Genomic DNA, 56858 nt, shown 5'->3' with positions numbered 1-56858 from the left:
CGCGCCTTCCACCTCGATGAAGATCGAGGTCTTGAGTCCGCTGAAACGGCCGAGTCCGGGGATATGCAACGGCGCAGCGGCGGGGATCTCGTCGAACTGCACGGATTGCTTCAGGCGATAGCCGGGTACATAGGCCTGGACCGCAGCGGCCATCTGGCCGACCGACGCTTCGATCTGCGCCCGGTCTGCCGCTTCGGACAGCACATAGACCGTGTCGCGCATCATGAGCGGAGGCTCGGCCGGGTTGAGCACGATGATCGCCTTGCCCTTTCCGGCGCCGCCGACCGCTTCGATCGCCTTCGACGTCGTCTCCGTGAATTCGTCGATGTTGGCGCGCGTGCCGGGCCCCGCCGACTTGCTGCTGATCGATGCGACGATCTCCGCGTAATGCACCTTTGCGACCCGCGACACGGCCGCGACCATCGGGATCGTCGCCTGTCCGCCGCACGTGACCATGTTCACGTTCGGCGCATCGAGATGCGCGTCGAGGTTCACCACCGGCACACAATACGGGCCGATGGCAGCGGGCGTCAGGTCGATCACGCGAATGCCGGGCTTGAGCGCGCGCAGGAACGCGTCGTTCTTCACATGCGCGCCGGCGGATGTCGCATCGAACACGAAGTCGATCTCGTCGAATACGGGCAGGCGCGCCAGCCCTTCCACGCCTTCATGCGTCGTCGCCACGCCGAGCCTCGCGGCGCGCGCGAGGCCGTCCGAGGCCGGATCGATGCCGACCATCGCCGCGACGTCGAGATGCCTGCCGCGACGCATGATCTTGATCATCAGGTCGGTGCCGATGTTGCCGGATCCGATGATCGCGGCTTTGCACCTCGTGTTGTCTGTTGCCATGGAAATGTCTCCGTCCGTCATTCGCTGAAACTGGCGCGCACACTGCCGAGCCCTTCAATATGCGCCGTATAAGTGCCGGCGGCCTTCACCGCGACCATCGGGCCGAGCGCACCCGTCAGCACGATCTCGCCCGCGCGCAGCGGCGTGCCGAGTCGAGCCATCCGGTCCGCGAGCCACGCAGCCGCATTCAGTGGATTGCCGAGGCACGCACTTCCATTGCCGCGTGAAAGCACTTCGCCGTCCTGCGTGAGCGTCATCGCGCAAGCGGTCAGATCGATATCGCGCAGCAGCACCGGGCGGCTGCCGAGCACGAACAGCGCACTCGATGCGTTGTCCGCGACGGTGTCGAAAAACCGGATATCCCAGTCGCGGATGCGACTGTCGACGACCTCGACCGCGGCGACCGCATAAGCGGTCGCCGAGATCAGATCCGCGAAGGTGTGCTTTTCGGCGGTCAGGTCGCGTTCGAGCACGAGTGCGATCTCCGCTTCGACCTTCGGCTGAATCAACGAGGCGAGCGGCATCGGCTGGCTGTCGCCGTAAGCCATCGACGCGAACAACGCGCCGAAGTCGGGCTGATCGACGCCGAGTTGCTTCTGCACCGCGGGCGAAGTCAGGCCGATCTTCCTGCCGACGACGCGCTCGCCGTTCGCTGCGCGCAATTCGTTGTTGATCTGCTGGATCGCGTAAGCGAGTGTCGCGTCACCTTCGGGACACGTCTCGCGCAGTGGCGCGATCGTCCGACGCGAGGCCTGCGCTTCACGCAGGCGCGCGGCCATCGAAAGAATGTTGCTGTCATCCGACATGGTTCTATCTCCTGGAAAGGGCCTGTTCTCGCGCGTGCATCGCGCCGAAGCCGGCGATCCATTCCGGAATCGCGCGGTAGTAATCGATCGATGCCGCGTAACGACCGCTCGCTGCAAGCGCACCGAATGCCGCAACCCACGTGCGGATCTCGTGTGCGGACTTGCCTGCCTCAAGCGTGATTGCTTCGTTCGTGAAGCCATCGGCGGCGGTGAGTTCACCGCGTTCGAGCAGTTCGAGAAACGCGCGGTCCCATGCTGGATTGAGCGGATGCAGCCGGCTGTCACCCGCAGCGAACGCCTTGGCCGCCGCGACGGTGCGGGATTGCCGCGCATCGCGCGACTCCGGTGACGGGTTGCGTCCCGCGATCAACCGTTCCGCGACGACATCGTCCGCGCCCGAGATTTCCGGCACCGGTGGCTCATGCGAAATGCCGCCCGAGCCGATCAGCAACACGCGCTTCGGCATGCGCGCGACGGCACCGCCAATCGCATCGCCGAGCAGCCGCGCGCGGCGGCACGACGCCATCGGCGGCGCAACCGAGTTGATGAACACGGGCACCACTGGATAGCGGTCGATGCCACCGGTGAGTACCTCGAGCGCCTGCGCGCAGCCGTGATCGACCTGCATGCGATACGAAACGGCGACGTCGATATCGCTCGCGAGCGCGGCATCGGCGAGCGCGAGCGCCACATCGCGCGCGACGGGCAACGGGCCGGCCGCGCTGCCGAAATCGCCGATGGCCGTTGCACTCACGCCGATGCAGAACTGCGGCATCACGTCGTAGAAAAATCCGTTGTAGTGGTCCGGCGCGAACACGATCACCAGTTCCGGATCGAACGCATCGACCCGCTCGCGTGCCGCGCGCTGCACCAGTTCGACTTCCGCGACGACTTTCGGACTGGGGTCGAAATACCCGTGCAAGGGCGTGTGCGACATGCATTCGAGATGAATCGGCATCTCAGGCCCCTACCAGGTCGGCGGCGTGCGCGAACGTCGCGCCGTTGGCCGTCGCGCCCGTTGCCATCACAAGCGACAGCCGTTGCGCAAGCTGCGACACGCAACCCGATACACATTGCGGCGAGCACATGCCGGCCACGAAGCGGTCGGGTCGCAACAGCACGACCGATTCGGGCACGCGCGCGAACCAGTCGCGCAAGCGCGAGTCGACATCGCCAACGGCGATCACGTCGTCAGGCACGTCATCTTGAAAGGCGAGCTGCGGGTCGGGCTTCGCGATCACGAAGCACCCCCCAAGCGCGTTCCAGATGCGGCGCGCCTCGGGCGTCAGGCCGAAAGTCGGGTCCGTGCCCCACCCCACGATCGCGAAACGGTTGCCGATCGCATCGTCGAGCCGGACGATGCTGCCATCCACCAGACGCACGCGTGGCTGGATGAACATGCGGCCCACCGGAGTGCCCGCCTGCGCATCGCGGCCGTGCACCATCCGCCCGATCAGCGATTCACGTTTCTCGCTCATCAAACCGACCAGCCTGCCGAACGCGCCGTGTCCGCGCTTCGCGATCATGCGCGCGAGCAGCCCTTCGGACCGCGCGCGTCGCGCCAGAAGCACGACGCCCTCTTCATAGCGCGGCATCGGCTTGAAGCGCATTTCGACGAAGTAACGCTTCAGGGAAGGCAGCATGTCGAAACAGCGCACGAACGCGTCGCGCACTTTCGATCCGAAGAAGCTCGTCGGCGCGAAGATATCGCCCGCGACTTCCGAGAGGTGGATCATCGAGCGCGCGTGGGCGCGCCGCTCAATCGTGTAGGTATCGAGCAGCGCGTCGTGCGCCGTGCCTTTCACGACCATCGCGAGCTTCCAGCCGAGATTGCTCGCGTCGCGAATGCCGCTGTTGTAACCCTGCCCCTGCCACACCGGCATGATGTGTGCAGCGTCCCCCGCGAGCAGGATGCGTTTGACGCGGAACGTGCTCGCGAGCCGCGCGTTGTGCGTATAGACCCGTCGGCGAATGTAGTCGACCTTGTCAGGATCGTCGACGACCCCGCGCACCAACGCCGCCATGTTCTCCGGCTTCGACAGTTCCTCCTCCGTCTCGCCCGGCATCACCATGAACTCGAAGCGCCGGATCCCGTGCGGCAGCGCCGCCGAAACGTAGGGACGCCGCGCGTCGCAATGCAAATAGACATGCGGAGAGCCGATCGGGTCGTTGCGCACGTCGATCACGATCCATTGATTCGGCTTCGTGCGGCCTTCGAACTGCACGTCGAGCGCGCGGCGCACAAAGCTGTTGCCGCCGTCCGCACCGACCATGTATGCGGCACGAATCGTCGTCTTCGCACCGTTCGCGTCTGTCACGTCGAGGGTCACCCCGCTCTCGTCCTGCACGAAGCTGTCGACGCTGTGGCCAAGCAGCGTCGATACATTCTCGAAGCGCCCGAGCCCCCTGTACAGAATCTGATCGGCGAGCGGCTGAATGAATGCATTGCGGCGTGGCCAGCCGAACTCGTCGGTGCGCGGCTCGATCGACGCGAAGCACTTCCCTTTCAGCGTGAAGCGCATCCAGTGATTCGGTGTGGTGTGCGGCAGCAGAGCGTCGACAAGGCCGACCGACTGGAATACGCGCAGTGCTTCGTCGTCGAGGCCGATGGCGCGCGGATAGTCGATGATCTGCGCGAGCTTCTCGATCAAGACGACGCGCACGCCCTGCAGGCCGAGAATGTTCGCGATCATCAGGCCGACCGGGCCCGCGCCGATGATGGCGACATCTGCGTCGATCGAACGGTGTGTCGTTTCGTGAGGATGAGCGCGGCCGTTGCCGGCCGCCGGTTCAAAGGCGGGGCGCATGCTTGTCTCCTGACTGGGCTTGTCCGATGTGCTGAACCGACGAAGCGCCTGGCTCTCGATCGTTCAGCTTATGAACGCAGTTTATGGATGGCGGATAACCCCCTCAACAAAATCTCCGGAATGTGCATAGAATGCACATGATTGATTTCAATGGGATTTTTTTCGTGACAACCTATACGAACGTGCGCGGACTGGCGCGCGGCCTCCAGGTACTGCGGGCTCTGAATGCGATGGAAGACGGACGCGCAACGAGTCAGCAGATCGCCGATCTGACCGGCCTGCATCGCACGACGGTGCGCCGCCTGCTCGAAACGTTGATGGAGGAAGGATTCGTGCGCCGCAGCACATCGGACGACAGCTTCCGCCTGACGCTCGCCGTGCGTTCGCTGAGCGAGGGCTTCACCGATACCGAGCGCATCGCCACCGTGGCGCCGCCGATCATGGGGCAGCTCCTGCAGCGCGTCGCGTGGCCATCCGATCTGACCACGCCCGATGGCGACGCGATGATCATCCGTGAGACGACGCATCGCTTCAGCCGGCTGTCGTTTCATCGCGCGATGGTCGGGCGGCGTTTGCCGATCTTGCTGACGGCTGCGGGCCGCGCCTACTTCGCAATGTGCCCCGACGAGGAGCGCGAGGACATTCTGGAACTGCTGCGCTCCGGTGCGGGCGGCGAAGAGCAACAGGCGTTCGCGAGAAACGATGCGCTCGTGCGCAAGCTGATCCGGCGTGTGCGAGAGGATGGTTTCGGCTCGAATCATGGGGACTGGACCGCACAGGCGAAGATCGGCGCGGTGGCGGTCGCGATCAGCGCGGACGAGCGCGTGATCGCGAGTCTCAATATCGTCTTCCTGTCGCGCGCGGTCAGTCTCGCAGATGCCACTCGCCGCTATGTGCCCGAGTTGCAAAAAACGGCGACCGAGATTGCCGCAGCGTTGAAGCTGGAACCAGGGACTCAGCCCCATCCATCGGCGTAAGCAAATCCACGGCAGCGATCCTCACTGCGGCTTCAACATCCGCTGAATGATCGTCCGCAACATCGCCCGGTGCGCGCGCGGCTTGAACCCCGGCTCGAACACCACGCGCCCGACCGCGCCTTCCGCGAGCGCGAGCAGCCACGTCGCGACAAGATCGGGCTTCAGGCTTGCGTCGATCTTCCCTTGCACCACGCCGCGCTTGATCAGCGCGACCATCCGCCCTTTCACCTGCGCCTCGTTCGCCGCGAACAGCGCGGCGACGTCCGGATTGCGCGTCGCCTCCGCCGCGGTCTCGACGCAGATGCGCGCATAGACGGGATCGCTCGACAGTTCCATCAACGTCAGTGCGATCTCCTCGATCGCCGCCAGCGCGTCGTCGGCGTCCGCATGCCGCGCGAACAGTTCGGCCATCTCGCGCTGGTCGTCCTGCGCGACTGCCTCGATGATCGACGCCTTCGTCGGGAAGTAGTGGAACAGGTTGCCGGGACTCATGCCGGCCGCCTTGCAGATCGCGGCCGTGGACGTCGCATGGAAGCCGTCGCGCGCAAAACAGTCGATCGCGGCATCCAGGATCTGGCGCCGCTTCGCTTCCACTCTTTCAGGGTCGATCTTTCTCAACAGGCACTCCGTACTCGACGATGACTCGAATCTTTATTAGACTGATTAATCGATCTATTATCGTGGCGACGTCCGGCAGGCGTCAAGGCAGCGTGCCCCCGCACATGCCGCCTGCGGCATCCGCTCACGCCACCGCACCGAGGGCCTCTTGAAACGAATCGTCATCGCCGGCATCGCGCTCGTCCTGTTCGTGCTCGTCGTGGCCGGTGCGCTCGTGCTGCGCGGCCTCGCCGACTTCGAGCTGAAGGGCGCGAACGTGTCGTCGCTCACGTTCCGCGCCAACGGCGCCGACCTCGTCGGCACGCTCGCGCTGCCGGCCCATGCGCCCGGCGCGCCGATCGTACTGCTCGTGCACGGTGACGGGCCGCGCACCCGCTTCTCCGACGACGCGATGCTGCCGCTCGTCAACAGCCTGCTCGACGCCGGCATCGGCGTGTTCGCATGGGACAAGCAGGGCACCGGCCGCAGCGGCGGCGACTGGCTCGCGCAGTCGATGCAGGATCGTGCGAACGAAACGATCGCCGCGATGGCGCGCGTGCGCGCCGTCGTCGGCCCCGCGCACAAGATCGGCCTGCTCGGCTTCTCGCAAGGCGGCTGGGTCGTGCCGCGCGTCGCGAATGCGGTGCGGCCCGCGTTCTCGGTGATCGTCGGCGGCGCCGTCAGCTGGCGCCGGCAAGGCACCTACCTGACGCGGCAGCAGCTCCAGGCAACGGGCCTGCAGCCGGATCGAATCGATGCGACACTGGCCGCCGAGCGGCGCGACAACGACGAAATCTTCGGTCGGACGGACGTACCGGCCGATCCGAGCCGGCGCCCCGATATCGAGCCGCGCCGTTTCGGCTTCATCGCACGCAACTACCTGGAGGATTCGTCGCAGGCGCTCGCGACGATGCAGGGGCCCGTGCTGGCCATGTGGGGCGCGCGGGATCGCAATGTCGATCCGGTCGACGAGGCGAATGCCTACACGCATGCCTTCGCGAACCGGCCCGACCGGCGCGTGGTGGTCGTGCCCGGTGCGACGCATGGGTTGCTGCGCGCCGGCTGGTTCGACTACCAGCTCGAGTCCGACTGGCCGACGTGGAAGACATGGCTGTACATGGCGCTCGGCCGCCATGCGTATGCGCCCGGCACGCTCGCCCCGATCGAGGCGTGGATCCGGTCGCAGTGAACACGTGTGCAGTACCGCGGCGCCGCGAAGGCGCCGCACCTGAAACAGGCAATACGGCCGCGCCGGCTGGCGTGGCCGCATCAAGGAGAGGTTTCAATGTTTTCGTGGTTTGAACGGCGCCTGCCGACTTTCCCGCTCGAAGATCCCGTCACGCCGCCGAAGGGATTCTTCTCGTTCGTCTGGGCGTGCACGAAAGGCGCGCGCAGCTGGATCCTGCTGATCGCGTTGACGTCGGCCGCGCTGGCCGCCTACGAAGCCGCGCTGTTCGCGATGATGGGCCGCGTGGTCGACTGGCTCGCGTCCGCGACGCCGGCGGATTTCGGCGGCCGGCACTTCGGCACGCTCACCGGTTTCGCGGCGATCCTCGCCGGCAGTGCCCTGCTGATCGCGCTGCATACGATGGTCAAGCACCAGGTGCTCGCGATCAACTTCCCGATGCGGCTGCGCTGGCTGTTTCACCGGCTGATGCTCGACCAGAGCCTGTCGTTCTACGCGAACGAATTCGCGGGCCGCGTGACGACCAAGATCATGCAGACCGCGCTCGCGGTGCGCGACGCGCTGTTCATGTCGGTCGACGTCGTGATCGGCGTCGCCGCGTACCTGATCGGCATCCTCGCGCTCGCCGCCAGCTTCGACTGGCGGCTGATGATCCCGCTCGTGCTGTGGGCGCTTGGCTACGGCGCGGCGTGCGCGTATTTCGTGCCGCGCCTCGGTGCGGTCGGCAGCCGGCAGGCCGATGCACGCGCGCTGATGACGGGCCGCATCACCGACGCGTATTCGAACATCACGACCGTGAAGCTGTTCTCGCACACGCGGCGGGAAGCCGACCACGCGCGGCGCGCGATGGAGGCATTCAAGGCGACCGGCGACGCGCAGATGCGCCTCGTCAGCGCGTTCGAGGTCGTCAATCACCTGCTGTCGACGCTGCTGCTGGTCGGCTCGACCGGCCTCGCGCTGTATCTGTGGATGCACGGCGAGGCGAGCGCGGGCGTCGTCGCGGCGGTGATCGCGATGGCGCTGCGACTGTCGAGTTATTCGCACTGGATCATGTGGGAGATGACCGAGCTGTTCGAGAACGTCGGCACGATCCAGGACGGCATCAACACGCTGACGAAGGTGCGCAGCGTGGTCGACGCGCCCGATGCGAAGCCGCTTACGGTGCAGCGTGGCGGGATCGTGTTCGACAACGTGCAGTTCGCGCACGAGGACAACGACCGTGCCGTGTTCGACGGGTTGAACCTGACGATCCGGCCCGGCGAGCGGATCGGCCTGATCGGCCGCTCGGGTGCCGGCAAGTCGACGCTCGTGAACCTGCTGCTGCGCTTCTACGACGTGGGCGGCGGCACGATCCGGATCGACGGGCAGGACATCGCGCACGTCACGCAGGACAGCCTGCGCGGCGCGATCGGGATGGTCACGCAGGATACGTCGCTGCTGCACCGGACGATGCGCGAGAACCTGCTGTACGGGCGCCCCGACGCCACCGAGCGCGAGATGCGCGATGCGGCCGTGCGCGCGGAAGCGTCCGAATTCATCGACCGGCTGCGCGACCGCCACGGCCGCAGCGGCTACGACGTCGAGGTCGGCGAACGCGGCGTGAAGCTGTCGGGCGGCCAGCGGCAGCGCGTCGCGATCGCACGCGTGATGCTCAAGGACGCGCCGATCCTCGTGCTCGACGAAGCGACCAGCGCGCTCGATTCCGAGGTCGAAGTCGCGATCCAGCGCAGCCTCGACGGACTGATGAGCGGCAAGACGGTGATCGCGATCGCGCACCGGCTGTCGACCATCGCGGCGATGGACCGGCTGATCGTGCTCGACGAAGGGCGCATCGTCGAGGAAGGCACGCACCAGCAACTGCTGCAGGCCGGCGGCATCTATGCGGCGCTGTGGGCGCACCAGAGCGGCGGGTTCCTCGGTGAAACGGCGGAGGTGGAGAAGGCGGAGCAGTAGGCGGGACCGCTTTGGCAGCATGGCGCACGGCGATCGCCGGCCGGTTCGGCCACGGTCGCATTCCCGCCGGCGGGATGCCGGCCCCCGGCTTCCCGCCGCCCGACGCAGATCCAAGGAGCCCCGCATGACCACGCGACCGGATATCGCCACCGCGCTCGACGCGCCCGATTCGGTGCTCGAGGAAGACGAGCAGCGATTCGTGCAGCGGATTCGTCAGCACGGGTGGTTCCGCACGGAAGTGTTCGCGGAAGGGGACGCACCCGGGTTTTCTTTCACGACCGGGCTGTGGGTCAACCACGGTTTTCCGGAACTCATCGTGTTCTCGATGCCGGCGCGCATCGTCCATGACGTGCTGTGGGACGTCTACCGGATGGTCGCAGCCGGCACGCCGCCGCCGGTCGGCGAAGTCACGGATGCCGTCTTCGGCAACGCGAACGCACTGCTGATGCCGGTCGAGAAGGCGCACTACGAAGCCCATCTCGGCTGGAACCGCTGGTTCTACGGCAACGACGAGTTCCCGTGCGTGCAGTTGCTGTGGCCCGACCGCGACGGGGTTTTTCCGTGGCAGCCGGAAGCGGACGACGCGTTGAACGCCGCGCAGCCGCGCCTGTTCGGAGCCGGCAACCAACACCACTGACCCGCGCGCAGGATCGCGCGCACAGTGAACGCCCTGCAGCCGACGTCGCGATGCGCATGTGCGCATCGTTCATCCAGCGTATGACGCATAACGTCCCCATGCACCGGCCACCGGCCGGTTGCGCGCGCATCCATCTCCGCGCCGCCTCATAACGATCCGACAATTTATTGGTTCCCTCGACGATGTGCTGTCCGTATCGTTCACCGACTCGTCAGACCAATCGACCAACGGGGAATCCAACAATGAAACCAGTCCGTTCATTCGCACTGCTCGCGCTGCCGGCCGCGCTCTTCGCCGCCGGCGCCCACGCGCAAAGCAGCGTCACGCTGTACGGCATCGCCGATGCGGGCATCGCCTATGTCCACAACGCGCAGAACGCGAACGGCAGCAATGCGTCGAGCCTCGTCAAGTTCAGCAGCGGCAACCTGTCCGGCAGCCGCTGGGGGCTGCGCGGCACCGAGGATCTCGGCGGCGGCCTGGCCGCGCTGTTCCAGCTCGAGAACGGCTTCAACATCGGCACGGGCGCACTCGGCCAGGGCAGCCGCGAATTCGGCCGCAAGGCCGTCGTCGGCCTCGCAAGCAGCACGTACGGCACCGTCACGCTCGGCCGCCAGTACGATCCGGTCGTCGACCTCGTGCAGGGCCTCACTCAGGACAACTACTTCGGCGGCGTGTTCGCGACGCCGGGCGACCTCGACAACTACGACAACAGCCTGCGCGTCAGCAATTCGGTGAAATACACGAGCCCGCTGATCTCGGGCTTCCAGTTCGAGGGCCTGTACGGCTTCGGCGGCGTCGCGGGCGCCACCGGCAGCGGCCGCACGTACAGCTTCGGCGCAAGCTACGCGAACGGCCCGCTGTCGCTCGGCGCCGGCTTCTTCTACGCGAACGGCGGCTCCTCGGTCGCGAACGGCGTGCGCACGTGGTCGAGCAGCTCGGACACACTGTTCAACACCGTGATCAACCAGGGCTTCTCGAGCGCGAAGTCGATCCAGATCGTGCGTGTGGCCGGCCAGTACGTGGCCGGGCCCGCCACCTTCGGCCTCGCGTATTCGAATACGCAGTACGGCGCGGACACGCTGTCGGCGTTCAGCCAGAACGCGAAGTTCAACAACGGCTCGGCGTTCTTCAACTGGCAGTTCTCGCCTGCGCTGCGCGCGGGTGTCGGCTACAACTACACGTCGCTGACGGGCCCGTCTTCCGCGCACTACAACCAGGTCAACCTCGGCGCGGACTACGCGCTGTCGAAGCGCACCGACCTGTATGCGCTGTTCGGCTACCAGAAGGCGAGCGGCAACACGCTCAACGCGAACGGCGCGGTCGTGAAGGCCGCCGCGTCGGTCGGCTCGTACGGCGTGAACTCCGGCACCGATACGCAGGAACTCGCGATCGTCGGGATTCGCCACAAGTTCTGATCGCGTCGCCGCCAGGCGACGACAGCGACGGACGACAGCCGGCAGGCGCGCACCGCGGTGCGCGCCTGCGGCGTTTACACTGTCCGCGTTCATGTTCCGCACGACACAAGGAGGCCGGCATGCTGACCGTATGGGGGCGCCGCAATGCATTCAACGTCCAGAAGGTGATGTGGCTCGTCGACGAGCTCGCGCTCGCGCATCGGCACGTGCCGGCCGGCGGGCAGTTCGGCGTGCTCGACACGCCCGGTTTTCTCGCGATGAACCCGCACGGGCGCGTGCCCGTGATCGACGACGGCGGCACGGTCGTCTGGGAATCGCACAGCATCCTGCGCTACCTCGCCGCGCGTTACGGGCGCCCCGGTTTCTGGCACGACGATCCGGCCGAACAGTCGCGCGCCGACCGCTGGATGGACTGGTCGCAAACCACGCTGCAGCCGACGTTCCTGACCGGCGTGTTCCGGGGCTTCTACCGGACGCCGCCCGAGCAGCGCGACACGGCGCGCGTCGAGCAAAGCATCGCGCAGTGCGCGCAATACTTCCGCACGCTCGATGCGGTGCTGGCCGGGCAACCGTTTCTCGCGGGCGATACGCTCACGCTCGCCGACATCGCGGCCGGCACGCATCTGTATCGCTATTTCGAGCTCGACATCGCCCGGCCGGACCTGCCGCACGTGCAAGCGTGGTACGAACGGCTGAAAGCGCGGCCCGCGTATCGCACGCACGTGATGATTCCGTTCGACGACCTGCGCGGCAAGCTCGACTGAGCGGGCGCCGCGCCAACGGCGGCACGGCTTGTTGGAAGGTTGTAAGAACAACGGTGTAGGGTGCCGACCTGTACGCCCGCCGGATTCGCATGCGTCGTCGCGACCAGGATCGTCGCCAGGCGGGTCATCGCTGACCAACCACGCAGGCAACGTGATGAGCGCTCAGGACGTCCCGGTCGACTTCGCTTCTCGGCAGGACACGGCGGCAGCCGTCCATCGAAACGCCGGCCTCGACGCGTTGCGCGCGTGCCTGACGTTGCTGGTGGTCTTTCACCACTGCGCGATCACATACGGCGCGCTCGGCGGGTGGTACTACCACGAGGTGGCTGCCGGCCCGTCCGTGGAATCCGCACTGCTGACGCTCTTCTGCGCGATCAACCAGGCCTTTTTCATGGGCCTGTTCTTTTTCCTGGCCGGCTATTACACGTCGCCATCCATCGATCGAAAGGGCGTCGCCCGTTTCCTCGCCGACCGGTTCATCAGGCTCGGCCTGCCTCTGCTCGTGTACGGCTTCGTGATCGGCCCGGCAACGATCGCCCTGGCGCAATCGGGCGCAGGCCACCCGTTCGCGGATACGCTGGGCCGCCTGTGGCGCAAAGGCACGTTCGAGAACGGCCCGATGTGGTTCGCCGAGGCGCTGCTGATGTTCAGCGCAGCTGCAGCGCTCTGGCACATCGCCTTCCGGCGCACCGTGGCGCGCGATACAAACCGCCCCGCCCGCAACCCCTTTCCGTCCGACAGGACGTTGGCCGCCGCGGCGTTGCTCACGGGTATCGCGGCACTGGCGTTGCGGTCCCGATGGCCGGTAGGTATCAACGTATGGGGGCTGCAGCTCGGCTACTTCGCGAGCTACGTCGTGTTGTACGCAGCCGGGTGCCGGACCGCGCGCGTGCACTGGATCGAGCATCTGCCGGCACGGCAGGTCAGACTGTGGTGGCGCATCGCACTGCTGGCACTCCCTGTCCTGCCGGTCGCTTACCTGCTCGCCAAGCACGTTCCTGCATTGCGCGGCCGCCCGCAGGAGGTGATCTACGCATTCTGGGAGCCGCTGGTCGCGTGGGGAACGAGCCTGTTTCTTGCCAGCCGTTTCCAGCGGCGCTTCGATCGACTGACGGGCGCATGGCGGTCGCTGTCCCGGCGCGCGTACACGATCTACATCATCCATCCCCCGGTGCTGGTGGGTATCGCCCTCGTATGGCGAACCGTGCCGGTGTCCCCGTTCCTGAAATTCGCCGTGACCGGCAGTGTCGCTTGCGTCACGTGCTACCTGATTGCCGGCCTCCTGCTCCGGGTGCCGAGACTCGCGTCGATCCTGTAAGCGCACCGATGCCTGACGCAGCTGGAAGAAGGCGCACGATCAAGCCGGAAATGCGAGCCTAATGTCGCCGCATGCCCCCCGCCCCGCCCATGCCGCCGAACGCATGCATTCCGCCGAATTCGCGATGCGCGCCGACCGGGAACGCGCCATGGTGAAAACCGGCGCCGATCGGCACGCCGAAGCGGCGATGTTCCATCCCGTTGACGTGAACGACCGGATCGAAATGGTGGAAATGATGGAAGTGGTGGAAACGATCGATGAAGACGAAGCCCACGCCCGCGCCGATGAAAAGCGGCGGCCCCCAGTACCCCAGGTCGGCATACGGGTAGTCCACCGCCGGATACCATAAAACACTACCATCGGGACTCTGCACGAACTGCCATGTGCCGTCGTCCTGCAGGCACGCACGCCCCACGATTTGCTGGTCCGTGCCGTCGATGTTCGCTCGCGCGACGACTGCACGGCAGTTGGCCGTGTCGTCCGCCAGATCGTCGTACGTTTGCGCGAGGACCGCCGCGGAACAGCCGAGACAGACGATACCTATCCCGGATCGAAACAAGTTGCACATGATCGGCTCCTGATTGCCCCCGACCACTCGATCGCGTGGCGCCGCTGACGGCGCCCGACACATCGGATTGCTCACGCACGATTCACCACGCGACGGTAACGCGCCGCCGCTACGTAAAGGGTCTCCTGCCGGCTAAACGATGCGGCATGCCTGCTTATTCCAGGGGTCTGGTGCGATTGATCAACGCGGTAACCTTCGACAGTCGATGCCACGGCTGGCGGCTGGCGCCGGCCTAGCGCCTCGCGAAGCGGTAGGCCGCCGCCGCGCTGATCCCGAATACCAGATGGGCCACCAGCGTGATCGCACCTCGGACCGGAATGAACCACGGGAAGATCGCGGTGAAGGCGTACAGGTTGACGCCGAACAGGATGAGGCCGAACGCGCCGCCTGCGAGTAGCGCGGCCGCGAGCGACAGGGTGCGGATCGTTTTCACCAGCACCGCCGCATAGACCAGCGACAGCACCAGATGCACGAGGGTCGCCACCGCCATGACCAGCGGATCGAAGCCGGCGGACGCGTCGAGCACGCGGCGCCCCATCACGATGGCGGCCGTGAGGCGTGCGTCGCGCAGCAGGTTCCCGATCGCATCATCGCCGGCGATCGGCCAGAGCAGCAGCTCGACGACGGTCGAGCCGACCGCCGCGGCGAACGCCGTCCAGAGAATCGGGACGACACAGGCGCGTTTCAACTGGCACCCCCGGCGCAACCAGCCGAGGAATCGAGGCAGCGTGTGCCGCCCCCGCTCCGGCGCCGGTCGGGCAGCATGTGCCCGCGATGCCGAACCGGGCAGCCACGCAACGTCACGACGCCCGTTCGCAATCCGTCCAGTAAGCGAACGGATCGCGATGTTTCGGATAGTTTTCGTCCAGCCATTTCAGCAAGGTCGCCCGTGCGTTGTCCATGTCGGCTTTCAGCGACGAGGTCGTCAATTCATGCACTTCGACGGACTTCTCGCGATCGACCACGAAGCAGTTCCAGTCGGGGCCGTCGAGATCCGGATCGTCGGACGCCTTCGACGACTTGCCCCAGCCGAACCCCTTGCGTGCGTCGATGTAGTACCGCGGATGCACTTTCAGGTACGACATCTCGCCGCCCTGCAGGCTGCTCTCCGCGCGCAGCACGTCGTGCCCGTCGACGATCTGCGTGACTTCCGGAAGCCGGCGCGCTCGCCATCCGGCGGGCAACGTCGCGATGGCCTTGACGCTGTCGTACATCCCCCAATCCAGCCCCCACGCTTCGGCCATGCGCTTCATGAATGCGTCCGCATTCGGATAACCGCGCAGCTGAATCCGGGTCGACAGCGTGACTTCGATCCCGCCGCGCACGCCCGTGCCGGCGGATGCCTCGTTTGCGTTCGCTTCGAACGGGTTGCCGGGACGCGACGCGCGCGTCTCGTCCGTGGGCGCCATGCCCGAAAACAGCTGGTCGAGCGCTGCACGCGCTTTCGACGATTTGTCCGGCCTGTTCATTGTTGACCTCGCTTGCACCCGCACGGGTGCATACATTTTCGATTTTCGTTCATCTCTCCACCTTATCGTTTTTCGCGGACGCATTGTCGTCGATCCGGCGCCGCCGGCCTAGTGCCTCGAATCGCACACCGCGTCCTTCGCACCAGCCGGCCCGCCGCGGCGGGTCGCCACGACCATTTCCATTTCGCTCACTTGCCGGCCGCCACCGCCGCCCGCATCCGCTCCATCAACGCCAGCACCTCAGGCCGATTCTCCCCCTTCGCGTGCACGAAGTAATACCGGAGCACCGAATCGACCTCGTGGCGGCTCACGCGCACGAGTTCGCTGCGCTTGAGATAGGCGTCGGCAAGCGGTACGCGCGCCAGCGCCACGCCGAGCCCGGCCTCGGCCGCGGCCAGCACGAGGTTGTAATCCTCGAACCGGCGGTCCTGCGCGCGCGGCTTGAACGGCACGCCCAACGCATCGAACCACGTGCGCCAGCCGGTCACATCGGAATCGTGCAGCAACGGCATGTCGAGCAACGCGGCATCGCCGCGCCGGCGGCGCTCCGCAGCCAGTTGCGCGGCGAGCCGCGGATGCGCGACCGGATAGAGCCGCTCCGGCATGAACGCACGGGTTTCGAGCTGGCGCCAGTTGCCGCGCCCGTACCGGACCGACAGGTCCGCTTCGCCGCCGGCGATATCCACGTTGCGAAGATCGATGCCGAGTTCGATCTGCAACGCGGGTGCCTCGCTCTCGAGCGCATGCTGCCGCTCGAACAGCCACAGCTGCGCGAATGCCGGCACCACGCTCATCCTGACCAGTCGCGGCGCGCGCGGCGAACGCCACTGATCGGCCGCACTGTCGATGATCGAGAACGCCTGTTCGATCCGGCCGACGAAGCGCTGCCCGTCCGGCGTCAGGCGCACGCCGCGCGCATGACGTTCGAACAACTTCAGGCCGAGCCAGTTTTCAACGGCGGCCACCCGCCGGCTGATCGCGCCGTGCGTCACGCCGGAGACGTCGGCGGCGGCCAGGAACGAACCCTCGCGCGCGACCGTGCACACCGTCTCCAGGCTCGCGAGCGGCGGCCGCGACCCCGGCGCCGGCGCCGCGGCGGGCAACGCCGCGCCACGCTTCGCGCGGGCTGAAGCGCCGGCCGGCCGCCGGCTCGAGCTGTGAATCATCTTCATATCTGGATGCTGATCTGTGCGCTAGCTTAACATCTCGCGACGCCGCATCATCGCCGCATGAACACACTCTCCACACCGTCGTCGCGCGCTGCGCGGCAGCCGCTGGTCGCGGCCGGCGCGGTCGCCTTCACGATCGTTTCGTGGGCGTCCGCTTTCCCGTTCATCCGGATCGGCCTGCATGGCCTGACCCCGCTTCAGCTCGCGGCGGCACGCTTCGCCACCGCGGCCGTGCTGATCGTCGCGTGGCTGGTGGCGCGGCGGCCGCGCGTGCCGACCCGGAGCGATGCGCTGCGCTTCCTGCTGTGCGGCTTTCTCGGCATCGCGCTGTACAACGCGCTGCTCAATACCGGCGAGCAGACCGTGTCGGCCGGCGCGGCGAGCTTCATCGTGAACACCCTGCCGATCTTCACGGCCCTGCTGGCCGCCGTGTTTCTCGGCGAGCGCTTCAATCGCTGGGGCTGGCTCGGCTCGCTCGTCAGCCTCGCCGGCATCGCGGTGATCGCGCGCGGGCAACCGGGCGGCCTCGTCCTCGGCGCGGGCAGCACGCTGATTCTCGGCGCGGCCCTGTGTTCGGCCAGCTATTTCGTGCTGCAGCGGCGGCTGATTCCGGTATACGGCGCGCTGGCGTGCACCGCTTACACGCTGCTGGCCGGCGCGCTGCTGCTCGCGCCGTGGCTGCCCGGCGCACTCGGGGCACTGGGCAGCGGGTCGCGCGACACGACGCTGGCCGTCCTGATGCTCGGCATCTTCCCGGCCGCGCTGGGTTACGCGACCTGGACCTTCGCACTCGGCTACTTCGGCGCGGCGCGCGCCGCCAACTTCCTCTATCTGACGCCGGCGGTCGCGATGGCCCTGTCGATGGTCCTGACGGGCGAGCGGCCCGGGATCGAGACGGTATGCGGCGGCCTGCTGGCGATCGCCGGCGTGATCTTCGTGGCGTTGCGCGGACGCGCTTAGGCGCAACGCCGCATCGGGCCGGCACAGCCAGCCCGACGATCCGCAAGCGAACCGGTCGGATGAACCCCGGCATCTGCAAAGCCGATCGGATGGCGCCGACTGTCGACTCGCGCCAGTTCGCCAGCGCCGCCGGGGCTTGACCGTTAGTTGCATCAATAGGGGCATCGATCCCGATGAAACCCGGCAGCTCAACCGGACGCGCAATCACAACCGTCCAAACTGTGCAGACAAATCGACCGAACAGTTCCGGATTGACCGCGCATCAGTGTCCATGGCTTCGCCCCGGCCGTCGGCCGAATAATGGATGCGGCCGTAAGGCCGTCGACAGCGAATCGCAATCCATGGCGTGCCGCGGCGCACGATTTCCGGCGTCCGGCGCCTTCGGATTTCGGGCGCCGGCCTTGCCGCGCCCGCCCCGTGGCGCGATTCGCTGCAGCGCGCAAAATCGGCTTCATATATATTCATACGAATTGCACGTTGTCAGGCCCCGGCCCGCTCATCCGGGCATCACGCCGACGGGCAGGACGCGATGCAAGTGAAGCCCATGATGGGTATGGAGACTCGTCCGATCGCCCCGGCCTCGCCGTCGGACGGTCGAGACGTCCAATAGAACGATCATTCAAATCGGAGATGGCAGATGGAACGAAGCACTGTCGGCATGCGCTGCAAACCCCTGATCACCGTCGCACTGGCTGCCGCCGCATTCGCGGCCGCGTCGGGCGCGATGGCCGACCAGGTCGTCAAGATCGGCAGCGTCGAACCGACGACGGGCGGCATCTCGCACCTCGGCAAGGACAACGAGAACGGTGCGCGCCTCGCGGTCGAGGAAATCAACGCGAAGGGCCTGACGATCGGCGGCAAGAAGATCACGCTGCAACTCGATGCGCAGGATGACGCGGCCGACCCGCGGCAGGCCACGCAGGTGGCGCAGAAGCTCGTCGACGACAAGGTCGTCGCCGTGATCGGCCACCTGAACTCGGGCACGTCGATCCCGGCGTCGAAGATCTACAGCGACGCGGGCATCGTGCAGATCTCGCCGTCGGCCACGAACCCGACCTACACGCAGCAAGGCTTCAAGACGACGTACCGCGTGGTCGCGACCGACGCGCAGCAAGGCCCGGCGCTCGCGAGCTACGCGCAGGCGAAGGGCGTGAAGAGCGTCGCCGTGATCGACGATTCGACCGCGTACGGCCAGGGCCTCGCGAACGAGTTCGAGAAGAAGGCGAAGGCGCTCGGCCTGAAGGTGCTGTCGCACGACGCGACCAACGACAAGGCCGTCGACTTCCGCGCGATCCTGACGAAGGTCAAGGGCGAGAACCCGGACGCGATCATGTACGGCGGCATGGACGCCACCGGCGGCCCGCTCGCGAAGCAGGCGAAGCAGCTCGGCCTGCGCGCGAAGATCCTGTCGGGCGACGGCGTGTGTACCGACTCGCTGGCCGAGCTGGCCGGCCCGGCGGCCGACAACGTGCTGTGCTCGCAGGCAGGCGCCGCGCTCGAGAAGATGCCGGGCGGCGCGGACTTCCTCGCGAAGTACCAGAAGCGCTTCAACCAGGGCATCAAGTTCGATGCGCCGTTCGCGTATGACGCGGTCTACATCGCCGTGGACGCGATGAAGCGCGCGAACTCGACCGACCCGGCGAAGATCCTCGCGGCGATGCCGGCAACGAAGTACGACGGCGTGATCGGCACGACGACCTTCGATGCGAAGGGCGACCTGACGCACGGGATCATCTCGATCTACGGCTACAAGAGCGGCAAGAAGACCTTCCTCGACCAGGTGAAGATGTAACCCGTCGCGGCGCCGGCACGACGGGAACGCCACCCGTCGGCGCCGGCGCCGCGCGGGCCGATTTCTGATTCACGGAGACGAAGCATCATGTGCGCAATGGCGTATGCGGAATTCCAACAGGAGTTGAGGAAGGCACAGTTGACGGCGCGTGAGTTCGCCCGCCTGATCCGGATGAACGAAAGTTCGATCACGAACTATTCGAGCAAGGGCACCGTCCCGTCCCACCTCGCGGTCATCGCGAAACTGATCGGCACGCTGGCCGCGCACGAGATCGATTTCCGGCGCGTGATCCGGCAGATGCGGATCGAACCGAAACGTCCGCGCGGCGGCGGCGTATTTCCTGCGGCGGACAAGCCGCGTTCCAGAAAAACGGCGAAGGCCGACGCCTGAGCGCTGGCATGCGTCGACAGCGGCTCAACGCTTGCCGCTTGCCGCCGGAACGGAAGTCGTCTCACGGGCACCGCACCACGCGACGCCCGATCATCCTCCCGCCGCCCGCACGTGATCGAGCAGCGCCTGCAACGGATGGCGCACCTGCTTCGAAGACATCCGCTTCACCTGGCTGCGGCATGAATAACCGGTCGCCAGCGCCTCGCCTTCCCCATCCGCCGCATCGACGTGCGCCGCCCACGACTGCGCGTAGATCGTCTTCGACGTCTCGAGATTGCGCGCTTCGTGCCCGTAGGTGCCCGACATCCCGCAGCACCCGGTTGCCTGCACCTGCAAACGCAGCCCGCGCCGTGCGAACACCTGTGCCCATTGCTTGCCGCTGTCGGGCGCATTGGTCTTCTCGGTGCAGTGCGGCAGCAACCGGTACGAACCGGCGACGCGCGGCACGGCGCCCGCGTCCGCTTCCGGCAGCGCCTGCAGCAGCCATTCCTGCGGCAGCGCCACCTTCGGCACATCGGCGAGCCCCGTCACCTTCAGGTATTCCTGCCGATACGTGAGCGTCATCGCCGGATCGAGGCCGACCAGCGCGACACCCGAGCGCGCCAGCGCCGCCAGCTGCCCGGCATTGCGGATCGCCGCCTTCTCGAACGCGTGCAAAAAGCCTTGCACGTGCAGCGCCTTGCCGTTCGGCGCGAGCGGCGCGAGCCACACCTGAAAACCCGTGCGCGCCGCCAGCTCGATCAGCGTCGCCAGCTGCTCGGTATCGAAATAGCGCGTGAACGTGTCCTGCACGATGACGACGCTGCGTGCGCGCTGCGCGTCGCTCAGCGCGGCGAGCGCCTGCGGGTCGGCCGGCTTCACGCGCCATTCGCGGATCACGGCCGCGAGATCGAAGCGGCTCAGGAGCGGGCTGTCGACCATGCCGACGTGCCGCTCGAGCAGCGTGCGCACCCAGCCGGCGCGCATCAGCCCGTTGTACAGCGCGGGCACGCGCGCCATCCACGGCATCGTGAATTCGAGCGAGCCGATCAGGTAGTCGCGTAACGGCCGCAGGTAGCGCTGGTGATACAGCTCGAGAAACCGCGAGCGGAATTCGGGCACGTTGACCTTGACCGGGCACTGCCCGGCGCACGATTTGCACGCGAGGCAGCCGGCCATTGCGTCGTACACCTCGTGCGAGAAATCGGCCTCGCCGTTGCGCGCCGCGCGGCTGTTGCGCCAGCGCGCGGCCAGGCCGCGCAGGAACGGCTGCCGTGCGCGCGCCGCCGCGACGACGTCGACGCCGGCCTGCCCTTGCAGGCGCAGCCATTCGCGCACCAGCGACGCACGCCCCTTCGGCGACTGCACGCGTTCGCGCGTCGCCTTCCACGACGGGCACATCGCGTCGTCCGGATCGAAGTTGTAGCACGCGCCGTTGCCGTTGCAGTGCATCGCCGTGCCGTAGCTCTGCCACACGCGCTCGTCGATCTGCCGGTCGTGGTCGCCGCGCGTCGGCACTTCGTCGATCTTCAGCAGCCGCATCGTGTGATCCGGCGGCGTCGCGATCTTGCCCGGGTTGAACTGGTTGTGCGGATCGAACGCGGCCTTCAGCTGCTGCAGCGACGGATACAGCTCGCCGAAGAACGCCGGCGCATATTCGGAGCGCACGCCCTTGCCGTGCTCGCCCCACAGCAGGCCGCCGTGGCGTTGCGTGAGTTCGGCCACCGCATCCGACACGGGCCGTACCAGCGCCGCCTGCCTCGGGTCCTTCATGTCGAGCGCCGGGCGCACGTGCAGCACGCCCGCGTCGACGTGGCCGAACATCCCGTACTGCAGCCCGTGACCGTCGAGCAGCGCGCGGAATTCGGCGATGTACGCGGCGAGGTTCTCGGGCGGCACCGCGGTGTCCTCGACGAACGGCTGCGGGCGCGCCTCGCCCTGCACGTTGCCGAGCAGGCCGACCGCGCGCTTGCGCATCGCATACACGCGCTTCACCGCGTCGTCGCCGGCCGCGAGCGTGTGGCCCAGGCGCTCCACGCCGGTATCGGTGCGCAGATGGTCGACGAACGCACGCACGCGTGCGTCGACGTCGTCCGCTTCGTCGCCGCTGAATTCGATCAGGTTGATGCCGAGCGTCGGACGCGCGTCGTCCTGCGGGAAATACTCGGCGACGCTGCTCCACACGAAGTCCTTCATCGCGAGCATCAGCACCTTCGAGTCGACCGTCTCGATCGACAGCGGCGCGTGCGCGAGCAGTGCGCGCGCGTCGCGCAGCGCATCCATGAAGCCCGCGTAGCGCACGTTGACCAGCACCGAATACTTCGGGATCGGCAGCACGTTGAGTTTCGCCTCGACGACGAAGCCGAGCGAACCTTCGGCGCCGCACAGCACGCTGTTCAGGTTGAAGCGGCCGTCGGGTTCGCGCAGATGCGCGAGGTCGTAGCCGGTCAGGCAGCGGTTGAGCTTCGGAAACTTCGCTTCGATCAGCGCGGCCTTGTCGTCGCTGATGCGTCGCGCTGTGCGGTACACCTTGCCGATGCGGTCCTGCCGCGCGCAGCGGCGCTCCAGTTCTTCGGCATCGAGTGCGTCGCTGTGCAGCCGCTCGCCGCCCATCAGCACGAAATCCAGTTCGAGCACGTGATCGCGCGTCTTGCCGTACGTGCAGCTGCCCTGCCCGCTCGCGTCGGTGTTGATCATCCCGCCGACCGTCGCGCGGTTCGACGTCGACAGTTCCGGCGCGAAAAACAGCCCGTGCGGCTTCAGCGCCGCATTGAGCTGATCCTTGACGACGCCCGCCTGCACGCGCACCCAGCGGCGCTCGACGTCGATTTCGAGGATCCGGTTCATGTTCCGCGACAGGTCGACGACCACGCCGTCGGTCAACGACTGCCCGTTGGTGCCCGTGCCGCCGCCGCGCGCGGCCACCGCGACGTCGCGATGCGCGGGCTCGGCGAGCAGCCGTGCCAGCAGCTGGACGTCGTCGGCATGCGCGGGGCAGATCACCGCTTGCGGCAGGCGCTGGTAGATCGAGTTGTCGGTGGCCTGCACCGTCCGGTTCGCATGGTCCGCGCGGATCTCCCCGGCGAATCCGGCGGCCCGCAGCGCGGCGAGAAAGTCACGGTACGCATTCGCGGGCGGGCTGGCGGGACGGGGCAACGAGGCGATCGACATGGGGCAAAAGCGCAGTGTGGGTGGAGCCGGCCGGTTCGCGCGCTCCGAAACATGATTTTTTGGCAAGTTTCCACGCGACCGGGAATTCCAGTATCTTTGGAATTTCTGCGAGAAACAAACGAATTCTCGCCCGGCGAATATTGCATAAAACTCATGAATTACCGTCGCCTCACCCCGTCCATGTCGCTGCTGCTCGTGTTCGAGGCCGCCGCGCGGCATGAAAGCTACACGCGCGCGGCCGAGGAGCTGTCGCTGAGCCAGAGCGCGATCAGCCGGCAAGTCCAGACGCTCGAGGATCAACTCGGCGTGCCGCTGTTCCGGCGCGAGGGCCGCTCCGTGAAGCTGACCGAGGTCGGGCGCCGCTACTTCGCCGAGCTGAGCGGCGCACTGGGGCGCATCCGCGGCGCGACGCTGCAGGCGATGTCCCACCAGGCGGGCGCCGGCACGCTGCGGCTCGCCACCTTGCCGACGTTCGGCTCGAAATGGCTGTTGCCGCACCTGCACGACTTCTACACCGCGCATCCGGGCGTGACCGTGCACCTCCATTCGCGGATCGGCGCCATCGATTTCCTCAACGACGACCTCGACGCGGCCATCACCGTCGGCGCGGGCGACTGGCCGGGCCTGCACGCGCACCGGTTGTACAACGAGTTCCTGATCGCGATCGCGCCGCCGGACACCGGCAGCCGCCGCAAGGCCGACGCGCGTTCGCCGGCGTGGGCCGCGAAGCAGACGCTGCTCGGCGTGACGAGCAACCAGCAGGCGTGGGCCGAGTGGTTTTCGCACTATCGGCTCGACCATCGGCAGATGCGCATCGGCCCGAGCTTCGAGCTGACGTCGCACCTGATCCAGGCCGTGCGGGCCGGGATGGGGATCGGGCTGGTGCCGAAGGTGCTGGTGGAAGACGAGCTGGGCCGCAACGAACTCGTGTCGATCGGCGACGCGATCACCAGCCAGCGCAGCTACTACCTCGTCTATCCGCCGGGGAACGAGACGCTGCCGTCGCTCGTCGCGTTCCGCGAATGGCTGCTGAAGTCGTGCTGAAACACGGCCGCCGGCGGGCTGCCCGCGTTCAGGTACGCCATTCGCCGAGAATCTGCTCGGCCAGGTAGTCGCACGGCGGGCGCGCGGACTGCGCGCTGCGCGCGAGCACGACCTCGAGTTCGCCCAGCGGCGGCAGCCCGTGGCTTTCCGACAGCTGCACGAGATGATCGGGAATGCAGCAGCGCGCCAGCGGTGCGACCGCGAGCCCGGCCTCCACCATGCTGAGGAGGCCGAGGTGGCTCGGGCTCTCGTAGGACATCCGGTACGGGATCTTCCGCCGGTTCAGCGCCTTGACCGCCTGATCGCGCGCCATGCTGCCGCCGTGCGTGAAAAAGGCCACCGGCAGCGGCCGCTCCTCCCATACGTTGCGTTTCGGCGACCCGGCCCACACGAGCGGTTCGAGCCGGATCAGCTCGCCGGTCACGCCCTTGATCCGCGTGAGGCACGCGAGGTCGACCGTGTTGTCCTTCAGCATCGGCACGAGCGCGCTGCTCGGCTGGCCGATCACGCGCACTTCCACACGCGGATGCATCGCGGCGAACTTGCCGAGCACCTGCGGCAGCAGCGACGAAATGTAGTCGTCGGGCACGCCGATCGTCACGCGGCCGCGAATCTCCGGGCGCACGACCGACGCCCAGGCCTCGTCGCGCATCGCCAGCATCCGGCGGCCGTATTCGGCAAGCATCGTGCCTTCGCCGGTCGGCGTCACGTTGCGCGTGTCGCGGATGAAGAGCGGCTTGCCGAGCGCGTCTTCGAGCGCCTTGATCTGCATGCTCACCGCCGACGGCGACCGGTGCACAGCCTGCGCGCCCTGAGCGAACGATCCGGATTCGGCGACGGCCACCACCATCGCGAGCACATCGAGGTCGAGCTTTTTCATCGTATTCAGAAAAACTGATCAATCGATTCAGTTTATCCCGTTTTACTGTTCGCCTCCACGATCGGACAATGATTCCCGTCAGCACTCACTCGTTGCAGGAATCGTCAGACATGCATACGTCCGGATCGCTCTACGGGTTTCTCGTCATCGGCGGCATGCTCGCGGTCACGCCCGGGCCGAACATGGTCTACGTGATGTCGCGCTCGATCGCGCAGGGCCGCACGGCGGGGCTCATTTCACTCGGTGGCGTGATGATCGGGTACCTGTTCTACATGTTCGGCGCGGCGTTCGGCATCACCACGCTGTTCATGAGCGTGCCCTATGCGGGCAGCGGGCTGGCCGTGGTCGGTGCGGCGTACCTGTTGTATCTGGCATGGCAGGCCGTCAGGCCCGGCGGCCGCTCGCCGTTCGAGGTGCGGGCGTTGCCCAGCGAGCGGCCGCTGCGGCTGCTCGCGATGGGCGCGACGACCAGCGTGCTGAACCCGAAGCTCGCGATGCTGTTCATTTCGTTGCTGCCGCAGTTCATCGACTACCGGAACGGCAGCGTGCTCGGCCAGTCGCTGTTTCTCGGTTCGCTGCTGATCGCCGCATTCGCCTGCGCGAACGGGACGGTGGCGATCTGTTCCAGCAGCATCGCGAAGTTCCTGCACGGGCGCCCGACGCTACTGCTCGCCCAGCGCTGGGCGATGGGGCTCATCCTCGGCGGGCTCGGTGTGCAGATGGTGGTCGATGCGTCGAGGATGGCAGGTGTGGCGTGACGTCCGCGCGTGCTCATGAAAAGGAATCGGCGAGCCCGGCGCGTCGCCGGCCGGTCGTCGCGCCAGGCATGCGCCGAAGACGCCGAACCGGCCGACGGCGCGCCCCGTCACTTCGTCAGCAACTCGGCCTCCAGCTCGCGCAACCGCTCCGGAAACCGGACGCGCAGCACCAGGAACCACCCGAGCCCGATCGCCAGCAGCGCGACGAACACATAAGGCAACCACGCATACACGCCCTCCGGCACCGGATACACGCTGCCGGCCAGCGGAATCGCGAGCAGCACGACCGCAACGACGCTGATCGCCACATGCCGCGCGCGAAGCCGGCGCTGGCGGCGCAGATAGAGCGGCGCGCCGATCGCCACCAGCACGTATGCAAGCAGCCAGCCATACGTGGCAATCGAGCTGAGATAGCCATACGAGTCGAGTAGCGCGGTGCCGCGCGCGGTGAATACCAGCGCGGTGACCAGCGCCAGCACCGCGATCAGCGCCACCGCGACGTGAGGCGTCGCATTGCGCTCGTGTGCGTGACCCGTCGACGCATGCAGCACGCCCTGCCGCCCGAACGTATAGACGATCCGCGCCGCCGCATTGATCGACGAAAAGAACGCCGCGAAGAAGCTCAACGCCACGCCTGCGTCGATCAGCACGCCGACCCAGCCGGCGCCGAGCCGATGCGCGAGCACCGCGAGCGGGCCGTCGACCCGGTCGAGCGGCGGCGTCTGCCCATGAAACGCGCTCACCATCCCGTACGCGCCGATCACGAACAGGATCGCCGGCCCGACGACGCTGATCAGCACCGCGCGCGGAATCGCGCGGAACGGGTCGCGCGCTTCCGCGCCGAGCACGGTTGCACTCTCGAACCCCGTGAAGCTGAAGAACGCGAGCACCATCCCGAGCTGCAGCTGGGTCGGCTTCACGCCTTCGAGCGTCAGTTGCGCGCGATCGACCGGATGCCCGCCGAACGCGATCGTGCCGATCACAACGACGGCGATCAGCAGCAGCGTCGCGAGTTCGACGAACAGCGTGAAACGCGTGGACAGCCGGATGTCGCGAAACGCGATGTACCACGCGGCGAACGCGGTGACGACCGTGAGCCCGAGCACGGCGCCGAGCGGCGTCGCGCCGCCGAGCAGCCCAGTCTCGCGGCCCAGCACGAGAAACGTGTTGATCGTCCCCTGCAGGATGCCCGCGGCGGCCACCGCATAGGCAATCAGCAGCGACCAGCCGCAGATCGCGCCCCAGACCGGCCCGATGCCGGCCGACACGTATGCATACAGCGCCCCCGGCGACGCCGAATCGCGCGCGAACACCGAGATGCTCCACGACGCAAACAGCAGCGCGACGATCGCAAACAGGTACGCGAGCCACGTGCCGTTGCCGGCCGTCGCGAAGACGGCGGGGATCAGCACGCCGATCCCGCCGGACACGCCGACGAGGCCGATCGACTGCGCAATCAGTTCGGGCAGGCTCAGGTAGTTGCGCCGCAGGCCGCCCGCCGGCGGTACGGCATGCTGCGCGGGCAGTGCCTGCGCGGGGCTTGCTGGATGACTCATCGATTGACCTCGTCGGGAATAAAGCGGCGCCGCGTGCGTGCTGTCCGCGGCGGTGGTGGTGAGGGTGAGGGGGGTGACGGCGGCCGGCGCGAGCCGGTCAGTTCCAGGAATGGCGCGCGGGCTTCACGCCGTTGAGGTAGTAGTTGCCGATCGCGTGATACTTCCAGCGCACCGGGTCGTGCAGCGTATGCACGCGCGCGTTGCGCCAGTGGCGGTCGAAGTTGTATTTCGCCAGCGTCGACTTGCTGCCGCCGAGCTCGAACAGCTTGCTCGCCGCAAGCAGCGCCACCTCGGTCGTCGCGATCTTCGCCTCGCCCACCGCGATCGCGGCCTGCGCGACCGTTTCCTCGCCCGGCTCGCGCTTCGCCGCGTCGACGAAGCGGCCCGAGCGCGCGAGCAGCGCTTCGGCCGCGTGCACGCGGTACGCGATGTCGCCGATCTGCGCGATCGTCAGCGGGTCCTCGCTCGCGCGCTCGACGCCGCTGTCGATCCACGGGCGCGCATGCTGCTGCACGAACGCGATCGTGTCCTGCAGCGCGGCGCGCGCGATCCCGAGGTCGATCGCGGCGGTCGTGATCTGCGCGAACGGGCCCGCGAAGGTCGGGCGATCGTACGAACGCTGCGTGTGGAAGATTTCGAACGGGCTCACGCGCACGTTCTCGACGATCACCGTGCCGCTCGCGGTCGTGCGCTGCCCGAAACCGCTCCAGTCATCCACGACGGTCAGCCCCGGCGCCCCCTGCCGCACGAAGGCGAGCACGGCCTGGTCCGACTCGTCGAGCGCGAGTACCGGAATCCAGTGCGCGAACAGCGTGCCGGTCGAATAGAACTTGCGGCCGTTCAGCACGAACGCGTCGCCGTCGAGATGCACGCGCGTCCGGATATCGAGCACGTTCTTGCCGCCGGCTTCGGAAAACGCGTTCCCGTAGCGTGTGCCCTTCAGGACGAGATCGAAGAAGAAGCGCTTCTGCGCATCGCTGCCCTCGAGGCGGATGTCCTCGATCAGGCAATAGTGGTTCTGCGGGATCTGGCCGAGCGACGGGTCCGCCTCTGAAACGATCGCGATCACTTCCGCGAGCGTCACGTTCGACACCTCCGCGCCGCCGTATTCGCGCGGCACGGTGATGCCCCACAGCCCGCTCGACGAGAACAGTTCGATCTCGTCGAACGGCAGCTTCCGCTCGCGGTCGCGCAACGCGGCGTGCTCGGCCAGCCGTGCCGCGACCTGACGCGCGACGTCGAGCGCCTCGGCATCCGAGCCGATGACGGGAACGGGCGTGGCGCCCGCTTGCGGTTGCACGTTTTCTTCGATGATTTCCGTAGACATGTCGATTCCGGCAAAGCTCATGAACCGGCCGGCGGCGCCGGGAAGCATCCGCCGACCTCCTGTTTCGATATCCGAAACGTCAAACCGGGTCGAACCGCGAGAACCGCCGGTGTCGCCCCTTCGATCGGCCGGCGCGCGGCATGCGTTCGTGCCCGCCGCGCACCGGCCCCCGCATCACGCGGCAACCGCCTGCCGTCGCGCCTCGAGTTCGCGCACGAGCGGCAGCACGCGCTGGCCGAAGTACTCGGCCTCCTCGATGAAATGCAGGAACCCCGCGAGCACGAGATCGACGCCGATCGCCTTCAGCGCGACGATCCGTTCGGCGATCTGCTGCGGCGTACCGATCAGGTTCGTGCGGAAGCCGTCGTTGTACTGCACGAGATCCTCGAACGTCGATTTCGCCCAGTTTCCCTCTCCCTCCGGCGAGGCCTTGCCGGCCTGCTTCACCGCATCGCCGAACGCGTGCACGGCCTCGACGTGCGCGTGCCGGATGATGTCGTCGAGCACGGCCTGCGCCTCTTCCTCCGTATCGCGCGCGATCACGAACGCGTTGACGCCGATGCGCACGCGATGGTTGTTCGCCGCCGCCTTCGCGCGGATGTCGTCGATCTGCGCCTTCAGGTTCTCCGGCGTATTGCCGTTCGTGAAATACCAGTCCGACACGCTCGCCGCGTTGTCGCGCGCCGCGCGCGAGCTGCCGCCCTGGAAGATCTCCGGATGCGGCTTCTGCACCGGCTTCGGGCTCAGCGTGTAGTCGTTGAAGCGGTAGAAATCACCCTTGAACGTGAAGTTGTCCTGCGTCCAGATGCCTTTCAGCGCCTGGATGAATTCCTTCGAGCGCCGGTAGCGTTCGTCGTGCTCGAGCCACGGCTCGCCGATCGCGGTGAATTCGCCCTTGAACCAGCCGCTCACGACGTTGATCGCGATGCGTCCGTTCGAGATGTGGTCGATCGTCGCGAGCTGCTTCGCGACCACGGCCGGGTGCCACGGCCCCGGCAGGATCGCGGCGAGTACCTTGAGCTTCGTCGTCGCATGCAGCAGTGCCTGGCTGAACGACACCGACTCGTGCTGGTATTCGGCGCCGTAGCCGGCGGTGAAGCGGATCTGGCTCAGCGCGTACTCGAAGCCGGCCGCCTCGGCCGTGCGTGCGAGCTGCTGGTTGTATTCGAGGCTCCAGTCGGTGCGTTGCTCGATCGTGCTGACGACGAGGCCGCCGCTGACGTTCGGCACCCAGTAGGCGAACTTGACGCCGTCGGCGGAAGGGTCGGAATGGCTCATGAGTGTGTCCTGGTCGGGAGTAAAAACGCAGGCGGCCTAGGCGACCGCGACGGAAAGCGCATGCGGGCGCAGCTGCGGCACCGCGCGATCGACGGCGAGCGCGATGCGCGCACGCAGCGCCGGGCTCGCGATCTGGTACTGGTCGAAATCGCTTTCGGACGCATACACGCCGATCGGCAGCGTGCGTGCCTGGAAGAAGCTGAACAGCGGCCGGAGCTGATGGTCGATCACGAGCGCATGACGCTCGCTGCCGCCGGTGGCGGCGAGCAGCACGGGTACGTCGACCAGCGCCTCGTGATGCACAAGGTCGAACAGGTGCTTGAAGAGGCCCGTGTACGACGCGCGATACACGGGGCTCGCGACGACGAGTGCATCGGCCGTCTCGATCGCACGGATCTGCGCGTCGAGGTCGGCCGGCACCTGCGCGCGCGTCAGCGCGCCGGCCAGCCGGCTGCCGATCTCGCCGAGTTCGATCAGCCGCGTGTCGATCGGCAGCGCGGCGCCGAGTGCCGCGACGATCGCGTCGGTCAGCGCCAGCGTGCGCGACGGCCGCTGCAGGCCGCCCGATATCGCGACCACGTTGATTGCATTGCTCATCGGTTGCATTCCCATTGTCGAATCGGGTGCCGATGCACCCGCCACGTCATGGGTCAGCAAGGAGCGTGCCATTTCGACGAAGGCGATGAAAATCGATCGTCTGCATGACGAAATGCATCGAGATCGACGGCCTGTCGTGGCACACCCGCCGATCGACACACGTTGATAAGCGTGCCAGCCACGGCATCACAACCATATTCCGCAGCACGATGAACTGGAGGAAACAGCGCTGCTGATGCACTGCTGCGTAATCAGCAGCGCGGTGTGCGGCGGACACATTTTTCCGCTTCTGCACGGATTCCGGCAGGCGCGCGGCGTCCAGCGCAGCAATCCGGCATTGGTTATCAGAAATCGATGTTTCCCGCGTTGCGCAAAACGTTGAACACTCTGCTGATCACGCAGCACCCGGTCGGCAACGCCCGATGCAGCCCGGCCGTTTTCGTGCAGCGACCCGACGCATTCATCGCCATGACATCCATTTCCGTATCGCCCCGCGCGGAAAGCCTGCGCGTCGTCGCGCCGTCCCGCGACGAACCGGCCCCTCCCGACGCGCTGCAAACCGCCGGGCGCCTGGCGGCCGGCTTTGCACGAACTGCGGCCGAACGCGACCAGCAGGGCGGCACGCCGAAGGCCGAGCGCGACCAGTTGCGCGACAGCGGCCTCCTCGCGTTGAGCATCCCCGCCGCCTACGGCGGCCTCGGCGCAAGCTGGCGCACGACGTTCGACGCGGTCCGCGTGCTCGCGGCCGCCGACAGTTCGCTCGCGCACGTGTTCGGCTTCCATCACCTGATGCTCGCGACCGTGCGGCTGTTCGGCACGCCCGCGCAGTGGGAATCGTGGTTCGAGCGAACCGCGCGCCAGCAATGGTTCTGGGGCAATGCGCTGAATCCGCTCGACGAACGCACGGTCAGCCGTTCGCGCGGCGCATGGCACGAGTTCAGCGGCCAGAAGAGTTTTTGTTCGGGGGCGCTCGATTCGCAGATGCTGATCGCATCCGCGCACGACGCGCAGACGCGCGCGTTCCTGATCGCGGCCGTGCCGACGCAGCGCAGCGGCATCTCGATCGCCGACGACTGGAACAACATCGGCCAGCGACAGACCGACAGCGGCACGGTCACGTTCGAGAAAGTGCGCGTCGAGGAACACGAACTGCTCACCGACCCCGGCCCGCTGTCGACGCCGTTCGCGTGCCTGCGCCCGCTCGTCGCGCAGCTCGTGCTGACGAACGTGTATCTCGGCATCGCCGAAGCCGCGTTCAGCGACGCGCGGCACTACACGCTGCACGAAGCGCGGCCGTGGCCCGGCGCGCAGGTCGCGAGCACCGGCGACGATCCGTACATCCTCGGCCAGTACGGCGAATTCTGGGTCGGGCTCGAAGCCGCGCGCGTGCTCGCCGACCGCGCGGCGGATCGCCTCGACGCCGCGTGGGCGCGCGATGCGGCGCTCACGCATGCGGAGCGCGGCGAGGTCGCGCTCGCCACGGCCGCTGCAAAGGTGTCGGCCACCCGCACCGGGCTCGATCTCTGCACGCGCATGTTCGACGTCGCCGGCGCGCGCGCGACGCATGGCGCGCTGCGGCTCGACCGGCACTGGCGCAACCTGCGCACCCATACGCTCCACGATCCGCTCGCATACAAGATTCGCGAGATCGGCGAATGGGCGCTCAAGCGAACCTGGCCGACGCCGGGCTTCTACTCGTGAACCGCTCCCCTTCCGATACGTGGCCCGACGCCGCGCCCGTCCTCACGCTGCCCGACCGGCCCGCGCTGGCGACGTCCATTCGCGCCCGCGCGCAGGTGTTCGTCGATCCGCGCTCGGTCGCGCTCCTCGAACGGATTCGCCTGGTCGCGCCGAGCGACGCGAACGTGCTGATCGTCGGCGAGACCGGCACCGGCAAGGAACTGATCGCGCGGCACGTGCACGGCCTCAGTCGCCGCAGCAATGGGCCGTTCGTCGCGGTGAACTGCGGCGCCTTCTCCGAGACGCTCGTCGAGAGCGAACTGTTCGGCCACGAGAAAGGCGCGTTTACGGGCGCGTTCAGCGCGAAGCCCGGCTGGTTCGAAGCCGCGAACGGCGGCACGCTGTTTCTCGACGAGATCGGCGACCTGCCGCTGTCGATGCAGGTCAAGCTGCTGCGCGTGCTGCAGGAGCGCGAGGTCGTGCGGCTCGGCTCGCGCACGGGCGTGCCGATCGACGTGCGCGTGGTTGCCGCGACCAACGTCGATCTGCAGCAGGCCGTCGCGCACGGGCAGTTTCGCGGCGACCTGTTCTACCGGCTCAACGTCGTGCAGCTCGCGGTGCCGACATTGCGCGAACGCCCCGGCGACATCCTGCCGCTCGCGCGCCACTTCTTCGACGACTACCGGAGCCGCCTCGGCTACGGGCCGCGCAGCATCGACCCGCGCGCCGAGCGCCGGCTGCAGGCATACGGCTGGCCCGGCAATATCCGCGAACTCGAGAACGTGATCCATCACGCGCTGCTCGTGAGCCGCCACGACGCACTGCAGGAGGCCGACCTGCATCTCGCGTCGTCCGACGCGACGGCCGCCGCCGTGCATGCACCGGCGCAGGAACCCGACCCGGCAACCGGCGCGCAGGCTGCACTCGAACGCGCGCTGCGTGCGCTGTTCGACGAGGATCACGGCAACCTGTTCGAGCGTATCGAGGACACCGTGATGCGCGTTGCGTTCGATTTCAGCCACCGCAACCAGATCCAGGCCGCACGGCTGCTCGGCATCAGCCGCAACGTGCTGCGCGCCAGGCTGATTCGCGCGAAGGAGATCGCGGCGATGAAGTAGCCGCGCATGGGAGCACGCCGCCGCCCCGCTCCGGTGCGTTTCGCGCCGCGATCCGTGCGGCAAGGTTCGAACCTGATGTATCGTGGCGCGAGGCGCGCGCCTCGTTCCCCTCCCGCATCCGGTCGTCCGTTGCATGACCGCCCGGGCCCGGCGACAGGGCGCACGCACGATCCTCCGCAACACGAAAGGCCGTCCGGCGCCCGTGCGGGCCCGGCCGTGCCTCGTTCACCCGTCCGGAACCCGTCGCCATGAAAAAGCTTGTCAACCGCCCGTCCGATGTCGTCCGAGAAATGCTGGAAGGCATCGCGCGACAGTCGCCGCATGTCGCGATCCTCGGCGACGAGCACGTGCTCGTCCGCCAGCCGCTGCCCGAGCCGGCGCAGCGCCCCGTCGCCGTCCTCTCCGGCGGCGGCAGCGGCCACGAGCCCGCGCACGGCGGTTATGTCGGCGAAGGGATGCTGAGCGCGGCCGTCTGCGGCGAAGTGTTCACGTCGCCGTCCACCGACGCGGTGCTCGCCGCGATCCGCGCCAGCGCGGGCCCGAACGGCGCACTGCTGATCGTGAAGAACTACACGGGCGACCGGCTCAATTTCGGGCTCGCCGCCGAGCTCGCGCGCGCGGAAGGCATTCCGGTCGAGACGGTGATCGTCGCCGACGACGTCTCGCTGCGCGGCCGCGTCGAGCGCGGCCAGCGGCGCGGGATCGCCGGCACCGTGCTGATCCACAAGCTCGCCGGCGCGGCTGCCGCGCGCGGGCTGCCGCTCGCACGCGTCGCGGCCGTCGCGCGCGACGCGGCGGCCGAGCTGGGCACGATGGGCGTCGCGCTCGACGGCTGCACGATCCCCGGCGCCGACAAGTCGGGCTTCAGCCTTGGCGATCACGAGATCGAACTCGGCCTCGGCATCCACGGCGAGAAAGGCGTCGAACGCCGCGCGCCGCTGCCGGCCGATGCGCTGGCCGACACGCTGCTATCGAGCATCGTCGCCGATCTCGTGCTCGACCGCGGCGAACGCGTCGCGCTGTTCGTCAACGGCCTCGGCGCGACGCCGGACATGGAACTCGCCATCGTGCTGCGCGCCGCGCACGAAAACCTGACGCGGCGCGGCATCGTCGTCTCACGCGCGTGGGCCGGCACGTTCCTGTCGGCATTGAACATGCCCGGCTGCTCGATTTCCGTGCTGCGGCTGAACGACGAACGCGCGGTGCTGCTCGACGCGCCGACGCAGGCGCGCGCATGGCCGGGCGGCGGCGCGGTGAATACGCAGATCCGCGTGGCCGCGGCCGCTGCGCAAGAAGCGCCGCTGCCGCCGCTCGATGCGACCGGCCGCGCGTGGGCGGCGCGCCTGCAACCGGCACTGCACGCGGTCGCGCAGACGCTGATCGATCATGAGCAGACGCTGACGGACCTCGATGCGGCCGCCGGCGACGGCGATCTCGGTGCGAGCATGCTGCGCGCCGCACAGGCGATCCTCGCGCTGCCGGAAACCGCATACGGCTCGCCGGCCGGCGTACTCGCGGCGCTCGGCGCCGCGTTGCGCCGCGCCATCGCCGGTAGCTCGGGGCCGTTCTATGCGACCGCGCTGCTGCGCGCATCCCGCCGGCTGGCCGATGTCGACGAGCCGTCGGCACGCGACTGGGCCGCGGCGTTCCACGGCGCGGTGGATTCGATCAGCGAACTGGGCGGCGCGCACGCCGGCGACCGGACGATGCTCGATGCGCTGGTGCCGGCCGTCGCGGCATTCGAACGGGCGCTCGACAACGATCGCGATCCCGCGGGCGCATGGGCGGCGGCGGTCGAAGCCGCCGAGCACGGTGCCCAGGAAACCGCGCAAATGACGCCGCGCGCGGGGCGTGCGAGTTATCTCGGCGAGCGCGCGATCGGCACGCCGGATGGCGGTGCGGTGGCGGTGTCGTACTGGTTGCGCGCGTTGCAGCCGCACGTGCGATAAGCGGTGGCGGCAGGCTGATGCGGGCCGCCCGCATCAACCTGCCGCGCGTGTCCCGGTTCGCCCGGGCAACAGCGCGGCGCCGATTGCGGCCGCGCCGAAACCCGCGAGCCAGCACCAGTAGCCGATTGCATCGAGATGAACCGGCTCGACCCCGCCGGCTTCATTGACTACGATCCGATGCTGCGTCAGGAAGCTCGACCCGAACAGCAGCGCGAGCACGGCCAGCGCGAGCGCCTGCGTGCGCCGGCGCTTCGCGATCAGCCACCAGGCCGCGAACACGAGCGGGTTCGCGAGCCACGCGAAGATGCCGAAGAAAAGGCCCATCCAGCCGGTCAGCAACACCTGCCAGCCATCGGCCCATGGATGCGGATCGGGTGCGCCCGTGCGGAACGGCGCGGTGAACATGGCGACCAGATAGAACACGACGCTGATCGCGAGCAGCACGGTCGTGGCGCGGCCCATCGGCGGTCGGACGGTCGCAGTGGCGGGGTTCGATGTGTTCATGGGCGTGCCGGGCGTCCGGCGTCGCAGCGCGCCGCCGGAAGCGCCCGATGCGGGTCGTTCAGACGCCCTCGACCAGCACGGCGCGATAGCGCGCGCCCTTGAAACGATGCTGGACGACGTCCTGGTATTCGGGGCCGTGATACCACGCGTGCGCGGCTTCCTTCGACGGAAACTCGACGATCACGACACCTTCCGGGCCTTCGCCCTCCAGTGTTTCCTGCGGGCCATAGGCGGCAAGCACCTTGACCGGATGCCCGGCGAGCGTCGCGCCGACCTTGCTCTGGTAGACGTCGAGTTCGTGCTGGTCCTGCGTGCTTTCACGTGTAAACACAATGTAGGTGGCCAAGATACGTGCTCCTGATGCGATGCGTGGAAGGTGGAGGGGCCGGCCGCGCGCCGCACCGTCCGGCACGACGGCACGCGGCCTGCTCGCAGCTTACAGCGGTTTCGCGACGAGCGCCGGGGCCCGCCCGAGCAGCTGCGGCGGGCACCACCGGTCGTCCGCGTACGGCTCCTGCCGCGTCGCGGACGAACGGAACGGCGCCCGTCACGCAACGGTCGCGGTGGCCTGCATCGTCAACCAGCCGTCGCGATCCTTCGCCCACAGCTCGATCGTCTTGCCGTCGTCCGACGGCTTGCCGCACAGCGTGAACGGCTCCCCGTCGAACGTCGGGCGCACCGCACGGAACGCAAAGCTCGCGAGCGCGGCATCGGGCCGTTCGCGCCGCACGAGATCGACGAGCAGCGTCGCGATCAGCGGGCCGTGCACGACGAGCCCCGGATAACCTTCCTCCTGCGTCACGTAGCTGCGGTCGTAGTGGATGCGGTGGCCATTGAAGGTCAGCGCCGAATAGCGGAACAGCATCACCGCGTCGGCCGTGACCGTGCGCGACCACGCGTCGCCTGCCGGCGCCGCGATCGGCTTCGGCGCGGGTGCGCCCGGCTGCGGCGCATCGCGATAGACGATGTCGTGCTCCTCCTCGACGCACAGCACGCCGTCGCACTCGATCCGGTGCTGCACCGTCACGAAGACGAGCCGGCCGCTGCGGCCCGTCTTGTCCTCGAGGTTCACGATCGTCGATTCGCGCATCGCGCGCCGTCCGGTGCGCAGCGGCGCATGGAATGTCAGGCGGCCGCCGGCCCACATGCGGCGCGGCAGCGGCACGGGCGGCAGGAAAGCGCCGCGCCTCGGGTGGCCGTCGGGGCCGACTTCGGCCAGCGGCGCGACAGGCAGGAAATAGAGCCAGTGCCACATCGGCGGCACGACGTCGCCGGGCGACGGGCGGTCGAGCGTGGCGGCCAGCGCGTTCAGCGGAAACGCGGTGATGTCGTCGCCGAGCGTTTCGGTCTTGCCGAGCCACGCGTCGAGCGACGCCGGGGCGGACGGCTGCGAGGATGGGGTGGACACGTGCGGAATCTCCGGGAGGCTTGCAACGGCTTCAATATGCACGCCGCGCACCGTTTCGCGAAGCCGGATTTCCCGAATCCCTTCCCGAATCCCTTCCCGAATCCCGGCTTCGAACCCGCCTGTCCCGTCTCCCCCTCCACGTGGCCGCGCCGCACGGTTTTCGTCTGATCATTCGATCGCGGTCGCCGCGCGCGGGCCGGGCCGACATCCTTGCGGCTTGACCACCGCCGGCACGCCGCCTAAATTGCTTCAGACGGGCCGGCCGCGACGTGTCATACGGGTGACAAAAACGATAGTTTGCTATCGAATTATTTTGCCCCTATCATCTCGCCCATGACCAATCTGCACGACCTCCGCCTCGCCGTCAGCAGCCTGCTCGTGCTGTCCGCGCGCAAGTGGCGCCGCACCAGTGACGGCGTACTGAACGCGTACAACGTGTCCGAGGCCTGCGCGACACCGCTGCTGATCGCCGGGCGCCTCGGCGAAGGCGTGCGGCAAGGCACGCTCGCCGAACACGTCGGCATCGAAGGGCCGTCGCTCGTGCGCCTGCTCGACCAGCTGTGCGCGGCCGGCCTCGCGCGCCGCGACGAGGATCCGCACGATCGCCGCGCGAAGACGATCTCGCTGACGGCCGCCGGCCGCGCGGTCACCGCGAAGATGGAGGAAGACCTGCGCGTGCTGCGTGCGCAGGTGCTCAAGGGTGTCACGCGCGCCGATCTCGAAGCGACGCTGCGCGTGCTCGACGCATTCAATGCATCCGAATCGCCCACGCCCGCCGCGCGCGCATCCCGCACCGGCAACGCCACGTCATGACCTATCCGAGCCTTCGCGACTGGCTGTTCTCGGGCAAGACGTTCGCCGCGTCGATGCTGGCGCTGTACCTCGGCCTGTATTTCCAGTTGCCGCGCCCGTACTGGGCGATGGCGAGCGTCTACATCGTGTCGAACCCGTTCGTCGGCGCGACACGCTCGAAGGCGCTGTATCGCGCGCTCGGCACCGCGCTCGGCGCGGCGGCCGCGATCTTCTTCGTGCCGCCGTTCGTCGAGACGCCGCTGCTGTTCGCGATCATCGTCGCCACCTGGTGCGGCACGCTGCTCTACCTCGCGATCTCCGACCGCACCGCGCGCAGCTACGTGTTCATGCTCGCCGGCTATACGATGCCGCTGGTCGCGTTGCCGACCGTGACCGATCCGTCCACCGTGTTCGACGTCGCGATCGCGCGCACCGAGGAGATCGTGCTCGGCATCGTCTGCGCGAGCGTGGTCGGCAGCGCCATCTTCCCGAACCGGCTCGCGCCGACGCTGATCGAGCGCACCGATGCGTGGTTCAAGGACGCCGCGTTCTACGGCCGCGAGACGCTGTCCGGGCACATTGCCGGCAAGGCGCTGTCCGCGTGCCGGCAACGGCTCGCGGCGACCATCACCGGCCTCGAATTCCTGCTGAGCCAGCTGAGCTACGACCACGCGCATCCGCGCATCCTCGCGCGTGCGCAGGCGCTCGCGGGCCGGATGCAGCTGTTCCTGCCGCTGATGTCGTCGCTCGCCGATCCGTTGATTGCGCTGATGCGCGACCTGCATATCCGGCCGGCCGGACTGGACGACCTGCTTGCCGATGCCGCGAAATGGTTCGACGCACCGTTGCCGGCCGTCAAGGCCGGCAACGACGGCGACATGATCGACGACCCGGTCGCGGAACGCCTGCGCGAACGCATTGCCGCGCTGCAGCCGGCCGACGACGCGCTCGCGAGCTGGGACGGCGCGCTGCTGTCGAACGCGCTGTGGCGGCTGCGCCAGGTCATCGACATCTGGCAGGACTGCCGCTCGCTGCGCGCGCTGATCGGCAACGAATCGGGCGTCTGGCAGCCGCGCTACCGGCACTGGCGGCTCGGCGGCACCGAGCGCTTCTTCGATCGCGGGATGATGCTGTTCTCGACGCTGACCGTCGCCGCCGCGATCGTGTTCGCGAGCTGGCTGTGGATCGCGTCCGGGTGGCACGACGGCGCCGCGGCCGTCACGCTCGTGGCCGTGTCGTGCAGCTTCTTCGCCGCGCTCGACGAGCCGGCGCCGCTGGTGTTCAAGTTCTTCCTCGCGACGACCGCGAGCGTCGTGTTCGCGGGCCTGTACCTGTTCGTCGTGCTGCCGCACGTCCACGATTTCGCGATGCTCGTCGTGATGTTCGCGGGCCCGTTCATCCTGATCGGCACGCTGCTGCCTCGCCCGCAGTTCAACATGGTGACGATGCTCGTCGCCGTGAACACGGCCACCTTCATCAGCATCCAGGGTGCGTACGACGCCGATTTCTTCGTGTTCCTGAACAGCAACCTCGCGGGCGTCGCCGGGCTGCTGTTCGCGTATGTGTGGACGCGTGCGACGCGGCCGTTCGGCGCCGAACTCGCGGTGCGGCGCCTGCTGCGCTCGGGCTGGGAAGACGTCGCGCGCTCCGCGTCGACGCAGCCGCTCGACGACCAGCGCAACCACGCGTCACGAATGCTCGACCGCGTCACGCAGCTGCTGCCGCGCCTCGGCGCGTCCGACGATCACCGTCATCCGTCGATCGAAAGCTTCCGCGACCTGCGCATCGCCCTGAATGCGCTCGACCTGCGCCGCTCGCGCCGCCGGCTGTCGGGCGACGTGCCCGACGCGATCGACCGCGTGCTGGCCGGCGTCACCGACCACTACGCACGCTGCGCGGCCGCGAACGCCCGCCAGCCGGCACCGCCCGCGCTGCTCGCGACGATCGACGACGCGCTGCAGCGCGTCGCGGGCCGCAACCTGCCGGGCGCCACGCCGGCGGAACACGGCGCCGCGCCCGCTGCGCCGGCCACGCCCGCCACGCATCGCCGGCTGCGCGACACGCTGCACGCGCTCGTCGGCCTGCGCCTGTCGCTGTATCCAGCCGCGGCGGGGCAGCCGCCGCAGGCGCCCGACGGAGCACGCGCATGATCCCGCTTTCCCATCCGTCTTTCCGACCGCGACCATGATCGGCGAAATCGACATCTTCGGCGTATTCGTGCCGGCCCCGCTCGTGCTGATGCTGATCGCCTACCTGATCAACATCGTCGTGCGTGCCGTGCTCGAGCGCGTCGGCTTCTACCGCCTCGTCTGGCACCGTTCGATCTTCGACCTCGGCATCTACGTGTTCGTGTTTGCCGCCGTCGTGATCGTTTCCCACCATCTCGTGGCTAGCTAACCGTGAAAAAAACCTGGCTCTCGGCAGGGCAAATCCTGCTTACCCTGATCGTCGTCGTCGTGGCGGCCGTCGTGCTGTGGCGCATCGTCAACTACTACATGTTCTCGCCGTGGACCCGCGACGGTCACGTGCGCGCCGACGTGATCCAGGTCGCGCCGGACGTGGCGGGCCTCATCACGTCGGTGCAGGTCGCCGACAACCAGGAGGTCAAGCGCGGCCAGGTGCTGTTCGTGATCGACCAGGCCCGCTACACGCTCGCGGAACGCCTCGCCGAAGCCACGCTCGCCCAGCGCCGCGCGACGCTCGCCCAGGCGAAGCGCGAATACGCGCGCAACCTGCAGCTCGGCAACCTGGTCGCGAGCGAACAGGTCGAGGAAAGCCGCACGCGCGTCGAACAGGGTGAAGCCGCCGTCGCCGATGCGCAGGTGTCGCTCGACACCGCGAAGCTGAACCTCCAGCGCACGACGATCGTCAGTCCCGTAGACGGCTACCTGAACGACCGCGCGCCGCGCATCGGCGAATACGTGCCGGCCGGCCGCGCGGTGCTGTCGGTCGTCGACCGCAATTCGTTCCGCGTCGACGGCTACTTCGAGGAAACCAAGCTGCGCGGCATCCATATCGGCCAGCCGGTCGACATCATCGTGATGGGCGAACCGCATGCGCTGCGCGGCCACGTGCAGAGCATCGTCGCCGCGATCGAGGATCGCGACCGCACGCAGGGTGCGAACCTGCTGCCGAACGTGAACCCGGCATTCAGCTGGGTGCGGCTCGCGCAACGCGTGCCGGTACGCGTCGTGCTCGACGAAGTGCCCGACGATTTCCGCATGATCGCGGGCCGCACCGCGACCGTCTCGATGCGCGAAGCCGACACGCGTCGCAACGACAACGCGAAGCCGGCAGGCGCCGGCACGGCGTCGGCCGTCGCGCCGGGTTCGACGGCTTCCGCCACGGCCGCCAGCGCAGCAGGAGCATCGCAATGAAGCGGCATGGTCTGCGCCTCGCCGCAACGCTCGCACCGCTTGCGCTGGCACTCGGCGCGTGCAAGTCCGTCGGCCCCGATTACACGCTGCCGCAGCAGGCGTACGTGAATGCGCCGCTCGCGAACCACGCGCTCGACGACGCGAACGGCACGCTCGTGTCGCGCGACGCCGTGCCCGGCAACTGGTGGCAGCTCTACGACGATCCCGTGCTCGACGCGCTCGTGCGCGATGCACTGAAGTCGAACACCGACCTGCGCGTCGCCGCGGCCAACCTCGCGCGCTCGCGCGCGGCGCTGGAAGTCGCGAGCCAGCAGGGCGGCTTCTCGGGCGGCGCGGAAGCCGCCGTGCAGCGCGCGCAGGAATCGGCCGAGCAATACCTGCTCGAGAACAAGCTGCCGGTCGTCAACGAAGGCGCGGTCGGCATCAATGTGTCATACGAGATCGACCTGTTCGGCAAGCTGCGGCGCGGCGTCGAAGCCGCGCGCGCGGACAGCGAGGCCGTCAGGGCCGCCGGCGACCTGGCGCGCATCACGGTCGTCGCCGACGTCGTGCGCGCGTACGTCGAATCGTGCTCGGCCGGCGACGAGCTGGCCATCGCGAAGCAGTCGCTCGCGCTGCAGAAGCAGCGCGTCGCGCTGTCGCAGCGGCTGCGCGATGCCGGGCGCGGCAACCAGACCGACGTGACGCGCGGCGTGACGCAGGTGCGCACCCTCGCCGCCGATATCCCGCGCTTCGAAGGCCGCCGCAAGGTCGCGCAATACCAGCTCGCCGCGCTGCTCGCGCGCTCGCCGGCCGACCTGCCGAAGGCCGTCGCCGAGTGCGAGCGCCTGCCGAAGCTGCGCCAGCCGATTCCGATCGGCGACGGCGCCGCGCTGCTGCGCCGCCGCCCGGACGTGCGCGAAGCCGAGCGGCAACTCGCCGCCGCGACCGCGCGCATCGGGGTGGCGACCGCCGCGCTGTACCCGTCGATCAGCATCGGTGCGTCGGCCGGTTCGGTCGGTGTCGCCGCCGACCTGTTCTCGTCCAACACGAATCGCTGGTCGTTCGGCCCGCTGATCAGCTGGTCGTTCCCCGTCAACGGCCAGCGTGCGCGAGTGCGCGAAGCCGAAGCCGCGACGGGCGGCGCGCTCGCGCACTTCGACGGTGTCGTGCTGAACGCGCTGCGCGAGACGCAGTCGAGCCTCGCGACCTACGCGGCCGACGTGCAGCGCACGGAAGCACTGCGCACGGCTTATGAATCGGCACGCAGTTCCGCCGACGAAACGCATCGCCTCTATGTGGCCGGCCGCGAGTCGTTCATCTCCGACCTCGACGCGACGCGCACGCTGACGAGCGTGCAGGCGCAGGTGGCGGCAGCCGAAGGCCAGGTCGCGGCCGACCAGGTGCGGCTCTTCCTCGCGCTCGGCGGCGGATGGGATGACGATGCGGCATCCGCATCCGACGCGTCGAAACAGATATCGAAACAGACGCCGAAGCCGGCACCCGCAAGCGGTGCATCGGCGGCCTCGGCCGCCGTGACCGCAGCCGAGTAACCTGCCGGTGAAGAACGGGAAGCGCGTTTGCCGCGCTATGCGCGCCATCCGCTGATCAGCTCGCCCGGTGACGCGCGCGCGGCCAGCCTGGGCTCGCCGGAAGCGTCCGACGAATGGCAACCCGGGCAGCCGCGCGACCGTGCGCAACCGGAATGCCGGGCATCGCAAACCCGAGCCGCATCGGGCCGGCATTGAAGGTAAACTCGTCCACGCTTTTCCCGTCTTTTACTCGCCGCCCGCCGGGCGGTTCATTTTCCGGAGATCCATCATGCGAACCAGCGCCCGCAACCATTTCGCCGGCCAGGTCAGCGCCGTCAAGGCCGGTGCCGTCAACGACGAAATCACGCTCCGGACGCAGGACGGCCTCGACATCGTCGCCGTGATCACCCACGGCAGCGCGGCTTCGCTGGGCCTCGCGGCCGGCTCGAAGGCGTTCGCACTCGTGAAGGCGTCTTCGGTCATCGTGATGGTCGACGTCGACAGCAGCAAGGTGTCGGCCCGCAACTGCGTCGCGGGCACCGTATCGTCGGTCACGAAAGGCGCGGTCAATTCGGAAGTCGTGGTCAAGGCCGCGGGCGGCGCCGAGATCGTCGCGATCGTCACCAACGACAGCGTCGATCGCCTCGGCCTCGCGAGCGGCACGGCTGCGGCCGCGATCTTCAAGGCATCGAGCGTGATCGTCGGCGTCGAGTGAACGCGTGACGATGGCGATGGCGATTCGTTTGGCACCGCGCATTCGTGCGGATCATGCGGATCGCACAGTGCGGCTGTCGCGCCGATGCCTACGATGACCGCCGCGTTCGATGACGCTCGACAACGGGCGCTGCAGTCGCTGCTGTCCGCAGCCGCAAACGCCGACACACCCGACGCACGCCTGTTCGGCGCGCTCGTTGCGGTACGTGCGTGCCGCAACGAACTCGGGCTGCTCGGCCTGTCTCATCCGCAGCTGGCCGCCGTGCTGGCGCGGCAGTTTCCGCGCCTGCCTGCGGCCGACGCCGCGGCTCTCGTGCCAACGGCCGCGATAGCCCTGCTGCCATCCACCCACGCTGCGTTCGTCGCGACGCTGCACGCACGGCTGATGGACGACGCGAATCCCGCCGTCGACCGCGACGACGCCGGCTGTCTCGCGTCGATCATCGCGCACGCCTGCCTGCGCCCCGATCATCTGTGGCGCGATCTCGGGCTCGACGGGCGCGACGCGGTATCCGCGATGCTCGATCGCTATTTCCCCGCACTTGCCGCACGCAACGTCGCTCACCTGCGCTGGAAGAAATTTCTCGCGCAGGAAGTCGCCGCATCGCTCGATGTGCCGCCTGGCCCCGCGCCAGGGTGCTCGGGCTGCGAGGATTTCGGCTTTTGCTTTCCTCAAGCGCGATAGTCGCCACCGTAGCCGGTGCCGCCGATTCGATTCGTCGCATCGCCATCCGAAGAAGCCGCGTTGGCCGGCATTGCGGCCGCCCAGCCTGCCATCGTGCGGTTTCGAAGCCGCCTTCCGCTTCTACGAAAAACCGGGGTTCGCTGCAACCCGGCACGACTGCGGCTCGCGGCTGGATGCACATCGAGCGCTGCGCCCCGTTGCCGGAATTCCATCCGTACCGCAAATTCAATGCGGCGACGAGTTGGTTCAGTCGCCGCTTCCGGCTCGCGAACTTCCGCACGCTCTTCGACGACGTGCTCGCAACGGGCATTCCCGAACAAACGACCGGTTGACCGCGCATGCACCGGCCCAAGCGCGAAGCCTGAGGCGGCAGGGTTGACGCACCGATCGATCCGGACAGATTGCCGCCCAGGTTGATCCAGAGCGAAGACCAGGCTCGCCCCCGTTGTTGCGACCGCGACCCGGCAGCGCCGCCAACAGATGCGAGCGCGACGCAGCGCACGCCCCATAAACGGTTACCTTACGCGCCGCGTCGTCCGCCGTTCGTCGCGCGGTCAATGCCGGTGCCGGTGATGAATGTCCGGAAAATGCGCATGGCTGTGCGTGATCGGCAGATGCACGTGCGGATGCGTGTGCGGTTCGTTGCCGTCGTACGCAAAGTCGTGCGCATGCTGGTGATGTTCGTCGTGCCGATGGCGGTGCGTGTGCTCGAGCCGCTCGTGCGTATGCGTGTGTTCATGCCGCTCGCGAACGTGCAGCCAGATACCGAGCGCCATCAGCGCGGCAGCGATCCAGAACGTCGCGGGCGGCAGCGCCGGCCAGATCAGCAGCGACAGCATGACGCCGAACAACGGCGCGATCGAGAAATACGCGCCCGTGCGCGCGCTGCCGAGATGACGCAGCGCGACGACGAACAGCGCGAGGCTGATTCCGTAGCCGCCGAGCCCCGTCAGCATCGCGGCGGCCGTGACCGGGAGAGCCGGCAGCGTCGCGCCGGTCGCCAGCGCGATGCCGATGTTCACGGGCCCTGCAATCAGCCCCTTCACGCACGCGATGACCATCGCATCGTTCGCGGCCACCTTGCGGGTCAGGTTGTTGTCGATCGCCCAGCACAGGCATGCGCCGACGATCAGCAACGCGCCGACCGGCACACCGGCCCGGCCTGGCGTCCACGACAGCAGCGTGCCGCCGGCAACGATCGCGACCATCCCGAGGAACACCTGCGTATCCACGTTCTCGCGGAACACCACCCATGCGATGACGGCCGTCAGCACGCCTTCGAGATTGAGCAGCAACGCGCTCGTCGCCGCCGGCGTGCTCGATAGCCCGAGCATCAGCAAGGCCGGGCCGGCCACCCCGCCCGCCGCGATCGCGCCGGCCAGCCACGGCAGGTCGGCGCGCTGCAGCGGCGCGGCGTCTGCGGCCGGTGCGTGACGGTTGTGCAGGCGGCGAAGCAGGATACCGATACCGAGCCCGACGCCGCTGCCGAGATAGAACAGGCCGGCGACCATGAACGGCGACATCGCGCCGATCAGCGCCTTGGCAAGCGGTGTCGCGGCGCCGAACAGCGCGGCAGCGGTGAGCGCGACGAGAATCGCGGAATGTCTCGAGTGCATGATCCGGACTGGATTGACGTTGAATGGCGCCGGTAGCGGCTTCGGGTTGTGTCGCAGTTGGCGTTCAGTACCTTTCTGAATGCAAGCTGAATCGCACCGGTCAACTTGCGCACGAACTGACGTGCCCCGGCGAGATTATCGCGCGTCAACGTGTCAGGACGAACGGGCGCGAACGCTCACACGCCGTGTCGATGCTTCCGGCATTGCTCAATTTTAGGAAACCGAATTAACTGAATGAAGCGTTGTCGGGTACCGGACATGCGTACCGTCCACGCGCAAACGACACAGTCGAGACATCGCGCGTGCAGTACCGGTCGACGAACTTTCTTCGTCCGGTCGCAGGGTCTGTTCGAGGCGGGATAGATAAGAACCCGGCGCGTCAGGCGCCGGTGGGAGAGGTCCTGGCCTGCCTCTGTCGAGGCAGGCCAGTCAGTCGTGTCGTTCGCCGCAGGCGATGTGCATGCGGGTCAGCGCCGCGCGGCATGCAGCCGCGCGCTGCCGGCTACTCGTTTCCAGCCGTTTGCTGCTCGACCTGCGGCACTGCGTCGGCTTGCGCTTCCACGTTCGCCGGTTGCGGCTCGGCGGCCGCCTCGACCTGCTGCTCGGCCTTCGGCTGCTGCTGCGCACCCTTGGCCGATTGCGCCGCGCCCTTGCCGGGGCGGCGAGCCTTCAGCCGGCGCGCCCGCGCTGCGTCGTCATGCGTGACGCGCCCTGCTTCGTTGCCCTGCAGGTCGACCCGCACGGCATCTTCGACGAGGCACGACCAGTAGCGGTTGCCGCGGCACCACGTCGACATCGCTTCGCGCAGTTCGGCTTCGTTGAGCCCGACGGCCTGTGCTTCGCGCGCGAGGTCGTCCCAGATGCCGACCTTGAGCGGCACTTTGGGGGCCGGATTCTTCGGGAACGCGCGCGGAAACTTACGCTGCAGTTTGCCGATCGCAACGATGACCGGATCGACCGGCGCCGACGGCTTCGCCGATGCAGGCTTCGCGCGATGCGGTGCTTTGCCGCCGGCCGCAGCCGGCTTGGCGCCACGCTGCGGCCGGTCGCCGGACTTCGGCTTCGCGCCGGTGTCCGCCGGCGCTGCCGGCCGCTTCGCGTTGCGCTCCTGCTTGGCCTTCGCTGCGAGCTGCGCCCGCAATTCGGCAAGTTGTTCAAAACCCATAAATTCAATCCACCAGGAATATAAGGTGTGGTTCGTGCGGTCACACCGCGCGGCGCACCAGCTTCGCCGCCATGCGTGCGACCCGTCTGCCGCCGAGGCGGAACACTACGGGGCCGCATCGCGCACGCCACTCTGTTTTCAGGCACCCGGCCACGATGCCGGACAAGGCAGGAGTGGAAGTATACCGGTACGCGCGACGGCCGGTTGACTCACCGGTCTGCATTGGCCCGATTCGGGGCACCGGAAATGCGTCCGTACGGTCGTGTTGCGCATTATATGGATACGTCTCAGGAAGTCACGTCGTTCACCCTCGTCGGCGGAAATCGGGGCCATCTTGCGCGCCGCCATTGCCCCGGCGGCGGCACTGGCCGACGCGCCATGCGAGGTATGCCGCCTTCGGGCGCAGCCCCCGATCGTGCCGCATCGATGCGCCGCGAACCTCGGTCGCCATTCGCGATCCCGGGCGGCGCCGTCGGTTGCGTGTGAATCGACGATTGCGCCAATGTGAAGCGCCCGGCGACGGAGCGACGCGTGTGTGGCGACATGCGAATGCCTCCGTCGATCGCATCGATACCTATACTCGACTCGTTGCGTCCGCATCGATCCCGTCGCGTACGAAGATGCCGAAAAGTGCGTAGTATGGCCGGATCGATGTCGGCGGCGGTATCCCTCGGCCCCTTTCGCTGCGCACCGGGCCAGCCGTCGACATTTCGCTTGCCGGCGAAAAGAACCGGTTGCACGAAACGGAGCAGATACATGGTTCCCCCACACGACATCCCGCACGACGGCATCACGCGCGAGGAAATACACCACCGGCAGATCGACATGCGCGGCTATCGGCGCAGCGACGGCCGGTTCGAAGTAACGGCCTGCCTCGCGGATCGCAAGACTTTCGATTTCACACCGCCGGGCGGCACCCGGACGGTCGCTGCGCTGTCGCCGATCCACGACCTCGGCGTGACATTGGTCTTCGACGCCGACATGATCGTCCGCGCCGTATCAACGTTCCTCCGGTCGCATCCGTATGCGCAGTGTCCAGGTGGCGGCGACTCGCTGCAGGCGCTCGTCGGACTGAGCATCGGCGCCGGCTGGAACAGCGAGGTTCGCAAGCGCCTGCCGTCCTGCGATACGTGCACGCACCTGAAGGAATTGCTCGGCCCGATCGCCACCACGGCCTATCAGACGATGGTCGGCATGCGGAAGTCATCGCTCGAGGAGCGCGACAGCGACGGAAAGCCGCTCAAGATCGACAGTTGCCATGCATATGGCGCATCGCGCGATCTGGTGAAACGCCTTTGGCCCGAATACCACCGGCCTTCGGCGCCGGCAAAGGGCAGCTGAGCGCCAGGCAGTCGCGCCAGTCCAGTGCCCGCACCGCAGGATCGGTACCGCACCGGTATGCACGCGTCATGTGCACGAACGTACTTCGGTCCGGCCTCACGCCGACCGGCCGGCGCTGTCGGCGGCCTGGGTGATCAGAAAACGCCCAGTGCAAGTCCCGCTGCAAGACCGGCGCCCAATTCGGCGCAGCGCGCGAGATCGTCGCCGTCGATCGTCTTGGCCGCGAGGATGCGTTCCGGCGTCTGCGCGTGCGTACAGACGATCAGGCCCGGCGCCACGTTCTTCAGACGCCAGCCTGTCGCGATCCGGTCGATCTGGCGCAAGGCGTTCTGTCCATCGCTTCCCGCGCAGATCATCACCGCATACGGGCGGCCGTTCACGCGATCGAGCGCCGCGTAGTAGCAGCGGTCGAAGAAGTCCTTCATCAGCCCGGACATCGCCGCGAGATTCTCAGGTGTCGCAAACAGATAGGCATCGGCGTCCAGCACATCGTCTGCGCTCGTCGCGTCCGCGCGCTGCAGCCTGACGTCGACGCCGGATTGCTCGCGCGCCGCGCCGGCAGCCGCTTCGGCCATCTGTTGCGTGCCTCCGGTCATCGTGTGATAGACGATCAACAGTGTCTTCATGCGTCGTCACTCGCGTTCGGCTTCAGGTAAGCCGGCGGCATCCCCGGGTTCTGCTGGATGGCCAGCGATCATATGAGGCGGTTCCGCATCCGTGGAACTGCCGGTTTGCCGACTCGTCGGGCCAGGGCGCGCGTCGAACATGCGCATTGTGCCGGCCTCGCTTCGCGCATGATCGACCGGATGCACGATCAGTCCGCTGCGGCGCGTGATGCGTCGGGGTCTTCCGGTCGCGCGTAGTACGCGAGAAACATGTCTGCGGCGGATTCCGCGACTTTTTGTTGCTCCGGCGCCGCGAGTGGCGGCTGGCCCATCGTGATCTGCGGCCAGAACGCGAATGCCTTCACGACCCCGTGCAGCTGATGCGCGGCGAACACCGGATCGGTGACCGACAGGCATCCGGCCGCCGCGGCCGTTCGCACCCAGACCGTCATGTCTTCCTCGCGCTCGCCGAGACGCTCGACCATGTCGCGCGCGCGCTCCGGCGAATGGATGGCCGCACCGATCGCGACACGTGCGAGCGCGAGAAATGCCTCGTCGCCGAGCAGGCGCATTTTGCGCTCCAGCAACGCGAGCAATTGCTCGCGCAACGGCACGTCGGAACGATAGGTTGGCGAACTGCCGGTTCGGGTCGCATCCCACAATTTTTGCAGGATCGCGGCGAACAGCGTTTCCTTGCCCGGAAAGTGGTTGTAGACCGTGCGTTTCGACACGTCCGCGCGCGCGGCGATTCGATCCATGCTGGTCGCGTCGTAACCCGACGCGAGAAATTCCTCGATGGCCGCGTCGACGATGGCCGCGCGCTTTCGATCGGTCAGGCGCTGAGGGGGAGTGCTGGTATCCATTCGGAAATTTTACACCGCGTAGTTTACTTATCCCAAAAATAAACTACACTGTTTAGTGTACTTTATTCTTCGGACGAACCGACATGGCATCGCCTCTCGTTTTGATTCATCGCATTCTGGGTTTTGCGGCCGCCCGACGCGGTCGAGCGCTGTCTGGCGGCTCGCCGCAGCACAATGGCGAGCGCTTCAGCAATGTCGCGCCCCGGCCGGCCGAGGGGTTGGGCAAGACACTCGGCATCGCGTGGAACATGCTGTTCAACAAGCCGCGCAATACCGTGCCCGCAGGGGTACTGCCCGTCGATTCGCTGACCCGCGCGGAACTCGACGCGGCCCCCGATCGCAGCCTGTACCGGCTCGGCCATTCAACGCTGCTGCTCAAGCTGCGCGGCGAATTCTGGCTGACCGATCCCGTCTTTGCCGAGCGCGCGTCGCCGTTTCGTCGCGTCGGCCCAAAGCGTTTCCACGCGCCTCCGATCGCACTCGAAGATCTTCCGCCGCTGCGCGGCGTGATCCTGTCGCACGATCACTACGATCACCTCGACCGCGACACGGTGCTCGCGCTCGCGGCCACCACCGGTGTGTTCGTGACAACGCTGGGTGTCGGCGACCGCCTGATCGAGTGGGGAATCGACGCGAAGAAAGTTCGTCAGCTCGACTGGTGGCAGAGTGTCGACGAGGCCGGCTTGACGCTGACCGCCACACCTGCCCAGCATTTTTCGGGGCGCAGCCTGTTCGATGGCAACAGCACGCTGTGGGCATCCTGGGTCATCGTCGACGACGACTTGCGCGTGTTCTTCAGCGGCGACACGGGCTACTTCGATGGTTTCCGGACGATCGGCGAGCGCCTCGGGCCGTTCGACGTCACGCTGATCGAAACAGGCGCATACGATGCGCAATGGCCGTACGTCCACATGCAGCCGGAAGAAACCGTGCAGGCGCACATCGATTTGCGCGGTCGCTGGCTGGTCCCGATCCACAACGGCACGTTCGATCTCGCGATGCACCGCTGGCAGGAACCGTTCGAGCGCGTCACGGCGCTGGCGATCGTGCGTGGCGTCGAACTGTCGACGCCCAGGATGGGCGAGCGCCTCGCTCTCGACGAGCCGCATCGCGGCGAGCGGTGGTGGCGCAAGGTGGACGAGCGCGTGCCATCCGTTGCCACGAAATCGCGCCGCTGGCCGCTTTGCGCGTCGCAAGCGACGAAGTAAGCCCACCGGACGTTGCGCAATTTCCCGGGAGCGCGGCAATGCCGCGCCTCCGGGAAGTTCGTTTCCGGCGTACCTGCATGTCGATGGGCCCGCCTGTAGACCCGATTACCCGAGTAGAGAAGTCATGCATCCGGCACCTGCCCAATACTCCCCCGGCCAACAGGTCGACACCGCCACCATCGCTGCATTCAACCCCGTCTCTCCCCGATCGACCCGCCAGAGCCGGGAGAGCGACCTGCGGCTGACACTCGCAGAGCGCGTCGCGAGGTGGACAGACGGAGTCGACCATCTCACCACGGCCATTCCGAACCTGAGCCTCCATCGAAGGGAGACACCGACGCAGCCGATGGACTGTATGGTCGAGCCAAGCTTCGGGCTCGTCGTCCAAGGCACGAAGCGGATCATTCAAAGCGGCGACGTGTATCTATGCGATGCCAACCGTTTTCTGATCACGTCGCTCGACTTGCCTGGTTCAACGCAGGTCATCGAGGCCAGCCGAGAAACGCCGTTTCTCGGGATCGGGCTCAAGCTTGATTTTCGCGTCATTGCCGAACTGATGGCGCAGGTCGCACCGGATCACGAGGATGCCCCCGCAGGTCGCGGCCTCGTCGTCGGCGATATGACCGAACCGCTCTACGACGCAGTCAACCGGTTGCTGGCGTTGCTCGATGATCCCAACGCCATTGCAGTTCTCGCTCCGTACGTCGAACGGGAAATCTACTACCGGCTGCTGACGAGCGACCAGGGCGGCCGCCTGCGTCAGATTGCGTCCGCCGGCAGTCAGGGCAACCGCGTGTCGCGGGCGATCCAGTGGTTGCGAACCCATTACGACGAGTCGCTGCGAGTCGACGATCTGGCGACACAGGTTCAGATGAGCAGTTCGACTTTCCATCACCACTTCCGCCAGCTAACTGGCATGAGTCCGCTGCAGTACCAGAAATGGATACGACTCAACGAAGCACGTCGGCTGATGTTGTCCGAGCGACTCGACGCCACGTCGGCATCGTTCCGGGTTGGATATGCGAGCCCGACCCAGTTCAACCGCGAATACAGTCGGTTGTTCGGCAATTCGCCGCGAAGAGATATCGATAACCTGCGCAGCGGAACGGATGTCGTTCTGTCGGTGGCGGCAACTTACTGATCGCCGGAGTTGTACCGAAGAGGCAGGATGCCGATTTTGGCGGTATCCGCGGAATGGTTGGATCGGTTTCACGCTCGATCCGGGCGAGTCACACGCTTGCAGCGGGACGCGCGCCTCTCGATTTCTTGCCGACTCAGGAGTGATGGCTCGTCGGCCGCCTGTGGACTTGTAATCGAGTATCGAGCGATGCGTGAGTGCCCCACGAAGTCGGACGTTTCCCCAACTTGCCATCAAAGCGCAGATACAAGCAGGCCGTCCCAGGCCGTTCTCATGAGCCGGTGATGACTTCGCCCCCTCTTCAACGACCAGGTCCCTTGACGGTCTTCCCTACGATCTGCCACAAACTCTTTGGTGCCGGGATTCTCGCGTCACTCTGTCATCCAACGAGTTGAGCAACTAATGCGCGTTGTCACGTGACAACTCGTGCCGATTATTGGCGCGGACATCCGATCAGAGACTCGACAGCGTGGCGTGGTGTATGTGATCCGCGGGAGTTCGATTTGTCTCAGATACCTGGCGGGACCACATAAATTTCAAACACTACATAATACGTATCAATAAATACAAACAGACGCATCTTTATACGAGCTAATGGACGCGGGGCACGAAATGATCATGCGCCCCCATTTAAAGGCGCAATCTTGTCGATATTGCGTGAAACAACATGAAGAATATTGCGCAACCCGTTGCTGGATAAGGATTTCCACGAGCATCGAATTTCTTGAAATTGTTTCACGATCTGTCCCGTTTGAGTTATCGCGCGACCTTCAATTCTGGGGTTTGTCGCAAATCGAAGCCTTGCACGCATGGCTGTCGCGCGAACACTGATACTGCGTCGGCGGGAACGGGGTAGGCACGACAACGCCTCGCCCTACCCTGCTGGCTAACGTTCGATGAAGATGCAACTGGGCGCTCTCCATAAAATGGGGCCACATCAAAGATGCTTATGGTATACGGTCGGGGTGCTGTTCCAGTAAGCGGCCCGACCGTTTTTCAGGGACATGAAGGCGGATTGCCCGCGGCGAAGGGGGCGGAATCTGCGATCAGTCGATGCATCAAACCTCGATACAGTGTGTGCCGACCGACGTGCAGGCCAACGCGTCATTCAACACACATGCTCCTCAAACAACACTCCAGTTGTCACGTAACAACTCACCAGACAGCCGATTCGAGGACTGTCTTTCGCGACGAGCCAACGACGACGAACCTTTCCTTTACCGATCTATCTGTTCACTCTCAGCGGAGTTCGGTCGCAACAGGGCTCAAAATCGACTCAGAGCGGTCGTCACCGTCCGCTCTTGAGTCGATTGTCACGTGACAACTCACCTTGCTGCGAGATAGTCGAGCGAAACCAACGATCCCACATTGAAATGATCTCGCCGAGGCCGCAAAGGCGATCTACACAAAAATTTCTCGGGCTCGGATCGCACCGAAAAGCACCAAATCTCTACGTCTTGTCACGTGACAACTGAGCTTCCCGACGACGTTCTCCAAGCCGACCTACCGGAGTCACTGAGAGTTTTGCCTGGAACTCCGCAAGATCAAGTGGCCAGCCTCCAGGCGTTAATCCGTCATCACCGTTAAAGCTCGTCGAATTCTCTATCGACCTTTATACGTGCTTTTCAAGCGAGATCGTCAATTCTATTTTTACTCGGTCATCGCCCATCGCTGACTCGTTAGCCATTCGGCTACTTGTCACGTGACAACCACATCGGCCATCAAGGCATACATCCCGTCGAAGGCTTTTTCTGGACATTTCGATAATAACTGCATATATTATGCAAAACTCCGTGGAGGAATTTAATGGCTTTCAAGATCGCCGTCAGTAATCAAAAAGGTGGGACTGGGAAGACAACCATCTCCGTCAATATCGCGGCTGCGTTCGAAGCAGGCGGCAATAAGGTCGCCCTGATCGATGCCGACCCTCAAGGCACGTCCGTCCGGTGGGTAACGAGCGGCGAGAACACGCTGCCGATGACGGTACTTTCGTTGGCCCCTGCCGGCCGAGGCATTGGCGGCGAAATCAAAAAGCAAGACGCGAACTTCGATGTGATCGTCGTCGACTGTCCCGGCAACCTCGAAGATCCGCGAATCGCATCGGTACTCGAAGTTGCCGATTTCTGCCTTGTGCCGCTGTCGCCGTCGCCGGCCGATCTCTACAGCACCGTCGCGATGATCCGCATGATCGAATCGATGCGATCCGTCCGTAACCCAAATCTGTCTTCCGCATTAATGCTGAATAGTGTTAATGGAAAAACTAAAATGCGTGAAGAAATTTTAAAAATTCTAAGAGCAGAAGAAATAGGGGAGCATCTGCTCGACAGCCAGATCGCGCAACGCGAGGTCTACCGTCAGACGTTTGCGCTCGGCACCACGATCCATCATCACAATCGGTACCTGAAGGGCCTGAAAGAAGCCCGAGCGGAAATCGAAAAGCTGGTCACGGAAATGGCCCAATACATCGCATCGACGCGCGCTACCGGAGCCGCCCATGGCTAAGGACACCTCGAAAGACAAGAAGCCGACCGGCAACCTGCATCTCGCAGCCGGCCTGCTGCGCGGGCTCGCGCAGGAAAACGCGGCACTCGAAACGCGGCTGCCCGAACCGGCGGCCGCACCGAGCGCCGTCGCCGAATCGGCGCCCGCCGGCGCCCCGGCCGCGGCCGCACCCGCCGGCACGGCCGATCTTGGCGCGCCACAGAAGGTGCTGGTCAAGGATTGCATTCCGAACCCGTTCAACCCGCGCGTGTTCTACTCGGAGTCGAGCCTGCACGAGCTCGCCCTGACGCTGAAACGGGAAGGGCAGATCGAGCCGATCAAGGTGACGCGGCTGCCGGAGTTTCCCGGCAAGCTCGTCGTGATCGACGGGCAACGCCGGCTTCGCGCGACGAGCATCAACGGCGACGAAACCATCAACGCCACGTTCCGCACGGATCACACGCCCGAGCAGCTCTACACGATCGCGTATCGCGCGAACCACGACCACGAACGCCAGACGATCTTCGACGATGCGGTCGCGTGGAAGCGTCTCCTCGACGAGAAGGTCTTTTCCGACCAGAACACGCTGGCGGAAAAGATCGGCAAGGACAAGGCATCGATCAGCAAGACGCTGTCGCTCAACGCACTCCCGAACACACTCCTTGAACGGATGGCGAGCGCGAACGACGTGGTCGGCCTGCAGGCGGCGTATTTCCTGAAGCTGATCTTCGAACGCCTGGGCGAGCCGACGGCCGACCGGCTGCTGACGGCCGTGATCGACCGGAAAAAATCGGTTCGTGATCTCGAGAATTTCCTGCGTGCGCAGAGCGACGGCAGCAAGAAGGCAGGACGCACCCGTTACAGCGTTCGGCATGACTTCGCGCTCGAATCGCAAGCGATCGGTCAGTTGAAGACCTATCCGGACGGCCGCCTGGATCTGCAGCTCAAGGGCGTCGACGCATCGCACCAGGAGGCGCTCGCCGACAAGCTGAAGACCGTCATCGACGCGTACGTTGCCGAGCTGGCAACGGCTACGCGAAAGTAACGCGCGAAAAGCAGAAGGCCTCGCATCCGCGCTGCATCGCGAAGCCGGACGACGACGTCCGGCACGCGACGCGCACCCGGCTGCGAGGCCTCGTTCAGTTGCCTGCGAGACTGCTTTTCAGCAAGAATTCCAGCAAGTCGTCCGAGGTCGGTTCGCCCCACGTATCCAGCGCGAGCCATCGGAAGAAACTGGTCTGCGCGAGTTTGCTCGCCTTCTTCTTCGGCGACAGCGTCAGATCCTTCGAGCCTGCCACCGTCTCGTTATAACGCTCGATCAGCTTGGTCTGGTCGTCGATCTCCAGTTCGCGGAAATACGCGCCGGCTTCCTCGACCTTCGCCGCCAGATATTTGTCGCGAATCTGTTCCTGCTTGCTCTGCGCGGATTCCTTCGCCGGTGCGGCCGCCTCCGTTCCCTGCCCGTCGGCCAGCGTATAGCCGTGCGTCAGCGCCTTGCGGAAGTACGCGGCCACGTTGTCGACCGGCGCCGCATTCTTCTTCGTAGTCCGATTGAGCGTGTAGGCAATCGCGGCCTTGATGCGCTGCACGCCGTATTGCGTGATCAGCCGGCGCGCTTCCGAACGTGGAATGCCGAACTTGGCGACCTCCTCGACCAGCGCTTCGTTCTTGACGTCGCCGTCCTCCACCGTATCGGCGCTCTGCTTGCGCGTCACCTTGAACTGGACAGCTTCCACGCTCCGGCCGGACTTGTGTTCGATCAGCTCGAGCGTGTGATCCGAAACTTCGTTCACCTCCTGAATGCACGGCACCAGGACCTTGCTCTTGAACAGCTTGTATTCCTTGTACGACTGCGACGCCTTGTCCTGGCCGAGAATGAGGTCACGAAATTTCGGCAGCGGGATCTTCGCGGTGATGCCGATTCCTTCGTAGCGCACCGTGTTTTCCCACAACGCGAGCGAGTGCGACCGCCGGAACTCGCGGGCGATCCGCATATCGATCAATGCGTAGATCTCGGGGTTGAGCAATTCGCTGCGAATCTGGTCGGAGAAGCTGTACTTCAGCACCGATTGCTCGAGCTCCGCGCCGGCGAGGAGGCCTGACGCTTTCCAGACGGTCGATCGGTCCGCGGCCAGGTAGTCCCAGTTGACGACGGTACTGATCAGCGAGTTGACCGTGTCCTTCACGTATTTCGTGTTGTTGCTGTTCAACCCGCTCTCGTGCGAGAGCGACGCGATCGAGATCGAAAAGCTCGTCCGGCCCGGCTCGAAAGCCTCCTGCCGAAGCGCGTTCTTGATCAGCGAGCTGAACATCTTGCGCTGCTGCAGCCCGATCTTCCCGGACTTGGGCGCGATATGAATCGCCTGGACCGCCTTGCGCAGCAAGTCGGGAGGCTCGGGTGTCTGAAACAGCGAAACCTGTTTGTCTGAGCCTTTGCTTGCGGGCTTGCGCGGCAT

At 66.7% G+C, this 56858-nt stretch carries 51 protein-coding genes (1 of these 51 running past the window's edge); 28 read left to right on the top strand and 23 right to left on the bottom strand.

Annotation, left to right across the window (positions count from 1 at the left end; genetic code table 11):
- The 4 genes in view from PQB87_RS34325 to PQB87_RS34310 are tightly spaced (at most 17 nt apart) and all read right to left on the bottom strand, a layout consistent with a single transcriptional unit that may run on beyond the window.
- Positions 1–849: the 5' portion of an acetaldehyde dehydrogenase (acetylating) gene (locus PQB87_RS34325; protein ID WP_059552805.1), read on the bottom strand. 99 nt of this gene lie to the left of the window's left edge; the window shows 849 of its 948 coding nt (coding positions 1–849); the start codon lies at positions 847–849; its stop codon lies beyond the left edge, outside the window.
- Positions 850–866: 17 nt separating this feature from the next.
- A complete protein-coding gene (gene mhpD, locus PQB87_RS34320; RefSeq protein WP_153491270.1) occupies positions 867–1655 on the bottom strand; it encodes a 2-keto-4-pentenoate hydratase in 789 nt (262 codons plus the stop codon).
- A 4-nt stretch (positions 1656–1659) separates the two neighbouring features.
- Positions 1660–2613 (bottom strand): 3-carboxyethylcatechol 2,3-dioxygenase, encoded by a 954-nt coding sequence (locus tag PQB87_RS34315; protein ID WP_174415393.1) that lies wholly within the window; start codon positions 2611–2613, stop codon positions 1660–1662.
- Position 2614: 1 nt separating this feature from the next.
- Positions 2615–4462 carry a bifunctional 3-(3-hydroxy-phenyl)propionate/3-hydroxycinnamic acid hydroxylase gene (locus tag PQB87_RS34310; protein ID WP_301861341.1) on the bottom strand — a complete coding sequence of 616 codons (1848 nt, stop codon included), beginning with the start codon at positions 4460–4462 and terminating at the stop codon, positions 2615–2617.
- A 164-nt stretch (positions 4463–4626) separates the two neighbouring features.
- Between PQB87_RS34310 and PQB87_RS34305 the strand changes: the two genes are divergently transcribed.
- A complete protein-coding gene (locus tag PQB87_RS34305; protein WP_021160693.1) occupies positions 4627–5439 on the top strand; it encodes a DNA-binding transcriptional regulator in 813 nt (270 codons plus the stop codon).
- Between the two features lie 21 nt (positions 5440–5460).
- Here PQB87_RS34305 and PQB87_RS34300 read toward each other — a convergent pair whose 3' ends face one another.
- Positions 5461–6057 carry a TetR/AcrR family transcriptional regulator gene (locus tag PQB87_RS34300; RefSeq protein ID WP_111939585.1) on the bottom strand — a complete coding sequence of 199 codons (597 nt, stop codon included), beginning with the start codon at positions 6055–6057 and terminating at the stop codon, positions 5461–5463.
- A 148-nt stretch (positions 6058–6205) separates the two neighbouring features.
- Between PQB87_RS34300 and PQB87_RS34295 the strand changes: the two genes are divergently transcribed.
- From PQB87_RS34295 to PQB87_RS34270, 6 genes are all read left to right on the top strand, one after another.
- Positions 6206–7225: an alpha/beta hydrolase family protein gene (locus tag PQB87_RS34295; protein WP_111939586.1), complete on the top strand. Its 1020-nt coding sequence runs from the start codon at positions 6206–6208 to the stop codon at positions 7223–7225.
- Between the two features lie 96 nt (positions 7226–7321).
- Positions 7322–9175, top strand: a complete 1854-nt coding sequence (locus PQB87_RS34290; protein ID WP_489244771.1) for an ABC transporter ATP-binding protein — start codon at positions 7322–7324, stop codon at positions 9173–9175.
- Positions 9176–9299: 124 nt separating this feature from the next.
- Positions 9300–9812, top strand: a complete 513-nt coding sequence (locus PQB87_RS34285; RefSeq protein WP_021160697.1) for a DUF4262 domain-containing protein — start codon at positions 9300–9302, stop codon at positions 9810–9812.
- A gap of 242 nt (positions 9813–10054) precedes the next feature.
- Entirely contained in the window at positions 10055–11227 is a 1173-nt protein-coding gene (locus tag PQB87_RS34280) for a porin (RefSeq protein ID WP_021160709.1), read from the top strand.
- A 119-nt stretch (positions 11228–11346) separates the two neighbouring features.
- Positions 11347–11991: a glutathione S-transferase family protein gene (locus PQB87_RS34275; RefSeq protein WP_222153987.1), complete on the top strand. Its 645-nt coding sequence runs from the start codon at positions 11347–11349 to the stop codon at positions 11989–11991.
- Between the two features lie 154 nt (positions 11992–12145).
- Positions 12146–13309: an acyltransferase family protein gene (locus PQB87_RS34270; protein ID WP_489244768.1), complete on the top strand. Its 1164-nt coding sequence runs from the start codon at positions 12146–12148 to the stop codon at positions 13307–13309.
- A 58-nt stretch (positions 13310–13367) separates the two neighbouring features.
- Here PQB87_RS34270 and PQB87_RS34265 read toward each other — a convergent pair whose 3' ends face one another.
- The 4 genes from PQB87_RS34265 to PQB87_RS34250 form a co-directional block, all read right to left on the bottom strand.
- Entirely contained in the window at positions 13368–13877 is a 510-nt protein-coding gene (locus tag PQB87_RS34265) for a hypothetical protein (RefSeq protein WP_489245162.1), read from the bottom strand.
- A gap of 232 nt (positions 13878–14109) precedes the next feature.
- Positions 14110–14565 carry a sodium:proline symporter gene (locus tag PQB87_RS34260; protein ID WP_489244767.1) on the bottom strand — a complete coding sequence of 152 codons (456 nt, stop codon included), beginning with the start codon at positions 14563–14565 and terminating at the stop codon, positions 14110–14112.
- A gap of 112 nt (positions 14566–14677) precedes the next feature.
- Positions 14678–15346, bottom strand: coding sequence for a hypothetical protein (locus tag PQB87_RS34255; protein ID WP_027792169.1), 669 nt, complete (start codon positions 15344–15346; stop codon positions 14678–14680).
- A gap of 188 nt (positions 15347–15534) precedes the next feature.
- Positions 15535–16518 (bottom strand): LysR substrate-binding domain-containing protein, encoded by a 984-nt coding sequence (locus tag PQB87_RS34250; protein ID WP_489244765.1) that lies wholly within the window; start codon positions 16516–16518, stop codon positions 15535–15537.
- 57 nt (positions 16519–16575) lie between these two features.
- Between PQB87_RS34250 and PQB87_RS34245 the strand changes: the two genes are divergently transcribed.
- From PQB87_RS34245 to PQB87_RS34235, 3 genes are all read left to right on the top strand, one after another.
- Positions 16576–17475 carry a DMT family transporter gene (locus tag PQB87_RS34245; RefSeq protein WP_489244763.1) on the top strand — a complete coding sequence of 300 codons (900 nt, stop codon included), beginning with the start codon at positions 16576–16578 and terminating at the stop codon, positions 17473–17475.
- Between the two features lie 637 nt (positions 17476–18112).
- The gene (locus PQB87_RS34240; protein ID WP_021160717.1) at positions 18113–19267 is read left to right on the top strand and encodes a branched-chain amino acid ABC transporter substrate-binding protein; all 1155 of its coding nucleotides are present in this window, start codon (positions 18113–18115) and stop codon (positions 19265–19267) included.
- A gap of 87 nt (positions 19268–19354) precedes the next feature.
- Positions 19355–19657, top strand: a complete 303-nt coding sequence (locus PQB87_RS34235; protein WP_027792172.1) for a hypothetical protein — start codon at positions 19355–19357, stop codon at positions 19655–19657.
- A 90-nt stretch (positions 19658–19747) separates the two neighbouring features.
- On the opposite strand, the gene ydiJ is transcribed toward PQB87_RS34235, so the two are convergent.
- Positions 19748–22807: a D-2-hydroxyglutarate dehydrogenase YdiJ gene (gene ydiJ / locus PQB87_RS34230; RefSeq protein WP_111939594.1), complete on the bottom strand. Its 3060-nt coding sequence runs from the start codon at positions 22805–22807 to the stop codon at positions 19748–19750.
- A gap of 153 nt (positions 22808–22960) precedes the next feature.
- Between ydiJ and PQB87_RS34225 the strand changes: the two genes are divergently transcribed.
- Positions 22961–23851 carry a LysR substrate-binding domain-containing protein gene (locus PQB87_RS34225; RefSeq protein WP_027792174.1) on the top strand — a complete coding sequence of 297 codons (891 nt, stop codon included), beginning with the start codon at positions 22961–22963 and terminating at the stop codon, positions 23849–23851.
- A gap of 28 nt (positions 23852–23879) precedes the next feature.
- On the opposite strand, the gene PQB87_RS34220 is transcribed toward PQB87_RS34225, so the two are convergent.
- On the bottom strand, positions 23880–24731 hold the full coding sequence (locus PQB87_RS34220; RefSeq protein ID WP_027792175.1) for a LysR substrate-binding domain-containing protein: 852 nt from the start codon (positions 24729–24731) through the stop codon (positions 23880–23882).
- Positions 24732–24841: 110 nt separating this feature from the next.
- Between PQB87_RS34220 and PQB87_RS34215 the strand changes: the two genes are divergently transcribed.
- The gene (locus PQB87_RS34215; RefSeq protein WP_021160723.1) at positions 24842–25489 is read left to right on the top strand and encodes a LysE family translocator; all 648 of its coding nucleotides are present in this window, start codon (positions 24842–24844) and stop codon (positions 25487–25489) included.
- 107 nt (positions 25490–25596) lie between these two features.
- Here PQB87_RS34215 and PQB87_RS34210 read toward each other — a convergent pair whose 3' ends face one another.
- The 4 genes from PQB87_RS34210 to msuE form a co-directional block, all read right to left on the bottom strand.
- A complete protein-coding gene (locus tag PQB87_RS34210) occupies positions 25597–27045 on the bottom strand; it encodes an APC family permease (protein ID WP_021160724.1) in 1449 nt (482 codons plus the stop codon).
- A gap of 97 nt (positions 27046–27142) precedes the next feature.
- The gene (locus PQB87_RS34205; protein ID WP_489244759.1) at positions 27143–28372 is read right to left on the bottom strand and encodes an SfnB family sulfur acquisition oxidoreductase; all 1230 of its coding nucleotides are present in this window, start codon (positions 28370–28372) and stop codon (positions 27143–27145) included.
- 174 nt (positions 28373–28546) lie between these two features.
- Positions 28547–29650 (bottom strand): dimethylsulfone monooxygenase SfnG, encoded by a 1104-nt coding sequence (sfnG, locus tag PQB87_RS34200; RefSeq protein ID WP_489244757.1) that lies wholly within the window; start codon positions 29648–29650, stop codon positions 28547–28549.
- Positions 29651–29686: 36 nt separating this feature from the next.
- On the bottom strand, positions 29687–30247 hold the full coding sequence (gene msuE, locus PQB87_RS34195; RefSeq protein WP_489244756.1) for an FMN reductase: 561 nt from the start codon (positions 30245–30247) through the stop codon (positions 29687–29689).
- Positions 30248–30715: 468 nt separating this feature from the next.
- Between msuE and PQB87_RS34190 the strand changes: the two genes are divergently transcribed.
- The 3 genes from PQB87_RS34190 to PQB87_RS34180 all read left to right on the top strand — a co-directional run bounded on the left by PQB87_RS34190 (position 30716) and on the right by PQB87_RS34180 (position 34994).
- On the top strand, positions 30716–31948 hold the full coding sequence (locus PQB87_RS34190; protein ID WP_042975767.1) for an acyl-CoA dehydrogenase family protein: 1233 nt from the start codon (positions 30716–30718) through the stop codon (positions 31946–31948).
- On the top strand, positions 31903–33045 hold the full coding sequence (locus PQB87_RS34185; RefSeq protein WP_489244754.1) for a sigma-54 interaction domain-containing protein: 1143 nt from the start codon (positions 31903–31905) through the stop codon (positions 33043–33045). Before PQB87_RS34190 ends, PQB87_RS34185 begins: the two co-directional genes overlap by 46 nt.
- A gap of 248 nt (positions 33046–33293) precedes the next feature.
- Positions 33294–34994, top strand: a complete 1701-nt coding sequence (locus tag PQB87_RS34180; RefSeq protein WP_489244752.1) for a dihydroxyacetone kinase family protein — start codon at positions 33294–33296, stop codon at positions 34992–34994.
- Between the two features lie 33 nt (positions 34995–35027).
- On the opposite strand, the gene PQB87_RS34175 is transcribed toward PQB87_RS34180, so the two are convergent.
- The 3 genes from PQB87_RS34175 to PQB87_RS34165 all read right to left on the bottom strand — a co-directional run bounded on the left by PQB87_RS34175 (position 35028) and on the right by PQB87_RS34165 (position 36906).
- Complete coding sequence (locus PQB87_RS34175) at positions 35028–35498, bottom strand: hypothetical protein (RefSeq protein WP_174415405.1); 471 nt, start codon at positions 35496–35498, stop codon at positions 35028–35030.
- Between the two features lie 58 nt (positions 35499–35556).
- Entirely contained in the window at positions 35557–35844 is a 288-nt protein-coding gene (locus tag PQB87_RS34170; RefSeq protein WP_021160733.1) for a DUF1330 domain-containing protein, read from the bottom strand.
- Positions 35845–36045: 201 nt separating this feature from the next.
- On the bottom strand, positions 36046–36906 hold the full coding sequence (locus tag PQB87_RS34165; RefSeq protein WP_226215105.1) for an HTD2 family dehydratase: 861 nt from the start codon (positions 36904–36906) through the stop codon (positions 36046–36048).
- 333 nt (positions 36907–37239) lie between these two features.
- Here PQB87_RS34165 and PQB87_RS34160 point away from each other — a divergent pair, with 333 nt between their 5' ends.
- The 8 genes from PQB87_RS34160 to PQB87_RS34125 all read left to right on the top strand — a co-directional run bounded on the left by PQB87_RS34160 (position 37240) and on the right by PQB87_RS34125 (position 44317).
- Positions 37240–37719, top strand: coding sequence for a MarR family winged helix-turn-helix transcriptional regulator (locus PQB87_RS34160; RefSeq protein WP_048028119.1), 480 nt, complete (start codon positions 37240–37242; stop codon positions 37717–37719).
- Positions 37716–39848: an FUSC family protein gene (locus PQB87_RS34155; protein WP_489244750.1), complete on the top strand. Its 2133-nt coding sequence runs from the start codon at positions 37716–37718 to the stop codon at positions 39846–39848. The genes PQB87_RS34160 and PQB87_RS34155 overlap by 4 nt, the downstream gene beginning before the upstream one ends.
- A gap of 34 nt (positions 39849–39882) precedes the next feature.
- The gene (locus tag PQB87_RS34150) at positions 39883–40095 is read left to right on the top strand and encodes a DUF1656 domain-containing protein (RefSeq protein ID WP_027792190.1); all 213 of its coding nucleotides are present in this window, start codon (positions 39883–39885) and stop codon (positions 40093–40095) included.
- A gap of 2 nt (positions 40096–40097) precedes the next feature.
- On the top strand, positions 40098–41075 hold the full coding sequence (locus PQB87_RS34145) for an efflux RND transporter periplasmic adaptor subunit (protein ID WP_489244749.1): 978 nt from the start codon (positions 40098–40100) through the stop codon (positions 41073–41075).
- A complete protein-coding gene (locus PQB87_RS34140; RefSeq protein ID WP_060064415.1) occupies positions 41072–42607 on the top strand; it encodes an efflux transporter outer membrane subunit in 1536 nt (511 codons plus the stop codon). Before PQB87_RS34145 ends, PQB87_RS34140 begins: the two co-directional genes overlap by 4 nt.
- 268 nt (positions 42608–42875) lie before the next feature.
- The gene (locus tag PQB87_RS34135; protein WP_059685490.1) at positions 42876–43301 is read left to right on the top strand and encodes a TOBE domain-containing protein; all 426 of its coding nucleotides are present in this window, start codon (positions 42876–42878) and stop codon (positions 43299–43301) included.
- Positions 43302–43394: 93 nt separating this feature from the next.
- Complete coding sequence (locus PQB87_RS34130; protein WP_060064418.1) at positions 43395–43985, top strand: nitrogen fixation protein NifQ; 591 nt, start codon at positions 43395–43397, stop codon at positions 43983–43985.
- The gene (locus tag PQB87_RS34125) at positions 43964–44317 is read left to right on the top strand and encodes a VOC family protein (RefSeq protein WP_261318341.1); all 354 of its coding nucleotides are present in this window, start codon (positions 43964–43966) and stop codon (positions 44315–44317) included. Before PQB87_RS34130 ends, PQB87_RS34125 begins: the two co-directional genes overlap by 22 nt.
- Before the next feature lie 222 nt (positions 44318–44539).
- Here the strand turns inward: PQB87_RS34125 and PQB87_RS34120 are convergent, their stop codons facing one another.
- Entirely contained in the window at positions 44540–45601 is a 1062-nt protein-coding gene (locus PQB87_RS34120; protein ID WP_060064420.1) for a DMT family transporter, read from the bottom strand.
- A gap of 502 nt (positions 45602–46103) precedes the next feature.
- The gene (locus PQB87_RS34115; protein ID WP_489244746.1) at positions 46104–46766 is read right to left on the bottom strand and encodes a ProQ/FinO family protein; all 663 of its coding nucleotides are present in this window, start codon (positions 46764–46766) and stop codon (positions 46104–46106) included.
- A gap of 756 nt (positions 46767–47522) precedes the next feature.
- On the opposite strand from PQB87_RS34115, the gene PQB87_RS34110 reads away from it, so the two are divergent.
- Positions 47523–48107, top strand: coding sequence for a DUF2889 domain-containing protein (locus PQB87_RS34110; protein WP_059685497.1), 585 nt, complete (start codon positions 47523–47525; stop codon positions 48105–48107).
- Positions 48108–48241: 134 nt separating this feature from the next.
- Here PQB87_RS34110 and PQB87_RS34105 read toward each other — a convergent pair whose 3' ends face one another.
- Positions 48242–48733 carry a flavodoxin family protein gene (locus PQB87_RS34105; protein ID WP_027792197.1) on the bottom strand — a complete coding sequence of 164 codons (492 nt, stop codon included), beginning with the start codon at positions 48731–48733 and terminating at the stop codon, positions 48242–48244.
- Positions 48734–48921: 188 nt separating this feature from the next.
- On the bottom strand, positions 48922–49575 hold the full coding sequence (locus tag PQB87_RS34100; protein ID WP_489244744.1) for a TetR/AcrR family transcriptional regulator: 654 nt from the start codon (positions 49573–49575) through the stop codon (positions 48922–48924).
- A gap of 83 nt (positions 49576–49658) precedes the next feature.
- Between PQB87_RS34100 and PQB87_RS34095 the strand changes: the two genes are divergently transcribed.
- The 4 genes from PQB87_RS34095 to PQB87_RS34080 all read left to right on the top strand — a co-directional run bounded on the left by PQB87_RS34095 (position 49659) and on the right by PQB87_RS34080 (position 55447).
- On the top strand, positions 49659–50783 hold the full coding sequence (locus PQB87_RS34095; RefSeq protein WP_059685499.1) for an MBL fold metallo-hydrolase: 1125 nt from the start codon (positions 49659–49661) through the stop codon (positions 50781–50783).
- Between the two features lie 124 nt (positions 50784–50907).
- Positions 50908–51924 (top strand): AraC family transcriptional regulator, encoded by a 1017-nt coding sequence (locus tag PQB87_RS34090; RefSeq protein ID WP_233345741.1) that lies wholly within the window; start codon positions 50908–50910, stop codon positions 51922–51924.
- Positions 51925–53727: 1803 nt separating this feature from the next.
- Entirely contained in the window at positions 53728–54423 is a 696-nt protein-coding gene (locus PQB87_RS34085; RefSeq protein WP_011350423.1) for an AAA family ATPase, read from the top strand.
- Entirely contained in the window at positions 54416–55447 is a 1032-nt protein-coding gene (locus tag PQB87_RS34080) for a ParB/RepB/Spo0J family partition protein (RefSeq protein ID WP_233345742.1), read from the top strand. Before PQB87_RS34085 ends, PQB87_RS34080 begins: the two co-directional genes overlap by 8 nt.
- A 94-nt stretch (positions 55448–55541) precedes the next feature.
- On the opposite strand, the gene PQB87_RS34075 is transcribed toward PQB87_RS34080, so the two are convergent.
- On the bottom strand, positions 55542–56858 hold the full coding sequence (locus PQB87_RS34075; protein WP_021163671.1) for a replication initiation protein: 1317 nt from the start codon (positions 56856–56858) through the stop codon (positions 55542–55544).

Source organism: Burkholderia sp. KL41 (assembly GCF_057005415.2).
The sequence above is the reverse complement of the archived record's forward strand: the minus strand, read 5'-3'. Positions and strand labels throughout refer to the sequence as shown.

Excerpts from the sequence above, each read along its gene's own strand:
- mhpD (WP_153491270.1), bottom strand. The coding sequence starts at position 1,655 with ATGTCGGATGACAGCAACATTCTTTCGATGGCCGCGCGCCTGCGTGAA.
- PQB87_RS34315 (WP_174415393.1), bottom strand. The coding sequence starts at position 2,613 with ATGCCGATTCATCTCGAATGCATGTCGCACACGCCCTTGCACGGGTAT.
- PQB87_RS34310 (WP_301861341.1), bottom strand. The coding sequence starts at position 4,462 with ATGCGCCCCGCCTTTGAACCGGCGGCCGGCAACGGCCGCGCTCATCCT.
- PQB87_RS34290 (WP_489244771.1), top strand. The coding sequence starts at position 7,322 with ATGTTTTCGTGGTTTGAACGGCGCCTGCCGACTTTCCCGCTCGAAGAT.
- PQB87_RS34285 (WP_021160697.1), top strand. The coding sequence starts at position 9,300 with ATGACCACGCGACCGGATATCGCCACCGCGCTCGACGCGCCCGATTCG.
- PQB87_RS34280 (WP_021160709.1), top strand. The coding sequence starts at position 10,055 with ATGAAACCAGTCCGTTCATTCGCACTGCTCGCGCTGCCGGCCGCGCTC.
- PQB87_RS34275 (WP_222153987.1), top strand. The coding sequence starts at position 11,347 with ATGCTGACCGTATGGGGGCGCCGCAATGCATTCAACGTCCAGAAGGTG.
- PQB87_RS34270 (WP_489244768.1), top strand. The coding sequence starts at position 12,146 with ATGAGCGCTCAGGACGTCCCGGTCGACTTCGCTTCTCGGCAGGACACG.
- PQB87_RS34265 (WP_489245162.1), bottom strand. The coding sequence starts at position 13,877 with ATGTGCAACTTGTTTCGATCCGGGATAGGTATCGTCTGTCTCGGCTGT.
- PQB87_RS34255 (WP_027792169.1), bottom strand. The coding sequence starts at position 15,346 with ATGAACAGGCCGGACAAATCGTCGAAAGCGCGTGCAGCGCTCGACCAG.
- PQB87_RS34250 (WP_489244765.1), bottom strand. The coding sequence starts at position 16,518 with ATGAAGATGATTCACAGCTCGAGCCGGCGGCCGGCCGGCGCTTCAGCC.
- PQB87_RS34245 (WP_489244763.1), top strand. The coding sequence starts at position 16,576 with ATGAACACACTCTCCACACCGTCGTCGCGCGCTGCGCGGCAGCCGCTG.
- PQB87_RS34240 (WP_021160717.1), top strand. The coding sequence starts at position 18,113 with ATGGAACGAAGCACTGTCGGCATGCGCTGCAAACCCCTGATCACCGTC.
- PQB87_RS34235 (WP_027792172.1), top strand. The coding sequence starts at position 19,355 with ATGTGCGCAATGGCGTATGCGGAATTCCAACAGGAGTTGAGGAAGGCA.
- ydiJ (WP_111939594.1), bottom strand. The coding sequence starts at position 22,807 with ATGTCGATCGCCTCGTTGCCCCGTCCCGCCAGCCCGCCCGCGAATGCG.
- PQB87_RS34225 (WP_027792174.1), top strand. The coding sequence starts at position 22,961 with ATGAATTACCGTCGCCTCACCCCGTCCATGTCGCTGCTGCTCGTGTTC.
- PQB87_RS34220 (WP_027792175.1), bottom strand. The coding sequence starts at position 24,731 with ATGAAAAAGCTCGACCTCGATGTGCTCGCGATGGTGGTGGCCGTCGCC.
- PQB87_RS34215 (WP_021160723.1), top strand. The coding sequence starts at position 24,842 with ATGCATACGTCCGGATCGCTCTACGGGTTTCTCGTCATCGGCGGCATG.
- PQB87_RS34210 (WP_021160724.1), bottom strand. The coding sequence starts at position 27,045 with ATGAGTCATCCAGCAAGCCCCGCGCAGGCACTGCCCGCGCAGCATGCC.
- PQB87_RS34205 (WP_489244759.1), bottom strand. The coding sequence starts at position 28,372 with ATGTCTACGGAAATCATCGAAGAAAACGTGCAACCGCAAGCGGGCGCC.
- sfnG (WP_489244757.1), bottom strand. The coding sequence starts at position 29,650 with ATGAGCCATTCCGACCCTTCCGCCGACGGCGTCAAGTTCGCCTACTGG.
- msuE (WP_489244756.1), bottom strand. The coding sequence starts at position 30,247 with ATGAGCAATGCAATCAACGTGGTCGCGATATCGGGCGGCCTGCAGCGG.
- PQB87_RS34190 (WP_042975767.1), top strand. The coding sequence starts at position 30,716 with ATGACATCCATTTCCGTATCGCCCCGCGCGGAAAGCCTGCGCGTCGTC.
- PQB87_RS34185 (WP_489244754.1), top strand. The coding sequence starts at position 31,903 with ATGGGCGCTCAAGCGAACCTGGCCGACGCCGGGCTTCTACTCGTGAAC.
- PQB87_RS34180 (WP_489244752.1), top strand. The coding sequence starts at position 33,294 with ATGAAAAAGCTTGTCAACCGCCCGTCCGATGTCGTCCGAGAAATGCTG.
- PQB87_RS34175 (WP_174415405.1), bottom strand. The coding sequence starts at position 35,498 with ATGAACACATCGAACCCCGCCACTGCGACCGTCCGACCGCCGATGGGC.
- PQB87_RS34160 (WP_048028119.1), top strand. The coding sequence starts at position 37,240 with ATGACCAATCTGCACGACCTCCGCCTCGCCGTCAGCAGCCTGCTCGTG.
- PQB87_RS34155 (WP_489244750.1), top strand. The coding sequence starts at position 37,716 with ATGACCTATCCGAGCCTTCGCGACTGGCTGTTCTCGGGCAAGACGTTC.
- PQB87_RS34150 (WP_027792190.1), top strand. The coding sequence starts at position 39,883 with ATGATCGGCGAAATCGACATCTTCGGCGTATTCGTGCCGGCCCCGCTC.
- PQB87_RS34140 (WP_060064415.1), top strand. The coding sequence starts at position 41,072 with ATGAAGCGGCATGGTCTGCGCCTCGCCGCAACGCTCGCACCGCTTGCG.
- PQB87_RS34135 (WP_059685490.1), top strand. The coding sequence starts at position 42,876 with ATGCGAACCAGCGCCCGCAACCATTTCGCCGGCCAGGTCAGCGCCGTC.
- PQB87_RS34130 (WP_060064418.1), top strand. The coding sequence starts at position 43,395 with ATGACCGCCGCGTTCGATGACGCTCGACAACGGGCGCTGCAGTCGCTG.
- PQB87_RS34120 (WP_060064420.1), bottom strand. The coding sequence starts at position 45,601 with ATGCACTCGAGACATTCCGCGATTCTCGTCGCGCTCACCGCTGCCGCG.
- PQB87_RS34115 (WP_489244746.1), bottom strand. The coding sequence starts at position 46,766 with ATGGGTTTTGAACAACTTGCCGAATTGCGGGCGCAGCTCGCAGCGAAG.
- PQB87_RS34110 (WP_059685497.1), top strand. The coding sequence starts at position 47,523 with ATGGTTCCCCCACACGACATCCCGCACGACGGCATCACGCGCGAGGAA.
- PQB87_RS34105 (WP_027792197.1), bottom strand. The coding sequence starts at position 48,733 with ATGAAGACACTGTTGATCGTCTATCACACGATGACCGGAGGCACGCAA.
- PQB87_RS34100 (WP_489244744.1), bottom strand. The coding sequence starts at position 49,575 with ATGGATACCAGCACTCCCCCTCAGCGCCTGACCGATCGAAAGCGCGCG.
- PQB87_RS34095 (WP_059685499.1), top strand. The coding sequence starts at position 49,659 with ATGGCATCGCCTCTCGTTTTGATTCATCGCATTCTGGGTTTTGCGGCC.
- PQB87_RS34090 (WP_233345741.1), top strand. The coding sequence starts at position 50,908 with ATGCATCCGGCACCTGCCCAATACTCCCCCGGCCAACAGGTCGACACC.
- PQB87_RS34085 (WP_011350423.1), top strand. The coding sequence starts at position 53,728 with ATGGCTTTCAAGATCGCCGTCAGTAATCAAAAAGGTGGGACTGGGAAG.
- PQB87_RS34080 (WP_233345742.1), top strand. The coding sequence starts at position 54,416 with ATGGCTAAGGACACCTCGAAAGACAAGAAGCCGACCGGCAACCTGCAT.
- PQB87_RS34075 (WP_021163671.1), bottom strand. The coding sequence starts at position 56,858 with ATGCCGCGCAAGCCCGCAAGCAAAGGCTCAGACAAACAGGTTTCGCTG.